A 55,717-nucleotide genomic window follows, 5' to 3' on the forward strand; every position below is an offset into this window, starting at 1 on the left:
CGGGTGCGCTGAACAACCTGAACCACATGTACGCGGCCAACAACGACAACAGCTGGTGGGGCTTCGGAATCTTCGCGGCCTCGATCATCTTCACAGCTGCCGCCTGGTTCATGGCACGGCCGTTGTTCCTGCGGCCGATCGCCTCGCTGATGGGCAAGGTTTCGCGCTAGGCCCTGACAAAAACAGCCGCTCCGGAAGGGTTTCCGGAGCGGCTGTTTTTGTCTTAGGAAGAGTGGCTAGCTCAGGGCCCCGCCCTGCCACAGCGCATCGAACGGCGCGCCGGAGGACACCCGGTTCTTGATGCCCGCCGTGACGAAGGCCTTGGCGGTGCGGGCGGCTTCCAGGGGCGTCGCGCCCTTGGCCAGCTCCGCGGTTACAGCCGCAGCAAGCGAGCAGCCGGCACCGGAGACCGCAACTTCGCCAACCTTCGGCGCGCGCAGGACTTCCAGCGTTTCGCCGTCGTAGTAGACGTCGACGGCGTCGGGTCCTTCCAGCCGCACCCCGCCTTTGGCGAGGACCGCTGCGCCGCTGATCTCGTGGATCCGGATGGCTGCGGCCTTCAGGGATTCCTCGTCCGTGATCGTGAGCCCTGACAACGACTCGGCTTCAAAGTGGTTGGGCGTGACGAACGTGGCCAGTGGCAGGATCTGTGCTTTCAAGGCCTGGTCGGTGTCCAGGGCGTGGCCCGGTTCCTGGCCTTTGCAGATCAGCACGGGGTCGAGCACCACGTGCTTGAAAGTGCCGCCGGACAGTGCCTTCTCCACGGTGCCGATGGTTGCCGGGCTTCCGAGCATGCCGATTTTCACGGTGTCCAGAACCGAAGGTGCGCCTGAAGTGGCACCGTATGCCGCCGTCGTGGCTTCCAGTTGGTCCGCGATGACCTGCTGGTCCACCGGCACGAAACGGTGGTTCCAGCTGTCCTGCGGGTTGAAGGAAACGATGCAGGTGAGGTTCGCGATTCCGAACACACCGAGTTCCTGGAACGTCTTGAGGTCGGCCTGCGCGCCGGCGCCACCGGTCGCTTCGGAGCCGGCGATGGTCAGAGCAATGGCTGGGGCAACGGCTGAAGTCATGATTCCATTTTGGCAGTTGCTCCTGCGCGACTCCTAAACGGGGCTAGCCGTGCAATGCCCGGTAAGCGGCCTCGGCAGCCGGATGCAAGGGCACTCCAGCGGTGTTGATCAGCGTCTCCGGGCTGAGGAACTGAACTCCTGCGCTCGACTTCGGCACCAGGTCCTGGGCCTTTTCCACCATGAGCTCCACGGTCTGCCGAACAACGTGGTCAGCCAGGTCGCTGCGGCACAGGAGCAGGTTGGCGACGCCCACGGTCCACACCGCAGGAGCGTTGCCGTAGCTGTTGGCTGGAACGAGGACGCGGTCGTAGAAGAAACCGGACTGCGCACGCGTTGCCGGGATCAGCCCCGAAAGATCAAGCAGCCGGACGCCGATGTCCTGGGCAGCAGCGGCGATGGGCGCCGTCGGGACGCCTCCGGACTGGATCATGACGTCGATTGATCCGTCGGCAAGGGCCGCTATGGCCTGGTTCAAGCCGAGGTTGACCTGTTTCAAGGCCTTGCCCGGCGGTGCCGTCTGCGGCGCAAGACCCGCCGCGGCAATGATCCTGCCGGCCGTAAGGGTGGTTCCCGAACCAACTTCGCCCACCCCCGCGGTCTTACCGGCGAGGTCCGCGAACGTCCGGATGGCGCTGTCCTGGCGCACGATGCAGTGGACGTAGTTCTGGTACACCTTGCCGAGGGCAACCAGTCGTCCTTCGCTGTGACTGCTGGCGGCGGGTTGGGCGGCGGCGTCGGCCAGGGCGACGGCGAAGGTCGCCTCGCCGGACAACACCCGCTGGATGTTCTCGAGACTGCCGCCGGTGGTCAACGCCCGGGCCTTGTCCGCGATGCGTTCGCGTTGCAGCAAATCGGCCAAGAGCGAGGCGAATTCAAGGTAGAAGCCGCCCTGTTCGCCGCCGGCCACGGTGAGTTCTTGAGGCTTCGCCGCCGGGGAGCAGCCAACAGCCGCGGCCAGCACACCGAACGACACGGCGGCTCTCATGGCGTTCCGCCGCGAGATCGCGGGAAAGTCAGGCACCGGAACCCTCCCTTGGGCCCCCGAATTCCAAGCGAACCGTCAATCCGTGTGGCTTGCTGTCTTCCAGCACCAACCTCGCCCCGTTCGCTTCCGCCAGCCGTTCCACGATCGTCATCCCCAGGCCGTTGCCGGGGATGCTGCTGTGTTGGGGCGCCCGCCAGAACCGGTTGGTGGACGCGGCACGCTGATCGGCTGGGAGGCCGGGACCGTCGTCGGAAATCACGACGGCGGTGCCTCCTTGGGCGGGTTCGGTCGCCACTTCGATGTGGGCGGCGGGGGCGTATTTGATGGCGTTGGCCAGGAGCTCACCGACCATATGCGCGAGCTCCTCCGGGTTGCAGGCGATGGTGATTGGCCGTGGCGGCTGGCTGAGCCTGATTGTGGCGCCTGTCTGAGCGGCCGCGGGGGATGCCCGTTCCACTTCTCCTTGCAGGATGGGAAAGGGGTCGATCACCGAAAGGCGCTGGTTTTGAGACTCCTGATCGGCGTGGGCAGCCCCCGCGGAGGCGCGATGCTCCGCGGTCGCCAGCTTCAGCACGCCGTCGAGCATTCCTTCCACCCGCTCAAGCTCGGCCACGACCTCGGCAGCGGCGGCCTTCTCCGGTTCGGAACGGAGCGCCAGCTGCAGCAGATCGATCCTCAAACGCAAGGCCCCGACCGGGTTGCGGAGCTGGTGCGAGGTGTCCGCGATGAGGCGGCGCTGCGATTCCATGCTCTGGCTCACTGTGCTGGCCATGGTGGTGAAGGAGCGGCTGAGTTCGCGCAGTTCCGGTGGGCCGGCCTCGGGGAGTTGGCTGGTTGTGCCGGTGGCTTCGAGCTCGTGGACGGCTTTGCTGAGCCGTTGGACGGGGCGCAGCACCCACGCCGTGACGCGCGCGGCCGCCAGCACGAGCAGGGTGCCAAGCGCCAGGGCAGCCACCCCGACGACGAGCCACCGCTCCCGCAACTTCTGGCGGGCGACGTCGAGATCCACTTCCACCACTACCTCGCCGAGGACCTGGCTGGCCGTGCCGAAGGAACGGGAGATGGTTTGGTTGCCTGTCCCGAAGGCGCGAACGGGATCCAAGGTGGTGTCGCTGAGGTTCAGGCTTGCCCTGCCGAGCGCGTCCCGGACCTGTGGCTGGTCACCGCGAAGTTCCCCTGAATGGAGGGTTTGGCCTTGCATATGGATCAGGATTCCTTCGCCATACAGCTCGGAGTAGCGGTTCATTTCACGTTGGAGTTGGGTGGTGTCGTTGTCCTCCAGGGCGTCAGTTGCCAGCTGCGCGAAGCGGTTCAGGGCGGCGACGCGGTTGATTTGCAGCTCCTGGGTGAGCTCGCGGCTGGCCGATGTCAGGATCACGCTTGACACCGTCACCACGATGATCACCACCAACAGGCTCAGGATGCCCAGGACCCGGAGTTTCACGGCTGCTCGACGCGGTAGCCGACGCCCCGGACATTGATGATGAACCCCGGCATCTTGAGCTTGGATCTGAGGCCCGTCAGGTGCACGTCCAGTGAACGGGAATGGGCCAGGAAGGCATCGCCCCAGAGTGCGTCGAGGATCTGTTCGCGGGTCACCACGGAGCCCGCATTTTTTGCAAGCAGCGCGAGGAGGTCGAATTCCGTTGCCGTGAGGGGAAGCTCCCTGTTGCCGATCGAGGCAACGCGGCGGTCCAGGTCAACTTCAAGTTCGCCAAGGACGATCGTGTGTGGCGCTGCCTGCCCTGTGCGGTTGCTCCGGCGGGTCACGGCCTCGATGCGGGCAAGGAGTTCGACGAGTTTTACGGGTTTGACCAGGTAGTCGTCGGCGCCTGAGCGGAGGCCAAGGACCACGCTGCGTTCGTCGTCGCGGGCCGTCAGGATCAAGATGGGGATCTGGGTGACTTGGCGCAGCTTCCTGAGGACGTCCAGGCCGTCCAGATCCGGCAGGCCCAGGTCCAGCAGGATAACCTCGTGCTGCCGGTGTGCCAGGAGTGCGTCCTCGCCCCGGGAAACCCGGGTGTGCTTGTGCCCGGCGGAGGCGACGGCGGCGCTCAAGGCTGAGGCCATGGCGTCGTCATCCTCGACGATGAGCACGTGCACGGTGGTTCCTTTGGGTTTTGTGTCGGGTTGGCCCTTTGAGCTTAACCGTGTGAGGCCCGCTCTGCGTCCTTCGGGGTAGCCAAAGGGCGCAGAGCGGGCCTCGCAAGGGGGCATTTAGGCGTCGATCAGATCCTTCTTGTCGTCGCCCCGGCCCTTCCAGGCGTGGCCCTGTTCAGTATCCAGGTGCGTGGCCTTCTTGTTCTTCAGGGCGAAGACGTAGACCAACAGCGAGATGAAGATTGCTGCCGTGACGTAGGTGAAGAACAGGTCCTCCTGGCCGGCCTTCTGCAGCGCTGCACCAATGAGCGGAACCGTGCCACCAAAGAGCGAGTTGGCGATTGCGTAGCCCAGGCCCACACCGAGGGCGCGGATGGAAGCGGGGAAGAGCTCTGCCTTCACCAGGGCGTTGATGGAGGTGTAACCACCAACCATCAGCAGGCCACCCATCATGAGCAGGAAGGCAACGAAGGGATCCTTGGTGCCTGCAAGCGTGGAGAGCAGCGGCCACGTGAACAGCACGCCGGTCACACCAAACCATACGAGCAACGGCTTGCGGCCGATCTTGTCCGAGATCAAGCCGTACACCGGCTGGAGCAGCATGAAGATGAAGAGGGCCCAGAAGTTAATCACCGAAGTGTCCGTCTTGGCAATGCCGGAGGTATCGTTCATGAACTTCAGGATGAAGTTGGTGTAGGTGTAAAACGCCACCGTGCCGCCAAGGGTGATGCCGATGCAGATCAGCAACGGCTTCCAGTGCTTGGTGAACAGGAGCTTCATGGTGCCGGGCTGTGCTTCCCCTGCAACCTTGACGTGAGCCGCGCGGATCTGGTCAGCGGAGACCGTTTCCTCCATGGAACGGCGAAGCCACAGCACTACAAGCGCCGCCACGCCACCGATCGCGAACGGTATACGCCAGCCCCACTCGGTCAGGGCTTCTTTGGTCATGGTGTTCTGCAGGATCACGAGCACCAAAAGCGCCAGCATCTGACCGCCGACAAGCGTCACGTACTGGAAGCTCGAGAAGAAGCCGCGGCGCTTGGCCGTCGCCGCCTCGGACATGTACGTCGCGCTGGTTCCGTACTCGCCGCCGACCGAGAAGCCTTGGAGCACCCGGATGAAGACCAGCAGAATGAGCGCCCACAGGCCGATGACATCCTGTGTTGGGAGGATCGCGATGGCGAACGAACCAGCCGACATGAGGGTCACGCTCAAGGTCAACGCGGCCTTGCGGCCCTTCCGGTCAGCGTAACGGCCGAAGAACCAGCTGCCGATCGGACGCATGAGGAACGACGTCGAGAAGACGGCCATCGCTTCAAGGCCGGCCTGGAGATCGTCGGAGGAGTTGAAGAAGTGCGACTGGAAATACGCCGCAAACACTGTGTAGACGTAGAGGTCGAACCATTCCACGAGGTTGCCCGCGGAGCCCTTGAGGATGTTGCTCACTGCCTTGCGGGTCTGGGCGGCTTCGCTCAGAGGTGCAGCTTGTTGGGTGCTCATCAATGAACCTTCCTGGACGGCAGCAGCTGAGGCGGCCGTGTCTTGCATGTGTTCGTTCTGTCCATGAAGCGGGTGCTCATGGCTTCGTTGCGCATGGCTCTTCGTCGACTAAGAAAGGCCCTCTTGGGGGTGAAGAGGACGTATTCCAACCTATGGGTGATGCACGGCACAGCCAACGCCGTGCCGGATTTCCTAACACTTCCTTAGGTTTCCGGCGCACGCTCGCTCACGTCCCGCGCCTTTCACGCGCACGCTCGCTCACATCCCACGGGCTTGGGGTGGACGCTCGCTCACATCCCACGGGTTTGGGGTGGACGCTCGCTCACATCCCATGGCCCGGACCGGGATCGTTGACGCGAACCAACTTCCAAATTGAGAGTCGTCCAACGCCCCCAGCGACGGCGACGGATAGTGAGAGCAGAACCGAACCGGCCTGCGACAGCCCGCCCACCGGTACGCAGACAAGCAAGGGGACGGCGAAAAAGGCGGCGACGTGGACCCACTGGTTACGGACCCGCCGCAGCGCCAGCCCTAGGAGTGATCCAACGCCAGCGCCGACAGCCCACACCGGAAGCAGGCTGTAGATGAAGAAAAGAACTGCCCATCCCGGTGATTGGAGAGTCAGCAAAAACCAAAAAGTCAGGTGGGCAACAGCAATTCCGAGTGCCAACCCCTTGCCATCGATCACCACCCGGGCCTTTGATCCGTATCGCCAGCTGTGCCGCGGTCCGGCTGCGATCAACCCATATTCGGCCTCGTCAGTCCAACTGTCATCGTTCATAATCGCCTCCGGACATGTAGGTGAGTGAGGGTTGGTCGGATGGGGTGGTTACGTGAGTGAGGGTTGGTCGGATGGGGTGGTTACGTGAGTGAGGCCTTGGCGATCTCGTTGAGGGCTCCGGCCAGCGACGGATACTCAAACTTGAACCCCGCATCCACCAACCTGCGCGGCTCAACCCATCGACTCTTCAGCACCAGCTCGGTCTGAGTCCGGATGAGAACAGCGCCGGCCTCGAGCAACCACGACGGGGTCGGCATCCCGAATGGCACACCCAAGCTCTGCCGCACCAAGGCCATGAGCTCACGATTGTCCACCGGGTAGGGTGAAGCGGCGTTGACGGGACCAGTCAGCTCTGGCCGTTCGTGAATGAACAGCACTGCTCGATACAGGTCTTCCACATGGATCCAACTGAACTTCTGCGTACCTGGACCCATGTGCCCGCCCAGGCCAAGCCGGGCGAGGTTCCGGAGGGGACCCATGACGCCACCGGCGCCCAGCACGATCGCAATGCGCAGCGGCACTTTCCGCGTAGCCGGCGCGACAGCAGCTGCCAACTCGTCCTCCCAGGCCCGGGCCACATCCACGGAAAATCCCCTGCCAATCTCACCCGAGGCCTCAGATTGTGCTTGGTCTTCCGCATGCCGATAAATGGTTCCGGTGCTCGAGTTGATCCACGTCCGGGGCGGTTCGGCACACCCAGCAACCCCACGCCCCAGGGCACGCGTCGTCTGCACCCGGGACTCCAGGATCTCCCGCTTGTGGCGCTCGCTGTAACGGCAATTCACGGATCGTCCGGCGAGGTTCACCAGCAGTTCGGCGCCGTCCAGCGCTTTGGTGATGGCGGCGTCGTCGTCCCATTGCGCGTCAGCCGACGCGGCCCGCCCAACCGTCCGGACCTGCCAACCGTCTTCGAGAAACCGGCGCCGGAAGTAGCTGCCGATGAAGCCGGAAGCGCCCGCGATCACCACAGTCTTCACGAGTCTTCCTTCACGCTGCGTACGAGCCCGAGGACGTCGTCGAACACCTTGCCGACCCCCGGAATCTTGGCGAGCGACAGGCCGCGAGCCACCAGCGGCGCGGCGCCGTCGATGAGCCTGCGTGTGCGGCGTTGGCCCTCGGATCCGTCGTAGACCCAAAACAGCGCGACACCCATGTACGCCAGCCACAGCAGCTCGGGCAGGTCGCCGCGCAGCTTCTTGGCGACGGCGGGCGAGGAACCGTCGACGGCGGAGCGGAAGATCGCCAGCGACGCGTCCCGGGCGGCGGTGGACGCCTCTCCGAACGGATTGACGGGCGACGCCGGCCGGATCGCCGTTGAAATGAAGTCGGAACCGAACTGGTGGTACGGCGTCATGACGTCGATTCCGGTGTGAAGCACGGCCTTCAGGCGGCCGGCGAGATCTTGGACGTTTTCGAGGGCTTGGGCGGCGGCCGCGGCGTGCTCGTCCTGCACCTGGATGTAGAGCTCCTGGACCAGCTCGTCCTTGGACGCGAAGTAATAGTAGGCATTACCCACCGACACTCCAGCCTCCTGGGCTATGGCCCTCATGGTGGTCTTCTCGAAGCCAATCTCGCGGAACATCTTCAGCGCGACGTCTGCCACCAATTGACGGGTTTGTTCACTTTTGGCAGCCATGGGTTGCTCCTTGCGGTTTTGAACGTGTTCAGAAATCAGTATGCCACGAATTGAACGTGTTCAAAAGTAGGGGTTGTGAGTGAGGGTTTGGGGGAAGGGGTGTGGGGTGTGAGGGTTGGCGGGGGGGGGGTGGGGTGTGAGTGGGGGTTGGGGGGGAAGGGGGTGGGTTGTGAGTGGGGGTTTGGGGGAAGGGGGTGGGTTGTGAGTGGGGGTTGGCGGGGCGGGGTGGGACAATGTAACCGGTGCCGGCTGCATGCCCCACCGCCCAGTGCTAATACAGCGGGGCTGCCTCACGTCGGGGCCGCCTGCGCGAACCACTACGAAACGGATGACCCATGCCCACGCCCTCTGGCTCCAGCACGCTCAGCAAGCCCGCACCGCGCTTTGCTTCGATTGGTTCCCCCTACTTCGGCATCATGTTGGCCGTCATGGCAGTGGTGCTGATCCTCTCCAACATCGGCGCCTCCAAGGGTGTAGTGCTGGGCCCGATCATCACGGACGGGGGCTTCTTCCTCTTCCCGTTGGCCTACATCCTGGGCGACGTCATGAGCGAGGTCTACGGCTTCAAGGTGGCGCGCAAGGCAATCATCACCTCGTTCGCACTCTCCGTGTTCGCGTCCCTCTGCTACTGGGTGATCATCATCCTGCCGGGCTTCGATGACGAGTACGGAACGGCCAAGCAGGCCGCCATCGAGGGTGCGCTCGGACCTGTGCCGCAGATTGTCCTGGCCTCGCTCTTGGCCTTCCTGGCAGGCCAGACCATCAACTCCTGGATCCTGGTGAAGATGAAGGCACGCACCGGCGAAAAAAGCCTGTGGGCACGACTGATGGGTTCCTCGGTGGTGGGCGAATTCGTGGACACCCTGATCTTCTGCAGCATTGCGGCGTCCGTGATTGGCATCTCCGACGTGGGCTCGTTCGTCAACTACGTCCTCGTCGGCTTCCTCTACAAGACCGCCGTCGAGTTCATTTTCGTGCCGATCACCGTGCTGGTGGTGGGCTGGATTAAGAAGCGCGAGCCGAGCTACGGGGCAGTCGCGGCCTAACCACCGGCCGAGTTCGCCGGAAACGTGCCAATTCGCTGGAAGTTTCCCAACGCCGTCGCACGTTTCCCGCGAACTCGCCGCAACTACGAGTAGTACCGCCCCAGCGTCTCGGCCTTGAACTCGAAGAAGTCACCGGCTTCAATGGCAAGCCGGGCGTCGTCGACCATCTTCACCACGAAGCGCTCGTTGTGGATGGAGATCAGCGTCGCGGAGAGCATTTCCTTCGCCTTGAACAGATGATGGATGTAGGCGCGGGAGTAGTTGGCGCAGGCGTAGCAGTCGCAGCCTTCCTGCAAGGGGCCGAAGTCTGTCTTGTACTTCGCCCCGGACAGGTTGAAGCGCCCGAAAGGTGTGTAGAACGCGGAGTTCCGGGCCACGCGGGTGGGGGAGACGCAGTCGAAGGTGTCGGCGCCGTTCTCGATTGCCGTGAAGATGTCGTCCGGCTCGGAAATGCCCAGCAGGTGACGGGGCTTGTCCTCGGGCAGTTCCTCATTGCACCAACGCACGATTGTGCCCAGGTTTTCCTTCTCCAACGCCCCGCCGATGCCGTAGCCATCAAAAGGCATCGCCCCGAGATCACGGCAGGCTTTGCGGCGCAGGTCCTCGTACTGGGCACCCTGGATCACGCCGAACAACGCCTGGTACGGCTTGCCCACGCGGGATTCCGTCAAACGCGAGTGCTCCTCCAGGCACCGCAGCGCCCATAACCGCGTCCGTTCCAGCGACTCTTCCTGGTAGCCGCGGGAGTTCTGCAGCGTAGTCAGCTCATCAAAGGCGAACATGATGTCCGCGCCGATCTGGTGCTGGACCTGCATGGAGATCTCCGGCGAGAACCTGTGCCGGTCGCCGTTGAGGTGGGACTTGAACCAGACTCCGTCGTCGTCGATGTGCGCCAGCCGTTCCTTGCCGGGGGCAACGGCGTCGTCAGGTCCGGAAGAGTCCACGTTCTTCATGTCGATGACCTTCTTGAACCCGGAACCAAGGCTCATCACCTGGAAGCCGCCGGAGTCCGTAAACGTGGGGCCCGGCCAGTTCATGAACGCGCCCAGCCCGCCCGCGGCGTCGAGGATTTCCGGTCCGGGCTGCAGGTAAAGGTGGTAGGCATTGGCCAGCACGGCCTGCGCGCCGAGGTCCGCGATGGACTCAGGAAGCACGGCTTTCACGGTGGCTTTGGTCCCGACGGCGATGAACGCGGGCGTCCGGATGGTCCCGTGCGGTGTGGTGATGGTGCCGGTCCGCCCCAGGAACTCGCCCCCGTTCGCCTCCACAAGAGAGGACGACGGCGCACACGTTTCAGTCAGGCGCTTGCCCACCGAAAAGGAGAATTCGGATTGCCGCTCGGACAAGCCGGGCAGCGAAGGGGACGAAGCAGGAGCAGAGGAGGAAGCTGGCACGCTACCAAGTGTGCCAGCTTTACCGGGAGCAACCTGCCGGATAAGCCCTAGGAGCCGTAGTTTTCAGCCTTCCAGTTGTCCCACGATGACCGGATGTCCGCCAAAGTGTGCGCCCCCAGATCGTAAGTTGAGGCGATGACCATTGACCCGCCGTCGGGCCTTTTTTCCGGAATCGGCAGCTGCTCGGCGACGATCAACAGGCCATCCCCGTGCTCGGCATAACTGTGAACCGTGAGGCCCACCTGATGCCGGCTCTTGAACCAGACTTTGCCGGAGATCTTCTCGCCTGTAGCGAGCGTCAGCGAGTACTCCTCCCCAACCGGAGGCAGGTCCCCGAGGCCAAGCTTCTCAATCGCCGGACCGCCTTTGCCGGGCAGCGACACGAAATGCGTCCGCCGGTGCCCGTGGGGGTGCCGCTCCAACGCGAAGCGGAGCTGGTGGAGGAACGTCAGCCAGCCCTGCGTGATGTCCTCGTCCCAGTCGGCCCACTCGGAATCGTGGTCCAAGGCAACCCTTGTGACGCGGACTTCCGTGCCGCCGGAGACGGGGTGGAGCTCAAAAACGTCCCCGCCATTGACGGTCAGGCTCGTGTGGTCGGGTCCTTCCACGACATCCGTGTTGAAGTAGATCTGTTTGATTTCATCGGCGAGATCATCGGCTTCCCAACCGTGCCATTGGGCCACCAACGACGGTTCACGCAGCATGGTCCACACCTGCTGCGCATCGGCATTAACCACAACGCTCAGATTGTTCGTCATGGCCCCGAATCTACCGCCGTTCGAGCCTACATAACAGGCCTTGAAATTCCCCGGCGCAAGGCGCAGGAAAACTAGGCGCGCACGGATTCCAATTCGCTGTCGATCCGTCTGGCGAGCTCTTCTTCGCTGATGGTTTTCGAGCCGCCGTGGGCCCGCAGGAACAGCAGCGCTTCCAGGCGCAGGAAGCGCCAGTCGCGCTCCGCCTCGTGGTTGCCGTTGTCGATCGCGCGGAAGATTTCCTTGTCGTACAGGTTGGGCTCGTTCAGCGAGCGCTGCCTGACCCGGGCGTTGATCCGGGCCTTGAAGGGGTCTTCCTCCTGGGATTCAGGGGCGCGAAGCAGTTTCTCGTACACGGCTGCGCGTTCGCTTTGTCCGGCCTCCCGGCAAATGAAGCTGGAAAGAGCCAGGGCCCGTTCGATGGAGGCCCACCTGTCGAGGTTCCCGTCAAAGGGCAGCACGTTCAGCAGGTCCGCCACAGCCAGGGCGTTGTCCGGGTCCCGCAGCACGATGCAAAGATCGAACGCCAGGTTGCTGAGGTCCCGGAGGCAGCTTCCTGACTTGGTGTTGATGCCCTTCGCGAGCCTCTCGGCGAGCACTTGGACGCTGTTCTTGCCCTTGTGGTTCGCAGCGGCGGCCCGCACCACGGCTTCGGGTGTTCCGTCCGGCTCGGGGATGAGGGCGAGTTCCTCGGCGCTGGGGCCAGTGTACGTGGGTGGGGTTTCGGGCCGCGGGGGCACGACGACGGCGGGCCCGGCGGCCGCGTCGGCGTCGACTTCCGCGGGGGTACTGGAGTCCGGGTCGGCACCCACGCCCGCGGGAACACCGTCCCCTACCGGAACGCTGGACCCGACAGAGATCCGCACCGTGGCGCCGTCGTCCATCGTCACGAGCAACAAAGCGGCGACGCCGTAGTCATCATTTTCAACGTCGATACTGACGATTTCCTGGGCCGGCCCGTCGCCGGGTGGGAACACGAAATCCCCGGGCCGCAGGTCCCCAGCCTGCTTTTCCCTGTACTGCTGTGTGGCTGGGCTGTGAGTCATCGGAAATCCTTTGGTTCTCTTGGGGTCCGCCGTCCAGTCTACAAAGACGGGCTGTCAGAGGGGCCGTGACCCGCTAGAGAACGACGCCCGAGAAAGCCAGCGCCTGCCGTACGAGGTTCCCGCGTCCGCCGTCGAATTCCTGCTGGACGTTGTCGCTGAGCACTTCCTGCGGCGTCATCCACGTCAGTTCCAAGGCGTCCTGCCGGGGTTCGCATTCGCCGGTGACCGGGATGACGTAGGCAAGCGACACGGCGTGTTGGCGCTCGTCGGTGAAGCCCGTTTGTGAGGGAGCCGGGAAGTATTCGGCCACCGTGAAGGGAACCGGGCTGATGGGCAGCTGAGGGAACGCCAGGGGGCCGAGGTCCTTTTCCATGTGCCGCAGGAGCGCCGCGCGGATGGTCTCGCGGTACAGGACACGGCCTGAGACGAGGTAGCGGACCATGTTGCCGTCGGCGTCGCCCTGGAGCAAGGTACCAACTTCGTTGACGTACCCGAGCGGATCCAGCCTGACAGGAACAGCCTCCACGTAAACCATGGGCAGACGGCCGCGGGCTTCGAAGAGGTCTTCATCGGAAAGCCAGCCTGGATACGGGTCAGGTGTACGTACGCTCATGGTTAAGTTCTACCGCATCCCCGGTGGAAGTTCCGTGGAGGCATCCCGGTTGAAGGGGCCGTTACGCTCTCGGCGGTATCAGGGGGCCGGTGTTCTGGCTGCGCGGGACTTTTCCACTACTATCGACGCCGGCGCGGAGCCACCGGCCGCATCGGGGTTGGCCACGTAGAGGACCTCGTCTTCGATCCTCGCATCCACGCCCGCGGAGTGGAGCCGGCCCAGCAGAGGCTCCAGCCCGCCGTCGTACTCGAACGCGAGGTCGCCGTTGCCGCTGTCCGCGCCGTGGATGACGCGCAGGATTCCGCCGTTCTTGGTGGTGAACGTGGCCGATTCGTCGTCCTGGGTCCGGGGCCGGGCGCCAATATTCCGGAGATCGTTGGCTGCGACTCCCACCAGCGGGCTGATCCACGTTGCCACCAGCGTCAGGGCGGGATCGGCCTCCGGGGACGTGGCCCACGATCCGTCAGCGGCCCGCTGCGCCGGGAAGGCGAAGAATTCGAACCCGTCATCGGCCGAGATCTGCACCGTGGTGCCGTCCGGCGTTTGGTGGACTTCGGCCTGGGTGCCGTCGTCCTCGGTGCGCCGTGCGAATTCCTCGAGGTCGCCGACTTCAACGCTGAAGACAGTGATGGCGTCCAGGGGGTGGCCGTGCTCCACCCGGGCCACGGCAAGGCGACCCGATCCGGCGTTGAACTCCAGCCAGTCGCCGTCGTCAACGGTCGCTGCCAAACCCAAGGCGTGCAGCAGTGCGGTCCACTGCTCCGGTCGTGAGGTGTAGTGGATGGGGCGGGCTCGCAGCATTGGTCCTCCGTTTCTGGTGGTCGGTTCCCAGCCTATTCCGCGTGGCCGTATCCGTGCCCGCCCCTTCCACCGCAGAATGGGACCATGCCCATCGAGCTTGAGGAATTGATCGTCAGAGACGGTGCCCAGTGGCGCGCATGGCTGGCCGACCACGCTGCGGACAGTCCTGGCGTGTGGCTGGTCCTGCACAAGAAGGGCGGCAACGTCACGGAACTGGACTACGACGCCGCCCTGGACGAAGCCCTCTGCTTTGGCTGGATCGACGGCCAGACCCGCAGGCGCGACGCCGAGAGCTACTTCCAGCGCATGACCCCGCGGGGCCGGCGCAGCATCTGGTCCGCCCGGAACGTGGGCCTCATTGCCCGGCTTGAAGCCGAGGGCAGGATGACCGACGCCGGCCGTGCCGCCGTCGAGGCCGCACAAGCCGATGGACGCTGGGAGGCTGCCTACGCCGGACCGGCCGATTCGGTGGTGCCGGAAGACCTCGCGGCAGCGATCGCCGCGGTTCCCGAGGCGCAGGCCATGTTCGACGTCCTCACGTCCCAGAACCGCTTCGCCTTGATCCACCGGACCAATCTGGTCAAGCGCGCCGATACCCGGGCCCGCAAGATCGCCGGTTTCGTGGAGATGCTGGCCCGCCACGAGAGCCCTTATCCGCAAAAGAAGCAGCCGAAGCAAGCCGATCCCGGCTAGAGCGTGGCGGCGGCTTCGAGGGTCATCCAGGCCTGCAGCTGGGTGGAAAGTTCGACGCCGGTTCCCGCCGGATAGGTTTCGGCCGCCGGTCGCAGCGGGTCGGGGGAGAAGAGCAGGGGTGGGTTGCCGTGTGCAGTGCCTTGGGCAAGTTCGGGAGCTTCACGGCGGCTTGACCAGAAGGCCTCCGCCGTGGCGAGGACCATGCTCCGCGCCGTTTCCCGTGTTGGCTCGGGCAGCCGGTTGTCCCGTCCTGCCAGGGCCAGGTAGCGGACCAGGATGCCGGTAAAGAGGCCGCCATCGCCGGTCCCATCGCCACGGATCACGCGCGTGCCCGGTACCGTCAGCTCGCGGGCGACGGCATCAACCAAGCGTGCGGCCCGCTCAAGGTTGTCCTGCCCGCCCAGTTCCAGCAAGGCCCCGAGGACGGGCCCCTGGTTGTACGTGTACACGGCGTCCTCCAGGACTGTTGCCCCGTTCCTGATCCGGATTCCGTCCTGGTAAACGCCGCGCTCGGCATGAAGGAGCCTGGTGTTGAGCCACTGCACCAGTGCCTGCGCCCGTTCGCGGTGGCCGGTCCGGGCATAGAAAAGCGCTACAGGGGCGGTGGCCGGGGTGTTCTTGAAGTCCCTCTTGGTGCTCCAGAACGTGCCGCCGCCGAGGTCGTCGGTGGAAGCTGAGTCGAACTGCAGGGTCAACCGCTTCCGGATATAGGCATTGCGACGTCGGCCCGGCTTCCTGGTTGCCTCCGCCAGCTTTTCGAGCCTGAGCGTTGAGAGAGCCAACCATGCCATGTCGTCGTAGAAATGGTTCTCGAACCTCAGCAGATTCCGTAGCCGGATGGTGGTGACCAGCCGGGAGGCGAGCCGTCCCGCGCTCGGGCGGGAGTCGCCGTCGAACCTTGTGCCTGTGGCGAGTTCCCGGCGCCCGGCGTCCACCAGGCAGTCGACGTAGTGCGCCTGCCACCAGTAATGCCACGGACCCATCAGGCTCCGGATGCTGTTGCCGGGAATTTTGATGGCGCCAATATGGGTGCCGGGCAGGAACAAAAGCCGCCTGCCAAAGCTGCGGGTCACGGATCGGGCTGCCTGATTGGCGCGGGCGGCCCACTCGCTGGGGTTCGTTGATGGATCGGCATGGCTGGACATGAACCCAGCCTAGTGGTGGAGCCGGGGTGCGCTGGCTCACAATTCCAGTTAACATGCATTAACGGATTTTGGTTCTGCATCAAGGAGGATGGATGGACATCAACGGCACGGTGGCCCTGGTTACTGGCGGCGCCTCGGGTTTGGGAGCGGCCACGGCAAAGCGTCTGTTCGACGCCGGGGCCTCGGTGGTGCTGGTGGATCTGCCCCAGTCGGCGGGCGAGGCCTATGCGGCAGAACTGAACGCCCGGAGTGTCGGCGGAAAGGCCGTCTTCGCCCCGGCTGATGTCACCAACGAAGCCCAGATCCAGTCCGCCGTGGACACGGCTTCCTCGCTGGGCCCCCTGCGCATCGTGGTCAACTGTGCCGGTATTGCGACGCCGGGCAAGGTTCTTGGGCGCGACGGCGTGCTGCCCCTCGAGACCTTCAACAGGGTCATCCAGATCAATCTCGTCGGTACCTTCAACGTGATCCGCCTTGCCGCTGCTGCCATGGCGGAAACCGAGCCGGTGTCCACGGATTTGGGCGGCCCTGAGCGCGGCGTCATCATCAATACCGCATCCGTGGCCGCTTTTGAAGGCCAGATCGGCCAGCCCGCCTACGCAGCCTCCAAAGGCGCAGTAGCTGCCATGACGCTCCCGTTGGCACGTGAGCTGGCGCGCTCGCTGATCCGCGTGGCCACCATCGCGCCGGGTATCTTCGAAACCCCCATGATGGCTGGACTTCCCCAAGCGGCCCAGGACTCGCTGGGGCAACAGGTTCCCCACCCGGCACGCCTCGGCAGGGCCGCGGAATACGCCAACCTGGCCGCCCACATAGTGGAAAACGCCATGTTGAACGGCGAAACTATCCGCCTCGACGGTGCCATCCGGATGGGAATCAAATGATGGGCGATTACAGTGGCGCCCCCGTCCCGGCCGGTTCCGTCCCCGCCTCGGTAGCCGATCTTCCCACCGCGGATTTCTTCGATTTCGAATCGCTGCTCAGTGTCCAGGAACAGCGGAAACTCAACGAACTCCGGGCCTTCCTGGCCACCGAGATCGCACCCTACGCCGGGCAATGGTGGGAGAAGGCGGAATTTCCCGAGCACATCCTGCCCAAGCTCGCCGCGCTTCGGCTCAGTGCCCCTGCCCAACGCGGGTACACGCACCTGTTCGCGGGACTGGTGATCGCCGAGATGACGCGCGTGGATACCTCGATCGCGACGTTCTTCATGGTCCACCACGATCTCTTCGTGGAGTCCTTGTACGACTTCGGCAGCGACTCCCAGCAGGACCGCTACCTCGACGACGCCTCGAACCTCCGCACCACAGGCGCCTTCGCGCTCACCGAACCGGACCACGGTTCCGACGTCGCAGGCGGCATGGAAACCACCGCCCGCCGGGTGGAAAGGCCGGCGTCCGACGGCGGCGACTACTGGGTGGTCAACGGCGCCAAGCGCTGGATCGGCAACGGGACGTTCTGCGATTACATGCTGGTGTGGGCCAAGGACGAATCCGACGGAGCCATGCGGGCCTTCATCGTGGATGCGTCCTTGCCCGGCATTACCCGCAGCCGCATCGAGAACAAGATAGCCCTCCGGACAGTGCAGAACGCGGACATTGTTTTTCAGGATGTGCACGTTGCCGAGGCTGACCGGTTCTCAGGTATCAGCAGTTTTGCCGACACCAACCACCTGCTGCGGGGATCGCGCATCATGGTCGCCTGGCAGGCTGTAGGCCAGCAGCTGGCGGCGTTCGACGTCGCCCGGCAGTACGCCGTCGAGCGTTTGCAGTTCGGCCGTCCGCTGGCGAGGTTCCAACTCGTTCAACAGAACCTGGTGGAAATGCTCGGAAATGCGGTGGCCAGCATGGGGATGATGGTTCGCATCGCCCAGCTGCAGGAGGATATCTTCACGGACGCCAACGGTGTGCGGCACGGAGGCGCGGACATGGCCCAGGTGGCGCTCGCCAAGGCCTATTGCAGCGCGAGGATGCGCGACACCGTGGCCCGCGGACGGTCAATCCTCGGCGGGAACGGGATCGTCAGCGACTACCGGATGGCCAAGATCTTTGCCGATGCCGAGGCCATCTACACCTACGAGGGCTCGTATGAGATCAACTCACTGATTGCCGGCCGGGCAGTGACGGGCGTGTCCGCCATCGCCTAGGCCGTGGGGATCTTCTCTCCGGCTTCCACCCGGACATCGATCGAGTTGCCACGGACGGGCATGGGGCAGGTGCCGTAGGGCGTGAAGGCGCTCGGGTAGTTGATGGCGCGGTTGAAATCGATCACCACGGAGCCGTCGGGCCGGGGACGGGGGATGAAGACTTTGCGCCACTCATCCGTTGTGTCCCCGTTGGTTTCGTCGTGGAAAGTGACGTTGAGCGCGCCAAGCTTTTCCGCCTCCGCGTGGAGCCGGATCTCGTGCCCGATACCCGGGACATGGAAGACGACCTCGCCGACGGAACGGTGGACACCGTCCACCAAAGGGTTGGCTGTGCCGATGGGGACATCCTGGGGTTCCGCGTAGGGCTCAAAGCGGCCGTTGACCACCCACCCGGGGTTGTAATCGTAGGTGGGCACGGCCTTGAACTCCGTCAGGACAGGAGAGGCGTCATCACGGGTGCGGATGGCGTACTTGTCAGCGCGCATGGCCAGTTCCACCACGACCTGCTTGCCGTCCGCACCGCCGTACTGGACCCACATCAGCGACTCTTCATCTTCCAGCGCTGCACTGATGGTGCCGTCCACCTTCTCGCCGGTGTCAACCAGCGTGAGGCCATCCCCGGCCTTTGCTGTCAGGAAAGCCGTTGTCCCGTCCGTCGACCAAAGGCCAGGCGCCAGCTCCACCGTGGATGGCTCCGGGGCGAGCCACTGGAATGACGTCAACGTCAGCCAGCCGTGTTCGGTGGCCAGGGCTGAATTCCGCCCTTCACGGAACCGCTCCCAACGGGCGAGCAGGGGGTCGGTTGCTGTGGTTGGCGAGCTCATGGTTCTCCTTGGCTGAAGGGCGCGCTGTGTGCACTCCTCTCAACCATGCACCAGGGGGCTGCATTCCCAAGCATTGCGGGACGACTCCTTGGAACGGCTCGCGCTGGCCCCCAACCCATGCCAGCGCGAGCCGCGTGTGATGGCACGCCGGGAGAGCCCCGGGAGTGGTCCATCAAAAAGTCAGTGTCAGTTCCGGCCACTTCATGACGCGGTAAATCGTCAGTTCGATTCGAAGAAGGAGACAACAGGGGCCTTCACTGTGGGCACCGCCGCAGCATCGGACGCGAGGGGATAGAACGCAATCCGGACTGGTGTGAGCGAGCCGCCCTCAACAGCTTCCAGGGCCGCTTTGCACTGCACCATCCTCGATACGTTCTCTTCGCTGACGGGAAAGAGGATATGGATCGCGGAATCCTGGTACATGGCTGTTGCCCCGGTCCCTTTGAGTTGTCCTTTCACTGCCTCTCCGAGGAGCGCCAGTTGGGTCCAACAATGGCTGTGGCTGCCCCGGTGGCCGGGCATCGAGAGGACAGCCAGCGCATACGCCCCCTGACATCCTGTGGCCAACCCCGAGACCTCGTGGATTTGGCGTTGGAAATGGGCCTTGGTAGCCAGGCCTGTATAAACGTCGGTGCAGGAAATCGGCGGAGCGGCCTCGGCGGCCTCGGCCCAGCCCTCGGCCAGCGACTGAAGGGCATCCACGTCCAGGGATTGATTCGCCGCCGTGAAGAGGGCCCTGAAATCCATCATGGTTTCGCTGATGCCTACGCCATTCCTGGCCCGCGCAGCGCCCAGGGATTTGGCCGTGTTTGCCGGAATGACGGCCCTTGTGGCGAGGGACGTCACCACTGTCCGGACCTCTGGCTGGAACCAATCCGAGCGAAACCTCCAGCCTGCCTGGTAGCTGGTGGTTTGCCACCGGCGCAGCAAAAGATGCCGCGGAAAGGCGCATTCGGCAAGTGGCTTTGTCCGGAACGATGTCATATCGGAACAGTGCCCGCCGATGCCGTTTCGTGACGACGCAGGTCCAAGAGAACGTTGGTAAAGATTGTGGACAAATTCGCGTCACGACTTCCGGCTGGCCCCCACTTCATCTATATGGGCACGGTTCATTACGTTTTGGGGGCGCTTAGATGTCACGGGGGTCACGCTCGAGCAATACATCAAATCGTGGGGTCCACGACGACGGACATCTGATTGAGCTGGTCCGCAGTGGAGATATGTCGGCCTTCAACCACCTTTATGAGCGTCACGTAGCCATTGCCTCTACCGTTGCCAAGCGTCACGTGGACAATCCGAGCGATGCTGAAGACGTCGTCGCCGAAGCCTTCCAATCGGTGCTCCGGAGCTTGGTGGCCGGTAAAGGGCCGGACACCTTTTTCCGGGCATATCTGTTATCGACAGTGACGAGGTTGTCGCATCAGCTCAATCGTAAGAGCGGCAGGCTGGTTCCCAGCGGCGATGAGTCTTTGCTGGACCAAACCATGGCCGAGCCTGACGCCGCTGTCCAGGCCTTCGAGTCCAACACAGTGGCGCGGGCGTTCCGGTCTTTGCCCGAGCGCTGGCAGGCTGTCCTGTGGTACCTGGACGTTGAACGCATGAAACCGGCGGCTGTTGCTCCGATCCTGGGATTGTCGGCCAATGCCGTCTCCGCTTTGGCCGTACGTGCCCGTGAAGGATTGCGGCGACAGTACCTGCAGTTCCACGTCGCCGAAAAGGCTGATGCCAGCTGCGCGGAGTTCGCCGCGAAGCTCGGCTCGTTCATCCGGGGTGGCCTCTCCCGCAGTGCTGAGCTCAAGGTCAGAACCCATCTTGAGGGCTGCGCCAACTGCACGGCAGCCTTGGCTGAGCTGGATGATGTCCAAGGCACGATGCGCGCGGTGCTCCTGCCCTTGGTGACGGGCCTCCCACTGGCAGCATGGGTGGGAAAAGGGGCAGGGCTTGGGGTGCTGGGCGGGATTTTGCCGGTCAAGGGTTTCCTCGCCGTCCCCGCGCTGGCGCATCCGGCCGCCATGGCACTGACCACGGCAGCCGCCGTCGGATTGGTGCTGGGTGCCGTGGGAATCGTAGACGTGATCGTTCCCGATCCTCCGCCTGAGCCGCAGGCTGTCGAGACGGGTGCCGTATCTCCGGAGACCAGTCCATGGCCGTCCACACCCCCTCCGCCGCCGGGCAGCATCACGCCGTCCATCGTTGCTACGCCTGCGCCCGTGGAAGAAAAACCAGTGCCCGTTACCCCGCTGGAGCCGAAGGTCACGCCCGCGCCGGTCCCGACACCGTCCGTGACCACCGCGCCGACCAAACCGCCCTCGACGTCGCTGGCCGCCGTCAGCGGTTCAGCAAAGTGGGTCACCACGACGGATCGTAACGGGTCGCAGACTTCCAGCGTTTCAAGCTGGGACATCACTTTCACCGCCTCGGGAACCGAACCCTTGGGGAGCGGAAAGGTTGTCCTGGCGCTGGATAACGATGTCCTGATCGGAGCCCAGCCGGTGGCGGCTCCGGCTGGCTGGTCGTGCTCGGCGATAAATTCCAGCGCGGTGTCCTGCGTAACGGATCTGGTCCAGAGAAGTGACCTGCATTTTCATCTGGAATCCGTACCTAAAGATCCCAATGCCGGCGGCCTGCTTAGCTACTCCCTCAGTGGCACAGGCCTCACCACCGCCAACTTTGTCTGCAAATACTGATGGGAGCTTCGATGGTACGGGTAATGGTGACAGGTGTCGGTGGGTCCACAGGGCTTTCGCTGTCACGTCAACTCAGGGATCTTGGACACTGGGTCCTGGGGGTCGATATGCGGCCGGTCCATGGTTCGGCAGCCGATGCGGTGGCCGTGGTTTCGCCGGTGGACACACCCGGCTACTTGTGGGAACTGCGCGGACTCGTGGCCGCCCACGGCGTCGACGTCGTCATTCCGACCCTCAGCGAGGAGTTGGTGGCCGCGGCTGCGGCCCGGAAGGACTTCGCGCCAGGCGCGGAGATACTGATTGCAGAACCTGCGCCGGTGTCCATTGCGAGCGACAAATACCTCACCATGAAGTGCTTGGCCAACGTTGGCGTGGCGGTGCCTGATTTCGGATTGCCGGGAGACTTCAGCTCCATGAATGAGGCGATGGCCAGGATGGGCGGATGGCTGGTGGTGAAACCGCGCGTGTCGCGCGGTGGGCGGGGAGTGCAGGTCCTGGAAAGGCACACCGACGGCGGCCGGAACGCCGAACGCATCTGGCGTACCCTGGACGATTCCTGGCTTGTCCAACGCTTTGCAACGGGAACCGAATACGCGCCCATGGTGTACCGAAGTGGACTTGAGGGCGGTCGACACGACGTTGTGGTGGTGCTGGAGAAATCCGAACTCAAGTATGGACGCTGGGGCAGTGCCGTCTCGGTCAGGAGGCTCGAACCGCCGTCGTCAGCTGACGTTGCCGGCACCGCAGCCGCGGCGGCGGCGGCGTTGGGCCTGACCGGGGCCGTCGATATGGATATTCGGCGCATGCCCGACGGAACGCCCGTTGTGCTGGAAGTCAATGCACGGTTCGGCCCGAACAGCGCGCATGCGCCCGAACTCCTGCGCCACGCCATGAAGCGATACGCTGCCGGTCAGGTGATGGGCGGAGCAGTATGACTTTACGAGCGGACGCAACAGGCGGTGCCAAATTTTGAGACGCATTCTTTGCTGGGGTTGGGTCCGGGTAAGATCCCGTAGAGAAAAACAGTAATCCGGCTCACAGTATCCAGCGCAGTGTACGGGCCAAACCTCTCCCCGAAGGTATGTATCCATGGTTCACACTGCCCATCAAGACACCGACCTTGCTGCAGAACTGCGCGCCGATGTGCGCCGCGTTTCCACCCTGTTGGGGGAGTCCCTGGTACGGCAGCACGGTCCCGAACTGCTCGAACTCGTGGAGCAGGTCCGCTTGCTGACCAAGGAATCAAAGGAAGCAGCGCGGGGCGGCGCTGACGCTACCGGTCCATGGAGCGCGCACGACGTCGTTGCCCAGGTACGTGAATTGCTCGCCTCCCTGCCGCTGGACCAGGCCACGGACCTGGTGCGCGCCTTTGCGTTCTACTTCCACCTCAGCAACGCCGCGGAACAGGTACACCGGGTGCGCGGGCTGCGTACCCGGCAGGAGAAGGACGGCTGGCTGGCCAAGGCCGTGTCCGAAATTGCCGGACAGGCAGGTCCCCAGGTCCTGCAGGACGTTGTCAACGAGCTCGACGTCCGTCCGATCTTCACGGCGCACCCCACCGAGGCTTCGCGACGTTCGGTGCTGGACAAGATCCGGAAGCTCTCCGATGTCCTGGCCCAGCCGACCGAGGAAGGGACATCCGCCCGTCGCCGCCAGGACCGTCAGCTGTCCGAAATCATCGACCAGATGTGGCAGACCGACGAACTGCGCAAGGTCCGGCCCACCCCTGTGGATGAGGCCCGCAACGCGATCTACTACCTGAACAGCATCCTCACGGACGCCATGCCGGAGATGCTCACAGACCTCGCTGAGCTCCTTGCCGAGCACGGTGTGAAGCTCCCCGCCGCAGGCGCTCCGCTCCGTTTCGGTTCGTGGATCGGTGGCGACCGGGACGGCAACCCCAACGTCACGGCGGCAGTGACCCGCGAAATCCTGCAGCTTCAGAACCAGAACGCCGTCCGCATCGGCATCGCGTTGATTGATGACCTGATTTCTGTCCTGTCCAACTCGACCGCGCTGTTCGGTGCGGACCAGGAACTGCTGGACTCGATCGAGGTGGACCTGAAGAACCTGCCGGGCCTGGACAAGCGCATCCTTGAACTGAACGCCCAGGAACCGTACCGCCTCAAGCTCACGTGCATCAAGGCAAAGCTCATCAACACGGGCAGGCGTATTGCGGCCTCGACCCATCACGAGCCGGGTCGGGATTACTCCACAACCCCGGAGCTGCTGGCCGAGTTCGGCCTGCTTGAAGCCTCGCTTCGGAACCACTCTGCGGGACTGGTGGCCGACGGTGCACTGGCACGCGTCCGCCGGGCCATCGCCGCTTTCGGCCTCCACCTGGCCACCCTCGACATCCGTGAGCATGCCGACTACCACCATGACGCCGTCGGGCAGCTGGTGGACCGGCTGGGTACCGAGAAGCCTTACGGCGACTTGACCCGCCAAGAGCGGTTCGAATTCCTTGGCGCTGAACTCGCCTCACGCAGGCCGCTTTCCGGCCACCCGATCAAGCTTGAGGGAACGGCTGACGGCACCTATGACGTCTTCCGCAGCATCCGGCAGGCACTGCACACCTATGGCCCGGATGTGGTGGAGACCTACATCATCTCGATGACCCGTGGTGCCGACGACGTCCTGGCAGCTGCAGTGCTGGCCCGCGAGGCCGGTCTGATCGACCTTTTCGGCGCAAAGCCCCACGCCAAGATCGGTTTCGCTCCGTTGCTGGAAACCGTGGAAGAACTGCGTGCCTCGGCGGAGATCGTGGACCAGCTGCTGTCCGATCCGTCCTACCGCGAACTGGTCCGGCTGCGTGGGGACATCCAGGAAATCATGCTCGGTTATTCGGACTCCAACAAGGAATCCGGTGTGATGACCAGCCAGTGGGAGATTCACAAGACCCAGCGCAAGCTGCGTGATGTTGCCGCCAAGCACGGTGTTAGAGTGCGCTTGTTCCACGGCCGCGGTGGTTCCGTGGGCCGTGGTGGCGGACCCACGTACGACGCCATCATGGCCCAGCCGAACGGTGTCCTCGAAGGGGAAATCAAGTTCACCGAGCAGGGTGAGGTCATCTCCGACAAGTACTCCTTGCCCGACCTTGCCCGCGAAAACCTTGAGCTTTCACTGGCCGCGGTCATGCAGGGCTCGGCACTGCACCGCACCCCCCGGACGTCCGAAGACGAGCGTGAACGCTACGCCAACGTCATGGAGACCATTTCCGACGCCGCGTTTGCCCGTTACCGCGAGCTCATCGACGATCCCGACCTTCCGGCCTACTTCCTGTCCTCCACCCCGGTGGAGCAGCTCGGCTCCCTCAACATCGGATCGCGCCCGTCCAAGCGGCCGGACTCCGGCGCAGGGCTCGGAGGCCTGCGCGCCATTCCGTGGGTCTTCGGCTGGACACAGTCCCGCCAGATCGTTCCGGGCTGGTTCGGCGTTGGTTCCGGCTTGAAGGCAGCCCGCGAGGCCGGCGACACCGGGCAGCTCAGCGAGATGATGGACCGCTGGCACTTCTTCCGCTCGGTCATCTCCAACGTGGAGATGACCCTGGCCAAGACGGACATGGAAATCGCAGGGCACTACGTTTCCTCGCTGGTCCCGGAGGAACTGCACCGCTTGTTCCACATGATCCGTGATGAGTATGAGCTCACGGTGGCTGAGGTGGAACGGCTCACGGGCGAGATCGAGTTGCTGGACGCGCAGCCCACGCTGAAGCGCTCCTTGGAAATCCGGGACCAGTACCTGGACCCGATCAGCTACCTGCAGGTGGAACTTCTCCGCCGTGTCCGCGAGGAGTCCGTCTCCGGCGCCGAGATCGACGAGCGGCTGCAGCGGGCCATGCTCATCACCGTCAATGGTGTGGCGGCCGGCCTGCGCAACACCGGCTAATCCTTCTCTCACATCCCACGGGATAAATCGGATCCCTCCCTCACCCAGTGAGGGAGGGATCCGTTTAAGGGTGTGGGATGTGAGAGAGCGTTAGGGTGGTGGGATGCCGTCGTTCCAAACCAAGCTGAAGATCACTGGCCTCAAACCGGGAAACGCCCCGGAGTCCGTCATGGCCGCGGCGATCGAGGCCCTGGAAACACGCCACCATGTTGAATCCAACCAGTTGGACATCGTGGGCGGCGTTCCCCAGATAAGCCTTCGCTTCACAGTGAATGACCGGGACTACGCAGGTGAGAACGACGACGCTCTGACTTCGGCCGCCATGATGCGTGACGCCGTCGAACGTGTTGCTGTCACCGGCAGCTTGTACGTGCTGCGCCGCAGCCGTGGCCGCTGGTCGCCGGTCTAGCTTTCTTCCGGTCGCGCAATGCTGCCGGACCCGTCGGCGTCGAACGGCTCATCCACCGGGGAGCGGGACCCGCGGCGTCGTGTGACGATCAGGCCTACCACCAAGCCGATCACCAAGCCGACCCCTACCCCGATGAGCGAGCTGGCCCAGAAGGGGAGCTTGGTAGCCGAGCCCGTGAAGTAGCCCAGTCCCACTTGCCACACCGCCCACAGGACGCCGCCGAGACTCGCGCAAAAACCGAATCCGCGGATGGAGACGTTGGCGATTCCAGCTGCCGCGGACGTCGCCAGCCGGCCGCCCGGGATGAACCGCGCGCCGATGATGGCGCCGTAGGTGGACGAACGCCCCGCTTTGGCGATCGCTTCATGGATACCGCGGTGAACGCGGCGGCCCCACGACCAGCGGTCCAGGACGTGGCTGATCCTCCGCTTGAACAGCATGAACACCGCCATGTCGCCGAGCCAGGAAGCGAACGCGGCGAGGAAAAGGATCAGCCAGAAGTTGGCGTGCCCGTCGGCTGCGAGCGCTCCGCCGGTGATGACCACCATCTCGGAGGGGATCGGCGGGAAGATGGCATCGCCCAGCACAATGGGGACGATCCACAGGTAGATTGCGGATCCCCAGGTCTCCGGGGCGGTGATGTCCATGCGCACAAATTACCGCACTTGCCGGGTCCACCGCTCGGACGCGAGACTGTGGGCATGCGCATCGACATCCTGCAGGGGGACATCACCACCCGTTCAGTGGACGCAATCGTCAATGCGGCCAATTCATCGCTGCTCGGCGGCGGGGGAGTGGATGGCGCCATCCACCGGGCCGCCGGACCGGAGCTCTTGGAGGCTTGCCGCGAATTGCGCCGCACCCAATTGCCCGGCGGACTGCAGGTGGGGGCCGCCGTCGCGACGCCAGGTTTCAGGCTCCCGGCGCAGTGGGTGATCCACACGGTGGGGCCGAACCGGCACGCCGGGCAGACCGACCCGGCGCTGCTGGGCTCCTGCTTCCGCGAGAGCCTGGTGGTGGCTGCCGGACTGGGTGCCCGGTCGATCGCCTTTCCTGCGGTCAGTGCCGGAATTTACGGTTGGGACGCCCGCCAAGTTGCGGAGATAGCGCTCGACGCCGTTGATCGGTTTGCGTCGTCTGCTCCGGCAGGCGATACGGGGGACAGCCCGCTGGAGTTGGTGGAGTTCGTGCTGTTCTCGGAGGACACGACGGCGGTCTTCCGCTCAGCCTTTGACCGTTGAAAGCAACGCGGGGTCACTTATGGCCCGTGTTGGGGGCAATCATGGGCCATAAGTGACCCCGCGTTGCTTTAGGAGGGGTGGGCTTCGCTGAGTTCGAGTTGGCTCCGGTATTCCACGGGCTTCTTGGTGATGGGGTCCACGAACGTGATCCCGCGGGCCAGGAGTTGGAGCGGCTTGCTGTAGTCGTCAGGCGCCTTGTCCAGCAGCTCCGGGTAGAAGGCGTCGTTGACGATTCCCAGGCCGAGTGAGGCCATGTGCACCCGCAGCTGGTGCGTCTTGCCGGTGTGGGGTTCCAGCCGGTAGAGCGCGCGCCGCTGAGTGCCGGCGTCGAACGTTTTTACTTGCTCGATCCGCGTTTCCGCGTTCGGTTCGCCGTCGATGACTTCGGCCAGCAGGTAGCTGCGCGACTTGGTCATGCGGTTGCGGACGGTGGCGGGGAATTCGACGTCGGGATAACCGGCGGCGGGCGTCGCGGCGGACACACACTCGTATTCCTTCTGGACCTGGCGCTTTTCGAAGAGCACCTGGTATTTGCCCCGCGTCTCCGGGTTGGTGGAGAGGAGCAGCAGGCCGGCGGTCATCCGGTCCAAGCGGTGCATGGGGATGAGGTCCGGCAGATCCAGCTGGTTCCGGAGCCGGACCAGCGCGGATTCCTGGATGTAGGTGCCGCCCGGGGTGGTGGGCAGGAAGTGCGGCTTGTCCACCACCAGGATGTGCTCGTCCTGGTGGAGGATGGTGATTTCCACCGGCAAACGGGTTTCCGGGGGCAGGGTGCGGTAGTACCAGATGAAGGTGTGGTCCTCCAGCTTGGTGGTCCGCGTCAGGGGTACGCCGCCTTCGCCCACGATTTCGCCGGCGTCGAAGCGATCCTCGATGCCTTGGGGGTCGATGTGTCCCCAGCGATGCATCATGTAGTCCATTGCGGTGTCCCAAGGGCCCTCGTCCGGGAGGCGGAGGCGGGTGGCGTTCACGCCGTCGCGTACGGGGAGGGGGGATTGCATCACCGGACAATTCTACTTTGCTGTCGTTGCGAGGCCCGCTCTACGCAATATTCGAGGCTCGAAGGGCGCAGAGCGGGCCCCGCAACGGGAGGAAGTTCCGAACACAAAAAAGTTCTTGACAAGAAAAATTGTCGGTAGGCATACTTGAAGCATGTTGGACATCGAAGTGATCGAGGACGCGGCAGCAGCGGAAGCTTCGCTGGACCCCATCCGGACACGCATCCTCCAGGAACTGGTGGAACCGGCGTCGGCCACCCAGTTGGCCGCCAAGGTCGGCCTGCCGCGCCAGAAAGTGAACTACCACCTCAAGGCCCTGGAGCGTCATGGCTTGGTGGAACTGGTGGAGGAGCGCCGCAAGGGCAACGTCACCGAGCGCGTACTGCGTGCGACGGCGGCGTCCTACCTGATCTCGCCGACGGCGCTGGCCTCCGTTGCGCCGGATCCGCGGCGTTTCGCGGACCGCTTCTCCGCGTTCTGGCTGCTGGCGCTCGCTTCACGCACTGTCCAGGAGATGGGCAAGCTCATTTCCGGCGCTGCCGCAGCCAAGAAGAAGCTGGCGAGCTTCGCGATCGACGGCGAGATCACCTTCCGCTCTGCCGCGGAACGCGCCGCGTTCGCAGAGGAACTCGGGGTGGCGGTGACGCGCCTGGTGGATAAATACCACGACGTCGGTCCTGCCGCCCAGGCGGGTGGCGGACGCAAGCACCGGCTCGTCGTCGTCCTTCATCCCGCACTGAAAACCACACCGCAAACCGCTCCCGCAGGGGAACCATCAGCAGACAAGGACCTAAGCAATGACTGACAACCGGAAATTCGAAATCGTGGCCGATACCGAGCTGCCCGGCACCCCCGAGCGCGTGTGGAACGCCGTCACCGCAGACACGCCGGCCTGGATGTTCCCCACGGACCAGTGGCCCGCCGTGCGGACGGTGGAAGAGTACCCCACGCATTTGGTGTCGCGCATGGACGGCCCCGACGGCTGGTTCAACCAGCTAGAGCATGTCCTTGAACCGCTCGAAGGTGGACGGGCCAAGCTGCACTACGTGCACAGCGGAATCTTCGCCGACAACTGGGACGAGCAGTACGACGGCGCCAGTAAGCACACCCGCTTCTACCTGCACACGCTCGGCCAGTACCTGGAGTTCTTTGATGGCCGGCCAGTAGTCTTCACGGATGTCCAGGCGCCGGCGTCATCGCAGACGCCCGATGGTTTCGTTCAGCTGAAGAAGGCTTTGGGGGTTGATGGAACCACTGCCGGGACTGCTGTCGACCTGGAGCTCGACGGCGTTGGGCGGCTGAGTGGTGAAGTGGACTTCTCGGATGAGAACTTCCTTGGCTTGCGGACCGCGGATGCGATGTACCGGTTCTTCGGCCGCAATGTCTTTGGCGCTCCGGTGGGGATGACCGTGCACGACTTCAGTGGTTCAGGAGACTCCGAGCTGACTGCGAAAAGCTGGGGTGCGTTCCTGGAGAAGGTGTACGCGTAAGTCAGGGTCCCGAGCCTGGGTTCCTCAGGGAGCCCAGGCTCGGGCGACTCCTTCCAGGGCGGCGTCGTAGATGGCCGCCCAGTCCGTGTCCGGCTGGTTCATCTGGGCCAACTCCAGGCTCACCAGGCCGTGGACCTGGCCCCAGATGGCCATCGCGACCACCATGGGGACGCCGGCCCGCAGCCTGCCGGCGTCCTGCGCTGAGGTGACCGCCTCAACAAGGGGGAGCATCGAGTCGGAGGCGACATCCGGCGTCGGGCTGCACTCGACATAGGACGCCAGTGCGCCGCCGAACATGAGCCGGTACAGCGCCGGATGCTCCAAGGCCCAGGTGCGATAAGCCCGACCGAGGTTAGGCAGTCCGCCGACCGCCGCCTCCCGCTGGGATTCGCCGAACGAGCGGAAGCCGTCGTCGATGGCCGCCGTCAACAGCTGGGCCTTGCCGCCGAAGAGCGAGTAGATGGCCGACGTCGAGGTTTCCGCGGCGGATGCGACGTCGCGCAAGGTAACCCGGGCAGGGCCGTCCCGGTCTACGAGATCGGCGGTGACTGCCAGCAGCCGTTGCTGGACCAAGTGATCGTGGACGATGGGTCTTGCCATGCCTCACATTGTTTCATAACCCAGTTTCATAACGGCGTTATGAAACTGGGTTACATCCACAAGAAAAGGATTGCCATGGCACAGGAAATCTTCCCCGGCCGCTTTACGGCGGAGGTCGGGCGCAGCGAAGTGACCGTGTTCCTCATCGGTATGCGGGCCAACAGGTGGTGGAAGATTGGCCGCGTGGCCCAAGTCGCCTCGGCCATGCCCGCCATGATGCAGCACCTGGCCGCTAATCCCGACGCGGGACTGCTCGGCAGTGAGCAGTGGTTCGGGCGCACCACCATCATCGTGAGCTATTGGGAAAGCCCGGAGCACTTGAGGCGATTTGCCGCGGACCGGGATTCGCCCCACCTTGGGCCGTGGCGGAAGTTCATGAAGGAGATCGCAGGCAGCGGCGATGTGGGCGTCTGGCACGAAACGTACCAGGTGCCGGCGTCGGGCATTGAAGTGGTGTACAACGGCATGCCGGCTTTCGGGCTGGCGAAGGCGACATCGCATGTTCCGGTTGGCCCGGGCACCAACACCGCAAAGCAACGGATGCGTTCAGCGGAGCGCCAATCCGATGCTGTTCACTAGCCCCTGGCTGATTGAACGGCTCGAATGTCATCTGCCACCGGCGCTCCATCGCAGTCAAGACCTGCAGCGATCAGCTCCTGGTAGTGCTGGATCTTGGTTTCCAACGCAGCCTCAGCTTGGTCAATCCTGCGGCGGCGTTCCTTCAGCAATTCTCCGGCCTGCTCCAGCAGGTCGATTCTGCGGCCGTGGCTCGCGGCCCCTTCCATGAGCAGCTCCACGAAGGTTTTCATCATGGACGCCGGCATGCCGGTGTCGCGGAGTGATGTCAGTAGCAGCACGAGATCACGCTCCTGCGGCGTGTACCGACGTCGACCTGAAGAACCCCGGCCCACCGTTGGCAGGATCCCTTCACGTTCATACCAGCGGAGGGTATCCGTACTGAGACCTGCCAGCAATGCCATCTCAGCGATCCCGAGCTCCTTTTCGACACTCATGACGTTGAGTCTAGTTCCCGGCGTTAGGTTCACATGAACGTCATCGCGGCGGCTTGCGCTGGAGTGCACTCCAACTTCTAGAGTCATAAGCCACCTCCACCAACGACTTTCAGGAGAACAATGCGTGCACTTGTGCTCACACATCAAAACGGCTTCGGTGGCCTCACTGCAGACGACCTTCCGGCGCCTGAACCAGACAAGGGCCAAGTAAGCATCGACGTGAAATACGCGGGTGTCGGACTCATCGATGCCTTCTGGGTCTCGGGCGTCATACCGTCGAATGCCGGATTCGTGCCCGGCCTTGAGGTCTCGGGAACGGTCCGGGCCCTCGGTGGCGGCGTCACTGGCTTTGCCGTTGGTCAAAAGGTTGCGGCTTTGCTCCCCGGGGCGGGTGGATTCGCTGAAATCGCCTGCACGCCGGCGACGCTGGTTGCGGCCATCCCTCCGGGACTCAGCATCGACCTGGCATCAGTGATCCCGATAAACACTGTCACTGCCCACCTCGCTCTCACTACAGTTTCCAGGTTCTCTCCTGGCGAGAGTTTGCTCATTCACGCCGGCGTTGGCGGTTTGGGATCTCAATTCGCGCAGGTCGCCCGTGCACTGGGCGCTGGCCGTGTCGACGCCGTTGTTGGTACATCGGCCAAGCAAGGCATCGCACGCGAGCTTGGCTACGACCAGAGCTACCTGCGCAGTGAACTGGCGGCAATTCAGGCTGATACTTACGACGTTGTTATAGATCCCGTCGGTGGCGCGGCTACGGAGACGGGGTTCCGCGTTCTCCGCGGAGGAGGACGCTTGGTCCGTGTCGGGAACGCGTCCCAAGCCAACGACGTTGCCCTAAGTTCCATGGCCCACTGGCTCGAAAACAAAACAACTGCGGGGTTCAACGTCGGAGGATGGCTCGCCGATCGGCCTGGGGAAGGGGCTGCCTCACTCCGGTGGGCCCTCGAAGCCGTAGCCAGGGGCGACGTGCGGGTTGATCTGACACGAGTGGGCGGGATCAATGAGATTCCTGATCTCCTGGCCGCCTTGGAGCGCGGCGATACCACCGGGAAACTCGCCGTCCGCATGGCGATTGACCCACTTGCTGAGATCGTGCCTTAGACCTTTAGGAACCCTTGGCCTTGGGGGAGTTCTACCCATTTGACCCGAGGGTGGTCCGCCTTACAGTCGGGGAAGCGTCCAAAAGAGGGCAACATCGTCGCCGAGTTTGCCCTCGGTTCAAATCCCAGGCAATTGCACAATCATACAAACCGTTTCAGGAGTGAATATGAGCTTCAAAAAATCCTTGACCGCAACCGTTGTGGCGCTGGGACTTGCCACAGGGGCAGGCTTGAGTGCCGCAGCCTCAGCCAACGCTTCGTCTATGTGGCAGACCAGGCAGAGTACCTCCTCGGCCTGCTGGAGTAGCGTAAATGCCAAAGTCGTTGACCTGTTGCGGCGTGGCAACAAGGTCGAAATGACGAACTGCTCCGGTGTCTCTGCAGCCGCTGGCGGCGGCTACATGGGGATCATCCTCTATTCACGAAAGTAGTAAGCCAACTGGCGGCAGGTCAGGGTGGTCACCCTGACTGCGGGTGCCCTCCCTGACCTGTTCATACGCTAGGCGACGGCGGCCGGGCGCCCGGGTTTGAGGGTCCGGCGCAGCTGGGGAGAACTGTCGAGCTTCTCTTGTGCCGCACGCAAGGCCAGGACGGCAACCTCGAGTTGCTCAGGGGCCAGTGTGAACGGGACGCGGAGGTAGTGCTCGAACGCCCCGCCCACGCCGAAGCGCGGACCCGCTGCCAAGCGCACGCCGAAATCGGGGGCCAGCACCGTGAGGGCTGTGCTGCAAGGGCTCGGCAGCCGGCACCACACGGTCAGGCCACCTTGCGGCCTTTCCACGTCCCACTCCGGCAGGTGTTGCTCCAGCAGGCCCAGCAACGACTCCCGGTTGCGGCGGAGCTCTCCAAGGCGGGCTTCAAGGGGTTCGGAAAACGACCTGATCAGGCGCGCTGCGGCCAGCTGCTCCACGACGGGTCCACCCAGGTCCATGACGGTTCTCGTCGCGATCAGCCGCGGGATCAGTGCCTCGTCCGCGCGTATCCAACCGGTCCTCAGGCCGGCCCAGTGGGACTTGCTCAGCGACCCGATCGAAACCACGGCGGAACTGAACGCCGCCATCGGGGAGGTGCGGACGCCGTCGAGATTCACGCCACGCAGCGTTTCGTCGACCACCAGCACGGTGCCCGCGGCTGCGGCCGCGCGTGCCAACCTCCGCCGCTGGAGGTCGGACATGATGCGCCCCGTCGGGTTGTGGAAGTCCGGAACCAGGTAGGCCATAGCGGGCCGCTGTTGGCTCATGGCTGCCACCATCGCGTCGATGTCCCAGGCGGGAGAGGTGTCCGGCGGCAGGGCCACGGGCAGGATCCGGCATCCCGCAGCGCGAATGGCGTCCAGTGCGTTGGGATACGTGGGGTGTTCCACCATGACCCGGTCCTGCTTGCCGGCCAGAGTCCGCAGCACGATGTTGAGCGCGTGCTGCGCCCCGGACGTGACCAGGATTTGCCCGGGTGTGGTTGGCACGCCGTCGGCCGTGTACCTGTCCGCGATCGCTTCGCGCAAGGCAGTGACGCCCACGGCGTCGTACCCGAACCCCGGCAGGAGCGCTGGAAGTTCGGTGAGCGCGTCCGCGAACGAGCGGTGGACTGCTTCACCGGCCGCGGGCAAGGAGGCGTAGGCCAGATCCAGGAGCCCTTCCGGTGCGGCCAGGCCGGGCATGCTGGCAGGGGCGGTGCGGTGGGGGATGCAGGTCCGCCCGCGGCTGCCTTGACCCGCTGTGAGGAAACCTTGCTCGCGGAGGCTCGCATACGCCGCCGTGACGGTCGTCCGGCTGACGCCCAGTGACTGTGCAAGTGCTCGCTCGCTGGGCAGCGCCACGTCCAACGGGATGCGGCCGTCCATCACCAGCAAACGCACGACGTCGGCAAGCTCACGGTACGCGGGCAGGGCGCCGGTGTTCCAGTGGCCCAGAAGGCGAAGGAGTGCGGTGGGATTCAGTGACGGGGCCATCAGACCAGTATTCCAAACTGGCTATGGAATACAAGGCCAGTTTTGCTGGACGATGGACATCATGATGACCCGCAGAATCACGCAACTCCTGATCGGCCTGGCAATGTACGGAATCTCCGTGGCCATGTTCATCCGGGCCGGTCTCGGTTTGGACCCCTGGGACGTTTTCCACCAGGGCCTGGCCGGCAAGACCGGCTACAGCATTGGCGTCGTGGTCATCGCGGTCAGCTTCCTGGTGCTGCTGCTCTGGATTCCCCTCCGGCAGATGCCGGGTGTAGGAACCATTGCCAATGCTGTTCTGGTGGGCCTCTTCGCGGACCTTGGCCTGTGGCTCATCCCGGAGTTTTCGCATCTCGGTGGGCAGATCGCGATGCTGGCTGGCGCAGTAATCCTTAACGGCATCGCTTCGGCCTGCTACATCGGTGCCCGGCTTGGCCCCGGCGCCCGCGATGGCCTCATGACAGGCCTTGTCCGGCGTACCGGATGGTCGGTGCGGCTGGTCCGCACCGGGATTGAAGTGGTTGTCCTTGCTGTTGGCTTCCTGCTGGGCGGTTCTGTTGGCGTCGGGACTGTGGTGTACGCACTGGCAATTGGCCCGATCGTGCAAGTGCTCCTGCCAAGGTTCATGGTGCCCGAGCGGGCAAAGGCAACGGCCCCCACGGAAGCCGTGGAGGCCGCAACCGCTGCCTGAACCTAGTCCTTGATGGCACCCATCGAGAGGCCGGACTGCCAGTAACGCTGCAAGCTGAGGAAAGCGATAATCAGCGGGATGATCATCAGCAGCGAGCCTGTAATCACCAGGTTCTGGATAAGCTCACCGTTTCCGGCCGTGGAGCCGAGCTTGTTCCACTGGTTGATGCCGATCGTCAGTGGATACCAGGTCGGGTCCTTCAACATGATCAGTGGCAGGAAGTAGTTGTTCCAGATGGATACGAAGGAGAACAGCAGCACTGTCACTGTGGCCGGGGCCAACAAAGGAAAAGCGATCCGCAGGAAGATGCGCAGTTCGCCGGCACCATCAATGCGTGCCGCCTCGATCAATCCCGTAGGCACGGCCTGATCGGAAAATACCCACATGAGGTAGAGCCCAAAGGGATTGATGAAAGACGGGATGAGGACCGCCCACGGAGTATTGGTGATCCCGAGTTGGGCGAACAGCAGGAACTGTGGAATGGCCAGGGCGATGCCCGGAACGGAAATGGATCCGAGCACGATGAGCAGGAAGGTGCGCCTGCCAACGAAGTCGTGCTTGGCCAGAGCATAACCACCCATCGCTGCGAGGAACGTGGACACTACTGCTCCCACCACGACGTACAAGACGGTGTTGAGAAGCCAGCGGGAGAAGATCCCGTCCTGGAACGTGAAGACCTGGACTACGTTGTCCCACAGCGCGAACCGGCCGCCAAAGCCAAGTCCGAAGGTGGACACGAAATCCTGCTGCGTTTTGCTCGCGTTAATGACCAGCCAGGCCATGGGAACGATGCAGTACAACGCAAACAGCCCTGTCACGAGCGTCAGCGTCAGGCTCTTGCGGGGGTTCGCCAGGGTGTAGAGCTTGCGTGGCCGTTCCGTGGGAAGTCCCGGCGCCGCTTGTGCGGTTCTGGTGGCTGATGCAGTGGGGCTACTTGTTGAAGGCATTCTTCATTCCCTTGATTTGAACTGCGTAGGCAATGGCGATGGTGAAGACAGCCATGACCAGGGCAAGCGCCGCCGCATATCCCTGCTGGGAACCGGTAAAAGCAAGGCTGTAGGCGTACATGTTCGGCGTGTAGTAGGACGTTATTCCGCTGTTCGACACGAGCGTGGTGAGGATGTTGGGCTCGTTGAAGAGCTGGAAGGTGCCGATGATCGAGAAGATGATGGTGACGATGAGTGAACTTCGCAGTGCGGGGAGCTTGATGTGCCGCACGATCTGGAACTCGCTGGCTCCGTCGATTGCCGCTGCCTCGTAGAGTTCGCGGGGCACAGCCCGCAGCGCTGCGTAGAAGATCAGCATGTTGTAGCCGGTGAACCCCCAGGTGACCATGACGCCGATGGAGATCATGGTTGTTTCCGGCGCGAACGGATTGAACGAGGTTCCGGCGGCCTTGTTGAGGCTCCCAATGAGTCCGTAACGAATGCCAAGCATGAACCCCCACATCAGAGTGGAGACAATCGCGGGTATCGCATAGGGCAGGAACACAATGATGCGGAAAAACCTGGTTCCGTGGAGCCTCAGGGAGTCAATGGCCAGGGCCAGGGCGATCGCGCTGAACAGCATGATGGGGACCTGGATGGCAGTGAAAAGCACTACCCTGATCACGCCGTCGTAGAACTGGGGGTCTTGGAACAGCTTGATGTAGTTGTCGAACCAGATGAAGACTTTTCCGCCAATGAGTTTGTTCTGGAACAGGCTGATGTAGGCCGAGTACCCAATGGGGACAATGAAGACAAAGAGGAACAGCACACTGAAGGGTGCGATGAATGCCAATCCAACGTGCCTCCGTTTAGGTTTACGGAGAGTTTGGTGATCGGCAGCAACGTCTGAAACCGATGGTTGATGGGTGAGCAGCTGTCGGCTCATGGTGGCCCTGCTTTCATGTTTCATCTGGTGTAACGGGACAGGTCCGGTGCCGCGCCATGAGCCGGCGCGGCACCGATGCCACTAATGGACCGAGAACCCTTGTGCGTTGCCGTACTCGATGCTGCGCTGTTTCCACGTCTCCAGGACGTCTGCCAGCGTTCCTTGCTTGCTGTCGTACAGCGGAGCCGAGACATCCTCGTAGCTGGTGCGGGCCCATCCGAAGAACGGAGGGTACTGCCAGCCCGTGGCAACGTTCTTCGATGCGTCCGCGAGGACCTGGTTGTACTTCTGGTCACCGAAGAAGGGATTGGTGGTGCTCAGGAATTTGTCGTTGTTCAGGTTCGACAGGTTCGGGACGAAGGCTCCTGCATCAATGCGGGATTGCAGGCCGTCGCCGTGCGTGAAGTACTCGAGGAAGGCGTACGCAGCGGCCTTGTTTTGCGCTGCTGCCGGAATCGCCATGGCACTGCCGCCGTTTTCTGCGCCGGAGGTCTGGCCTGCCTCCCACTGCGGGAGTGGTGCCACCCGGAAGTTGCCTGATGCTTTCGGTGCCCGTTCAGGAAGCGTCGACGTGAACCAGCCGCCGATCAGCTGAGTAGCAAGAGTTCCCTCGTTCAAACCACGGTTCCAGTCATCCGACCAGTTGGTGATCTTGGTGTTGACCAGGTCTTCGTCAAGGAGCTTCTGCCAGTAGGCAACGGCGCGGCTGCTACCGGGATCTTTGAAGTCGATGGTGACATCGGTGCCGTTGACCTTGAAGGGACGTCCTCCGCCTTCCCACATCAATGACATGAGCACGAAGATGTCTGCGGAGTCATTGGTGATGTAGTGGTCCCCGCCCAAGGCGCGCACCTTCTTGGCGGCGTCGTAGAATTCGTCCCACGTCGCCGGAGGTGCGGTGACACCGGCCTGCGTAAGCACCGACTGGTTGTAGAACATTGCGGCCGGGCCGTAGTCGGAAGGAAGCCCGTAAGGTTTGCCGTCCATTGTCACGTTGCCCCAGGCCGCCGGGACGTAGTCGGATGCCAGATCCTTGGCTCCGAACTCAGACAGGTCGCTGAGCTTTCCCGGAATGGCGAACAGGGGGAGGGAGAAATACTCGAACATGGCGATGTCGGGAACACCTGATCCAGCCTGGATGGCGTTGTCGAGGGCCGTGTACTCATCGGTGGACGATCCCGCGTTCACCACGTTGACAGTGATGTTGGGGTGAAGCTTTTCGAATCCGGCTACAGCTTCCTTGACCGTTCCATCCCAACTCCAGACGGTGAGCGTTATGGGTTTGTCGGTGGGAACTTCGGTGTTGGTCGAGGCTTTTTCTCCGCCCGAGCAGCCGGCCAAGGCCACGACTGATGCAGCAATCGCTGCCGCGGCCCTTAGACGTTTCTTCGGCATTCCGTACTCCTTCGTATCGATGATCCTTTGACCAGGAACCGACAGCGCTTTCATGGTCGAGGAATGTACAACGTTGTACCTTTGATGCAAAAAAGAAGGCCGGGTAACGGCTTGTGGCGTGGCATTCCGGCGTCCCAGGCTGCTTCGCGGGGCAGCGCTTTGACCTTTGCAGGGAGGATCATTGGTTGGGTACAACGTTGAACCTCATGCTAGAGCGGACCACGTTGGACCGTCAAGGAAATGAAGGAAACTGCGTCAGAGCTATGATCTAGGCAGTGCCCCAGACGGAGGTTCTGCGGGGTGGGAAGGACGCGGATGACTGTGAATCCGACGATTCATGACGTCGCGCGGGCGGCAGGAGTCTCCATCAAGACGGTGTCGAATGTGCTCAACGACAACCCCAAGGTCGGACCGGAAACCAGGCTCAGGGTCAGGCGCCTCGTCGACGAGATGGGGTACCGTCCCAACCTTTCGGCCCGCGGACTGCGCTCCGGCAAGACCGGAGTGATCGGTCTCGCCGTCCCGTCGCTCCGTGAGATGTACTTCGCCGAACTCGCCGATTCGGTGATCCGTGCTGCCGCCAAACGCGGTCTGCGCGTGGTCATTGAGCAGACAAACGGCGATCGGGACTTGGAGATTGCCACACTCTTGGGTGGACAGATGCGCTTCATCGACGGGCTGCTTTTCAGTCCCGCGGCCATCGGCCAGCAGGATGTGGACGTTCTGGCCACCAACGATCCCTTGGTCCTGCTCGGTGAACGGATCTTCGGGGGACCCACGGACCACGTGACCATGCACAATACCTCCTCTGCCCGGGCCGCCGTGGAGCACTTGCTCGGCATTGGCCGGACCCGGATCGCCCTGATCGGAGCGCCTGAGCAACCGGCCGACGAGGCGAGTTCGGCGAACCTTCGCGAGCGCGGTTACCACCATGCACTCGAACATGCAGGAATTGGCATTGATCCCCGGCTTGTGGTCAGGGGTGGCACGTGGATCCGCGAAACAGGTGTTGCGGCGATCCGCAGGCTTCGGGCGAGCAACGTGGATTTCGACGCTGTCTTCGCCCTCAACGACACTCTCGCTTTGGGGGCGCTGCGGGCGTTGGCCCAAGACGGCCTGCGGGTTCCCGAGGACGTAGCGGTCATAGGGTTCGACAACCTTGATGAAGGCCGTTTTTCGCTGCCCTCCCTGACCAGTGTTGATCCTGGCAGGGACGAGATTGCGGAAACGGCGGTGGCCCTGTTGGTGAACCGGATCCAGGAAAAGGACGGCAAAGCCGCACCCAAAACCGTCAAGTCCAGCTTCAGGATCGTCCTCCGCGAGTCCACGGGATTCGCGGAAGCCCCCTAGCGGCATGCCTCCAAATCCTCGCCGTACCTCAACCAATCCGGCAGGTCCTGAGCCAGTGCGTCCCGGATGGCGGGCGATCCTGCGCTCCTCCAGTCGACGTCGTCGTTAATCTCGATCTCATACTTCTTCCACTCGAACCAGTTGATCATTTTCAACTGCGGATACTTTTGGTGGGTTTCGGCGGAGAAGACCTGGCGCCACCAGGTGCGCTTGACGTCCAGTTCCGACGCCCCGTTGCGGGCGGGAGTGAAGATCGCCGCTGTCTCCGGGATGGCCACCGGACGGTTATGGTCGACGCCGTACACCTGGTAGAAATCGGGCACCGGACTGTCGTTGCCGGCCGTGCCGTTGTACGTTCCCGTGAGCATGGCCAGGAATTTTCCGGGCTCGGCGATATCGTTATTGCCCCAAGGTCGCTGGTTCCCCCAGTGATACAGCGAGACGCCCACCCAGTCCACTGCGTCATCCCCGGGGTAGTAGGGCGCGTAGGTGTCATCGGCCATGGTGAGGGTGCCGTCGTGGTCGGTGTCCAGCACGGCGAAATCCGGGGAGCCCGGACGGGCCGCGTACTGCCCGCCGGTGAACGGATAGCCGCCCCCGTAGTTCGGCGCCCACATCATGGAGGTGCCCGGCGCCTTGGTATGCACTGCAGCGGCCACCTTGCGGAATACTTCCACATAGCGGATTGGCTGCTGGCCCCAGGCATACCAGGAACCGTTCATCTCGTGCGCAAAGCGTACGACGACGGGCGTCCCCTGATCGTTGATGGCGCGTAAGTCGGTGGCCAGCTTGTCGATGACTTCGTCGCTCATGGTCGCCAAGCCGCCGTGCGGCTCAAGCGTCAGGAGCAGCACGCCGCCCGCGGCACGGACCTGGGTGACGGCGTTGGTGGTGTGCGACCACGTTTCGTCGTCGTAGGGGATGTCGGAGAACTGCACCACCACCGCGGGATTGTGCCCCAGATTCTGTGTGTGCTCGGCAAGGGTTTCGGAGTGCCAGTCCAGGTTTACCCCCATGAGTACGCCGTCTTTGGGTATGATCGCTGCCGCATCACCGGCTTTGCACAGCGATAGTGCCTGGACGATCGGGACTACTTCCTTGGAGGCGAAGCCCAGCCCGGTAGCCGCCAGGGCTGTCACGAGCAAAGGGACCAGCAGGCTCGCGCGTCGGCGTTTGCGGTTGGGATGGCCGGCGAAGGTGGGAGGCGTCGCTTTCTGCCGGGACGGGTTCGGCATCATTGTGGATGTCCGGGCCATGTCAGCCCCAACCAAAGGTGCGATGCCGCCGCGCGAAGAGGTTGCGCGCACCGAACCGGGGCGTCAGGTGACGTGCCCGCACTGGTGTGCAGCCGCCGTCGACGGCTTCTTCCCGGCTTTCGTAGATGCGGGCGACCTGCCCAAGATGGGCCTGAAGGCGGGTGTCTTCCAGCGCCGCGGAGCTGCCGAAGAGGCGCAAATCTCCGCCGCGGGCGCGCAGGAGGTGCAACACCTCCAAAAGCCCGACGACGCCGGAAGCGCCAACCGCCGTCACTGCGGTCACGTCCAACAGGACCAGGATGGGCCCGTCGGTTGCGGCGTTGGCGGAGTCGTGCCGGATGGCGAGGACCGTTGCTGCGTCCAAGGCGCCATCGAGGATCAGGTCGAATGATTTCAGTGATGTTGGCGTGGCGTGTGGGACATGGGAAAGCGTGGACATGATGGTCGCTCCTTGCTGGGGGATGGAACGGCGTTTATTTGTGGGTTTGTCTGGTCAGCGCCTGGTGGCAGGCGGGGCGAGCGAATCTGTGCCCAGGAGGCTGGCGAGTTCGTCGGGCACGGGCATCGGATCTACTTCTTCCTCTCCCGGTCCGCGGTACCGGGCGGCCCCGATGACCACGCTGAGCAGGGCAAGGTCCAGGGCAACCCAAGCGAGGGTGATGAGCGTGGGATAAAGCGGTGCCGCCGCAGTAGCTGCACGGGCTATGCCCACCGCGGAGGAGATAATGAGGATGGCCATCGCCACCAGTTGGAGCCGGACATGGCGGAAGCCGTGGCCCGCTGCCTGCTTGCTCTTGGCCGTGACAGAGAACGTCAAATGCTTGCCCAGGAACACTGCCGCAGCACCCGAGCAGGTGGCAGCAATCCAGGTGGGAAACAGGGCGAAGGACCACTGCTGGCCGCGCCACAGACCCCGGGACCCTTTGCCGGCAACGTGGAACAAGAGCTGGCATGAAACAAAGAACGGCAGGAACAGGCAGAAGAACACCACAGGACTTGCCGTCAGGGGATAGACGCCGGCAAGCAGGAACACTACCGGTGCCGCGATATAGCTCAGGGCCGCGAAGCCATTGAGGTAGCTGGTCATGGTGCCCAAGTACATAAGCCGTTGTGCCAGCGTCAGCCCGCGAAGGAACAACGGGTTGTCGTTGAAAAACACTTGCATGGTTCCGGCTGCCCAACGGCGCCGCTGCGAGAGCATGGTGGACACGTCTTCCGGGGCCAGCCCGTGGACTAGGACCTCGTGGTGGTACACGCTGCCCCAACCCATGGCGTGAAGGTGCATGGCCGTGGCCATGTCCTCCGTAATGGTGGTGGTATCCATCGGGTGGATGGCCAATGCCTGGTCGGTGTGGGCGACGTCCACCGATTCGAGGACCGCATCAAGCTCCGGCACGACGTCGTCCATGGCATCCGGAACAGCCAACGCCGCAGTATGGAACGAGACCCTGAGCTCGAAGGTGATCTCGGCGAGGACTTCACCGCGGCGAAGCTGCTGTTCCGCACGGCTGATCGCCTCCAACGCCTGCTCAACCACCGGCATCGCATTCGGATGCCGACGGCCCAGCTCACCCAGGAGATCCTGCAAACGCGAGCGGCCCCGGCGCAATGCACTCCAGGTGTGTTCGGTGGCTGTCCGGGTGTAGCGCGTCAGGCCCAGGGCCATGAGGGCCTCCCTGCGCAGGACAGCATTCGAGCCACAGAAGAACGCAGCGTCCCACCCATCCTTGCCCTGCTGGATGGGTCCATAGAACAGCTCGGCCTGGCTGCCCAGGGGATCACGGTCCGGTACATTCCAGAAATGTTGCGGGGTCTGTACGAAGGCCACTTCCTCGGCATCAAAGTAGCCCAGGACGCGGTCAAGGAACCGGGGCTCCGGAACCTGGTCCGCGTCCAGGATGGCCACGAATTCACCCGTGGTCGTGGACAGGGCGTTGTTGACGTTGCCGGCCTTGGCGAAGCGCTGCCGGCCGTCCCACTCGGGACCCCGGGTGATATAGCCGACGCCGATCTGCCGGGCTGCGCTCGCAAAGGCGCTGCGGTTCCCGTCATCCAGGATCCAGGTTTCGTGTGGGTACTCCATGTCCCGTGCCGCGATGGCGGTCTTGAGGACGAGCTCGAGCGGTTCGTTGTAGGTGGCTATGAACACGTCCACGGTCCTGCCCGGCAGGGCAGGCGGGGGCGGTGGCCGCCGTCGTGCATTCCACATGGCGACCGCGTACAGCGTGGACTCGCCCAGGCTGTACGTCTCAGCGGCGACAAGCGGCAGGGAGATCCACCACGCATCCCACGCAACGGTCCCTGACCAACGCCAACTGATGTAGATCAATCCAAAAGACACCACCAGGACCGCAAGGATCCTGACCAAAATTTGCTGGCGAATGCCCATATTTAGCCTCCGGTAACTGCTGGGGAAAAGGCAAAGGCGCGGCAGGGTGTCCGGACGCCTTCACGGCGAATGTGGGAGGACACGGCTGACGCGCCTGGAGCATGCATCGTCGATGCTCAGCGGAAGGAATTCAGTTGCGAACGGAAGTTCCTTATCCCACTTTCTCCCGCCTGCGTTTCGTCGCCGTTACGGGATTGCTAAGTACTTTCGCGTTGATTATTTCCTTCCAGTGACGTTTCGCGTGTCACGACAAAAGCTCTTGCGCTCCGTATGAAAGGGCCGTCAGAGTTGCGTTCATGAAGCGACGACTCACGCCCTTGGCGCTGGTCATCGTCGGATTAACCCTCGTGGCGACCCTCATCGCTCCTGAGCCTCCGGCGCTGGCCGCCGCCGGCATGCCGGCTGCCGGTGCATTGGTGTGGAGCGATGAGTTCAATGGGCCTGCGGGGACCGCCCCGGACAACAGCAAATGGGTTCATGACACGGGAGGTTCGGGCTGGGGCAACGGAGAGCTGCAGTACTACACCGGCAGTACGCGCAACGCCGCGTTGGATGGCAAGGGAAACCTGGCCATCACGGCGCGCCGGGAAAATCCCGAGGGCTACTCCTGCCACTACGGACCATGCCAATACACGTCCGCGCGCCTTACAAGTGCAGGGAAGTTCAGCCGGACCCAAGGCCGTTTCGAAGCCCGTCTCAAGCTGCCCAAGGGACAAGGAATGTGGCCCGCGTTCTGGATGCTGGGTAACAACGTCTTCACTGACGGCTGGCCCACAAGCGGCGAGATCGACGTCATGGAAAACGTAGGCAAGGAACCCGGCACGGTCTGGGGCAGCATCCACGGCCCGGGCTATTCCGGCGCCAACTCGGCCAACGGCAGCTACACCCTTCCCAACAGAAAGGCGCTGGCCGACGCATTCCACACCTTCACCGTGGACTGGGGACCGGACTCGATCACGTGGTACATCGACGGCATTGCCTACTCACGAAAGAGCGCTGCCGCGGTTTCCGGGGTGTGGGCCTTCGACCATGATTTCTTCCTCCTGCTGAATCTCGCCGTCGGCGGCTACTGGCCAGGCTCTCCGGATGCAGGGACGGTGTTTCCGCAGTCGCTGCTGGTGGACTACGTCCGCGTCTACGAACTTGGGGCCGCGCCGTCGTCACCGGCCACGCCGGCCTCTGTCCGAATCCAGGGCTATGCCGGCAAATGCATCGACGTTGCCGGGCGGCAGGCCGTCGACGGTTCCCAACTGCAATTGTGGGATTGCGACGCCTCTGCCTCGGAGCAATGGACTTTCGCCAGCAATGGAACCGTTCGATCGTTGGGCAAATGCATGGATGTGGCATGGGGCTCCACTGCCAATGGAGCCCGCATCCAACTGGTTACATGCAACGGAAACGCAGCGCAACAATTCGTGTTGACCTCCGCCGGAGATTTGGTTAATCCGCAGTCCAACAAATGCGTGGATGTGGCGGATTGGGGGTCCGCGAATGGTTCGCGTCTGCAATTATGGGATTGCGCCGGTTCCGCCAACCAGAAATGGTGGCGGATGGCGTAGAAAAACGTCCGACGGCGGCGCGCAGCAAGTGCGGGTCCGGCGACTATTGCTGGGGCGGCTGGGGAGCTTCCTGGAGTAGTCGACGGGACCTTGCGCCGGGCGCGCGTCGCCGTCGCGGCGGTTACCGCTGTGCCCGGCCGGACGGAGATCAAGTTCCCGGCCGGGCCGCGGTTTCGAACGCGTGCTGCAGTTAACGGGCGCTGGCCGGCAGCTAGGGGGCCGGCTGGCAGCGCGGGCAGAAGTAGATATCGCGTTCTTCCGTGCCGTCGGGGCCTGCGAGCAGGCCGCGCCTGATCGTGGCTCCACAACGCCTGCAGGGTTGACGCTCCCGGCCGTAGACCCAATAGCCGGGGCGCAGTGCGCGTGGGCCCAGGGTGCTCCGGCGGCCCGGGCCGAGGTTTTCGCCCAAGAGGCGTTTGGCATCCCGGACGATCTTGGTCAGATCCGGAACCTGGCCCACTGGCAGGGCAGGATGAACTCCGGACAAAAAGCATGAGTCACAGCGATAGATGTTGCCGATGCCGGCCAGTTTCCGCTGATCCAGCAGGGCGAACCCAATAGTAACGTCCGGCTCTGCCTTCAGCCTGCGCAGTGCCTCGTCCTCGTCCCAGTCCGGTCCAAGGAGGTCCGGGCCGAGGTGTCCTACGATCTTGTCTTCCTCCGCCGTGGGCACTACTTCCAGGATGCCCAAGGAGAACCCCACCGCGTCAGCGCTTGACGTGCGAAGGACGCAGCGGGCCGTGTGGCCGGGCTTGGTCCAGCGGCCTCCCGGCGGGTAGATCATCCAGTTTCCCTCCATCTTGAGGTGGGAGTGAATGGTCAGTGCACGGGGTTTCCGGCTTGCCCCGGGCTCAGTGTCCTCGGGGCCGGTCAAACGCATGAGCAGGTGCTTGCCCTTGGGAACTACCTCGGTCATGGTCCAGCCCGCGAGATTCAGTGTGGCGAAGCGGGGCACGCGGAAGTCGGAAGCCGTGATGACCTGGCCCGCCAAGGCCTCGTGCAATCTGTGGGCAGCCCGCCAGATGGAATCGCCTTCAGGCACGGATACGCAGTCCCTTCGGAGTTGAGTAAGCGCCCGCGGCCGCCAGTGCAACCGCGATCGGGGTCTCCAGGAGGTCGTGTCCGTTGACCTTCTCCATGAAGAGTTTGTCCACCGCGCCGCGACGCACCACGTCCACCAACGCTTGTGCTGCAACTGCCAGCACGGCCTCGTCCTGGTTGAAGGTGAGCAGCGTCTTGCCGCCGCGTTCGACGTAAAGGACCAGGGCGCCGTCGACCATCACTACCAGCGCGCCCGCCTTCCTTCCGGGGCGGTGGCCTGAACCGGCGTCGACCGCCAACGCAGGCCAAGGGAGCGCAGCACCGTAGGGGTTGGCCGGATCCGTAGCCGCGAGTGCCAGCGCCACAGGTTCGGCCTTTGCGATGCGGGCGTCCTCCGTGAAGGACCTCAGCCGGTCTACTGTTGCCGGCACGGCGAACTGGGCCGCTCCCAGGTGTTCAATGAAGTAGCCGCGGCGGCACCTGCCTGCTTCCTCCAGCCGGGCCAGCACCTTGTACATGAGGCCGAAGCCGCCAAGGATGTTCTCCGCCATCACGGATCCGCGGGTCACTACGCCGTATCTGTCGAGCAACAGTTCTGCCGTGCCCCGTGCATGGATGGTGGGGTCCAGTTCCGGAGCGGGCAAGGCAGACCAACGGCCGACGGCGGACGGCGGCGCAGGTGCGATGCCTCCCGACACCGAGCCGTATCGTCCGCCGGTGAGGCCCGGCGAGCCAAGCAACCCTGTTCCGTGCGAGCGGCCGAGCCTGCTCATCCGCGGCGTTCTTGCCCGTGGAGCTTTGGCAACCTGCCGGTGGGCTGTCTTTCCGCCGGAGATCATGGCCCGCACGGGAGCGAAGGTATCTCCAGTGACCCGCCCAGCCCACACCAGGTCCCACAACGCGGTGACGACGGCGTCATCACTGAGCACTGCATCCATGCCGCCTGCCACCTCGGTCAGCTGCCGGAAGAAGTAGCCACCCCCGGCGCTGAAGTGTTCAAGGAGCCGCTGTTGGGCATCACCGGGCTCGAACTCCGGGTCCGGATTGAGGGTCAACTCGGCGGAGTCGGCCACGTGGAGGCTGATCCAGCCGTCGTTGCCGGGCAGGGATCCGGCCCCGGACCAGAGGAGCTCGCCCGCGGCCATGAGTTCATCGAGCATGGCGGGCTTGTAGTCGGCCACCCGGCTTGCCAACACCAACGGCTCCCACGCCGACGCCGGAATGGGTACTCCGGAGAGTTGGTCCACGGCTGTGATGATGCCATCGAGACCGCGCAGCGCCTGGCTTCTGGACTTGCCCGGCGCGGTGACGTTCTGCCAGGCGGGGAGGAACCGGCCATAGGCTGCGGTGTCTACCGGCTCCACCTCGGCCCGCAGCGCGGCAAGGGAGCGACGCCGGAGCTTCCTGAGCACTTCGGCATCGCACCACTCGCTGGATGGCGGAGCGTCCAGGCTCATGAGCTCCGGTTCAATACCCTCGGTGGGCTGCTCGGCAACCGCGTGGGGGCGGAACTCACCTTCGACCACCCGGCCGTCTCCGGCCAGCCGCTTCAGTGCGGTATTTACGACGGCGACGCCCAGTCCCAGCCTCGTTGCGGCCTCCGCTGCCGTGAACGGTCCGTGGGTACGGGCATAGCGGGAAACGAGGTCGCCCAAAGGATCGTTCACCGGTTCGATGAAGGCCAGGGGAACGCCCATGGGGAGCGGAACGCCAATAGCGTCGCGGAGCCGGGCAGCGTCTTCCACTGCCGCGTAGCGTTCGACGCCGCCAATGGTCACCTTCAGCGCGCGGTTGGCCTTGTGCAGGGCAACGAGGTGGGCAGTAGCTTCAGCGGCAGTGCCGTGTGGCGCGACCGAAGGGGTTTCCTCGACGTCATCAGGTGATTCGGGGTCGAACGGCTGATCCAACGCTGCCAGCCCGGGGGAAGCCTCCGCTTGCTCCGTCCCTTGGAGCCGTTCCGCTACTTCCTCAACACTGAGCGGGCCCAGCAGACGAAGGAGATCAGCGACGCCTTCCATCCCACGGACACGGCGGTCCGGGGCGAGCCGTTGCAGTTCCATTTCGGTGGAGTCGATGACTGCAGCGTCCAGGAGTTCCCGGAGTTCCACGCGGCCCAGGAGCTCGTTGAGCAAGGTGGAGTCCAGGGCCAAGGCAGCCGCCCGGCGTTCGGCCAGCGGGGAGTCGCCCTCGTAAAGGAACTGGGCGACGTAGCCGAACAGGAGTGACTTTGCGAAGGGGGAGGGCTGCTGCGTGGTGGTTTCCACGATCCGCAGTTCCCGGCGTTCCACGGATGACGCAATGTCTTTCAGAGCCGGAAGATCGTACACATCCTGCAAGCATTCACGCACAGCTTCAAGCACGATGGGGAACGAAGGGTACTTCTTGGCGACGTCCAGCAACTGTGCTGAGCGCTGGCGTTGCTGCCACAAGGGCTGCCGTTTCGCTGGATTCTGGCGGGGGAGGAGCAGGGCCCTGGCAGCGCATTCACGGAACCTCGAAGCGAACAGCGCGCTGCCGCCAACCTCGGCCGTGACAATCTGCTCGAGTTCTTCCGGGTCAAAGAGGAACAGCTCGGCTCCCGGCGGCTCGTCCTCCATCATGGGCACGCGCAGCACAATTCCGTCGTCAGCTGCCATGGCGGAACCGTCCAGGCCATAGCGCTGCTGCAGGCGTTGTCCGACCGCCAGCGCCCACGGTGCGTGGACAGGCATGCCGTAGGGACTGTGGAGGACCACTCGCCAATCGCCGAGTTCATCGTGGAAACGCTCGACTACCAGGGTCCGGTCGCTCGGGACGATCTCTGTGGCTTCTTTTTGTTCCCTGAGGTACTGCAAGAGGTTGCTGGCTGCGAAGGTGTCCAGGCCGCTGGCTTGGCAGCGCTCCATGGCGGGTGCCTCATCTGCCGCTGACAGTTCCCGGATGAACGCGCCCAAGGCCTTGCCGAGGTCGACGGGGCGGCCCAGGGAATCTCCTTTCCAGAAGGGGAGTTTGCCCGGCTGGCCGAAAGCGGGGGAGACCAGCACGCGATCATGGGTGATGTCTTCGATCTTCCAGCTGGTGGCGCCGAGGGCGAACACATCGCCTACCCGGGATTCGTACACCATTTCTTCGTCAAGCTCACCGACGCGGCGGCCGCCCTTCGCAGCGCGGGCAGAAGCCGTGGGTTCACTGCCGTCCCCGCCGGCTGGGGAGGAGGAGCCCTCGACTTCCGTGCCGATGATGTACACGCCGAACAGGCCGCGGTCCGGGATGGTGCCGCCGGAGGTCACGGCAAGGCGTTGGGCGCCGGGCCGTCCCTCGATGGTTCCGGCGTGCCTGTCCCAGATGATCCGTGGACGGAGTTCAGCGAACTCGTCGGAGGGGTAACGTCCGGCCAACAGGTCCAACGTGGCCTCAAACGCCGAGCGCGGGAGGCTCGCGAAGGGAGCGGAGCGACGCACGGTAGTGAACCACTCTTCGACGTCGATACTGCCCAAAGCCGTGGCGGCCACCGTTTGCTGGGCCAAAATGTCCAAGGGGTTAGCCGGAATGCTCAACCGCTCAATCTGGCCGCTGAGCATTCGTTCCACGGTGACGCTGGTGTGCAGGAGGTCTGCGCGGTGCTTGGGGAACAGCACGCCTTCGGAGATCTCGCCGACTTGGTGTCCGGCACGTCCCACGCGCTGCAGGCCGCTGGCTACCGAGGGCGGGGATTCCACCTGGATCACAAGGTCAACGGCGCCCATGTCGATGCCGAGTTCCAGCGATGAGGTGGCTACGACGCAACGCAAGCGGCCGGACTTGAGGTCGTCCTCGATCATGGCCCGCTGGTCCTTGGAGACAGAGCCGTGGTGCGCGCGGGCAAGGACCGGATCGGCTCCGGTGGTGCTGCCGGCCTGCGCCATCATGTGTGCCGGGGTTGCCGTGGAAGCAGGAACAGCCGGGTTTGCCTCAGAGGCCCCCCATTCGCTGCCGCCCACGGCCATCAGCTGTCGTTCGGCATAAATTTCGTTGAGCCGGGCCGTCAGGCGCTCGGAGAGCCGGCGGGAGTTGGCGAAGACAATCGTGGATTGCTTGGAAAGGACAAGATCCACGATCTGCTCTTCCACGTGCGGCCAGATGGACGCCTGTGGCTGGAGTCCGGAGGCCGGGCCGGAGTCGAACGCGCCGGCCGCACCCTGCAGGTCCGACATGTCCTCCACAGGCACAGTGACCGTGAGGTTCCAGTTCTTTTTGGACGGGGGCGCGACGATCTCCACAGGAGCCTGGCCGGCCAGGAACTGGGCCACCAACTCACGGGGCTGGACGGTGGCCGAAAGTCCGATCCGTTGGGCAGGCTTCGGCAGCAAAGCGTCCAGGCGTTCCAGTGAAACCGCCAGGTGGGCGCCACGTTTGGTGCCCGCGACCGCGTGCACCTCGTCGATGATGATGGTGTCCACCTCGCTGAGCGTTTCCCGGGCACGGGAGGTCAGCATCAGGAAGAGTGACTCCGGAGTGGTGATGAGGATATCCGGAGGGTTGGTCAGCAGCGTTCGGCGGTCTGCCGCAGTCGTATCTCCCGAGCGGACACCGACCGTCACCAGAGGTGCCGGAAGCCCCAAACGCTTTGCCGTTTGCGTGATGCCGATCAGCGGCGAACGAAGGTTCCGTTCGACGTCGACACCCAGCGCTTTGAGGGGCGAGATATACAGTACGCGGGTTTTGGTTTTGGGTCGCCTGGCCCGCCCTTTGCCGTTGGCAGGCACAGACTCAAGGCCAGGGAGCGTGTCAGCGGGGGTGGAGTGCAGCCTGTCCAGGGCCCACAGGAATGCCGCGAGTGTTTTACCGGAGCCTGTTGGCGCCACGACCAGCGCATGGGAACCCGAGGAGATTGCGTTCCAGGCACCATCCTGGGCGGGTGTGGGCTCGGAAAAAGCGCCGAGGAACCATTCCCTGGTTGCCTGGCTGAAACGGCTGATGGCGCCATTGGGCGCCTGCGGCTCCTGCATTCATCCATCATGCCCCACGGCTCCGACAGAATAAGCCGGAACCGTGGGGGACGGGATCAAACAGCTTGGAAAGCGGTGACGGTCAGCAGCTTGATGCCGGCGTTGCTGCAGGCGTCGTGGGGCTCGGCGACGAACAGTGATGCCGTGTCGTTGGGCGGGTAAATGCGGAAGCCAGCCGCGGGGACCTTGGTGCAATCACCGTAGTTGCCGGCCTGCGTGTAGCGGATTTCAGCCCAGGCGGCCTTGCCCGGAGCCAACTCAATCTTGGTGACAGGGGTTGTGGACTCGCGCGTTGCAGGTTCGCCGATTGGCCCGCCGTTCGCGTCAGCCGTCAGGGAAACTCCCGCGAAACCCTCGATGATGCAGGGTGCCGTTCCGGAGTTTGTCAGGATCAGCTTCTCGTAGACACTTCCGGCAGCGCCGCCGCCGGTGGAATCGGTGGTCGCGGTCAAGGAGTCGGCCTTGCACTGTCCGACTGCTGCCGGAGGGGCAGAGGTGGGTGTCGTGGTGGGTGGCTGCGAAGGTGTGGTCGTGGCCGACGGAGTGGGAGAGGCCGACGTTGAAGATGGCGAAGGAGTGGAAGATGTTGGCGGGGCACTGCTCGAGTCCGCAGGGCTGGGGCTTGGTCCACAAGCCGCCAGGAGCAGCAGCGAGGCGGCCGCCGTCGTCGTCACAAGACCGGTTTTGATGCGCTGAGTCCACATGGGCACCAGCCTTGCCCCGGCGGTGGCCCTAGTCAATTCAGCCACGGGTTACAGCGCGGATTGGCGCCCGGATCGTGATCTTCCGGGCGCCACCTGCGCTGTTACTTCGTCTCTGCCTTCACGGCAGCAGGCTTCGCCGAGCGGCTGCGGAAGAACGCCGCACCACCCAGGCCGAGCCCTGCGATACCGGCGATCAGGCCGGCCCAGCTGCGGGCCTGCGAGCCGTCGTCGGTTACTGCTGCTGCCTGCTCCGTGGACTCGGTGGATGCCGCGTGGTGGTCACCCGACGCTGCCGCCGGAGTGATGGAGATGGCCGGTGCGGGCGACTTCAAATCGTCCTCGCTCTGGCCGTCCTTGGGGATTTCGATCCAGTCCGTCTTGCCCGTTTCGCAGGTCTGGTACGTGGGGAAGTAGATGGTCTTGCCAGCGGCGTCCGGAAGCTTCACCGAAAGGACCAGGGCATCACGCATGTGCGGATCCAGCGGCGCTTTTGCCGTGTACACGATCTGGCTGGTGCGCTTGGTGATGGACGTGCCGTCCTCCAGCTTCTTGGGCTCAGCCAGGTTCTCGGTCACCTTCTCCACGGTCCAGTTGGGGTTCACCGTAGGGGTTGCATCCGTCAGTTCTTCGGGGAGGTTGATGGCCACTTTGGTGGTGCCGGACGTGCCGCAGCCGTGGGGAACGCTGAACGTCAACAGTGCGTAGGAGTTTGCCGCGGTTTTGTTCGGATCCACCGAGACGTGGGCCGAAGCGCCGGCGATTCCTGCCATCATCAGGGCTGCAGTACCACCGGCGACGGCGGTGGCTGAGAGGGTACGGCGGAGCGAGGACTTCTTCATGGGATTGCCTTTCGGGTGCGCCTTCTGAGGCGGCGCGGGGTACGGGTTTAGAGCCCGTCACCAGGCAAAGGCTTGTGCTTGCTTTGCGGCTTTGGTGCCGGGCGGAACTAGGGAAGTACGACGACGGCGGGCGGGCCGCGGCGGCTGTCTTGCCTAAGGTTCCGCCAGGGGCGGGGGATGAAAACGTCAGGTGCGCCAACGGCGACAGGTGAGGCGCCGGCGTCGGGCCTGAAGAGCAATGTGGGCAGGGCGACCAGCGGGCGCAGCCACGCGGCGAGCTGCCACAAAGCGTCCTCGCCCTTGGCCAGGACGATAGACGACCCAACCGTGGCCGCGATGTGGGCGATCAGCATCAGGACGCCCAGTGTGGTGCCAACCTCGTGGGTGTGTTCCGTGACTGTGTGCAGGGCCGGGGTCAGTGGCTCGTTGCCGAGGTGGTGCGCCGCTCCGGGTGTGCCGGCGGCTACCGGCCCGAGCGCGGTGAAGGCCTCGTGGAGTGCGAGCTGCCCTGCGCCCAGGAGTGCTGCCATGGTGACGACGTTCAGCTTGAACCGGGTTGCCAACGTGGTGGCCAATGCCGTGAGGGCGAGAAGCGCCAACAGGACCGGGGCCATGGGCAGCAATCCACCGCCAACAACGTGCGCACCGGCCGCCAAAGCCACGATGACCAACGCGATCGCGCCGGACCGCAACGCATGGAAGGGTGCCCGGAGCTGTGAAGTGCGCACGGGTCCTCCCTTTTCTTATCGCGTTGGCTTGTTGAGGCGTCTTGATTCTATCGGGAGTTCGGTGCCGGTCCGGCCCCGGATGGGTTGCTATGTGGATAATGACGCCGAGAGCTAACTCCTTGACGGCCGGACGAAGGTGGGACCCGGTGGAGCCGGAACGCTGCCCGCCGAACCGGACCTACGACGGCGGAGCTCTAGTTTCAGGCTTTCCTCGCCGCGGGCCATGGCCCAGTGGTGGTTCGCCGAGAACGCAGGTTTGAGGAGCCAACTCAGTCTTCGAAGGAGGGGTTTGGCGGTGCTGACCCGCCAGTCGTAGGTGATGACTGTTTCGGGGCCATCCGTTGCGAAGGACCAGCGCCCCGTGCCGTTGAGGTCGCCAACAGCTGTGAGTGCGAACCCTTCCAAGGTCACCGGTTCCGTCACGGTGAGCCGCCAACGCAAGGTGTAGGGGAGCCAGCCTTTGGTGTGGAGGTCGAAGGAAGCTCCCACTCCGTCGGGGCCGCCCGGGGTTACTCTCGTAACGCTCAGGTAGACCGATGGCCACCACTGCTTCAGTGTCCCGGCATCTCCAAGGATGTCCACTACTTCCTCACGCGTCCCCGCCACGCGCCAGACAGTGACGAATTCGTAGTCGGTACTTTTGCCTGTCTTGCTGGTTGACCGGGCCATTGTTGCCTCCGACGTTCTTGCCGTTCCGAGGGTGTCATTGGGCATCCGGCCTTAATCTACTCCTGGCTGCGCTGAAGGGTTAGCTCTCAAGTCTTTGGCTTAGTGAAAGTGCCGAAACTTCACCCCTCGACGTGCATTTCGGAAATATGTTGCGTATTGATCCCGAATTCGGCAAGGTAGGGCCTGAAAGATGCCAAATCTGCAATATATTTCCGAAACGAGTCCTTTGTGGATGACGTCAAGGCTATCGGTGTGAACATCAGGCACGCCCGGAAGGCCGCCGGGATCACCCAGAGCTCTCTTGCCGACCTCATCGGCACGTCCGCCCGTACGGTCCACGCTATTGAAACGGGAACCGGGAACCCGACGCTCCAGACGGTTGTCGCGGCGGCCAATGCTGTTGGCCTGCGGCTTGGGGCCATTGATGGCTGAGGATCTGGCCCAGCTGAAGTTCGTCCGAAGGGCGGACGTCTACAAATCGGGAGAGGGCACAATTGGAGTGCGCGGAATCAAATCCCTTCCGCCACGAACAAAATATGAGAGAGGCCTGATGATTCCCGAAATGGTCGTAGTCGCTGCTCAAAGCCCGACTCTAACGGACTACACACCAGCTGCCATCGGACTTATAGGGACGCTGATTGGCGCGAGCATAGGTTTGGCCTTCAACTCGTTCGCTCACAAAGAGCAGAAAAGGCGGCACATCAACGAAAAAGTCGTCGAATTATTGCGGCGGACGGATGCAATCCGAACCTCCTACACTGAAGTTTTCAACGACGCGAGGAAATACGGCGATGGCAACGAAACGAATGCCGGAACTGACCGGCGGAAGATGGTTAACACTCCTCACCTCAACATCGCGATGTCTGAGACACGCGAAGCACGAATTGTTCTGGACTACATACGCCTAACAGCTGACCCCACGACGGCATGGCTCGCGCGTGAAGTAACCGATTGCAGCAGAACATTACTAGTGGCGATCAAAAACTATGTGGAGAAGGACCGGCCTGTTCAGAGGGCATATCTGCAGAATTATGGAGAGACCAGAAACGCGCTGATATCGCACCTCGCTCCAAAGTCGCCGGCCCCGAATGGGCCTAGGCTGCTGGCGGCAAGGTTCTCTCGTTGGGCGGCTCGGCATAGGACCTCTGATTCGGACACAGAAGCAGACGACGTGGTGGAGCCGATGGAGTTCGCGGGACATGCATCAAGCAGTCCTACGCCCGATACTTCAGACCCGGCCTGACGGCGAGGGAACTTGTTGCGGATGTGCGCCCAGGGAGGTCCTGCTTGGTAGCGTTCTCCTTATGCCCGAAGACAATGAGCCCGACCCGCGTTTCCTGACGACAGGGCAGGTGGCAAGAGTTGGCGACCAGTGAGGTCAGATCCGCCGATGCTCAAGACGGGCTAGCTCCAATGAATGGCGAGGCAGAAGTGCTGGTCAGCTCAATTTCTGGTAGTGCTCCTGAAACCACGGAAGCATTGTGGCTCGGAGTGTTCCTTGCCGAAGTTAAGAGGCAGGCTGAACTCGGGAGCCGATATATCAAGCGTGCGTGGACCAGAGCGATGTCTGGCGAAGTCAAAAGCAATGACAACATAGTTTGGGGTGACCTACAAGCTGCCTTATTCTCCGCTATTGTGATCCAGCGGATCCTCAAGCCGGGGCCGGTTCGGGCTAGTCCCAAGGAAACGCATGCCGAACGTAAAAGCCAGGCAGAACACCGCGGAAGCAGACTTCGAGAGCTGCTTTCGATTGAGGAAAATTCACCCCTGTTTCTCAGCAAAGACGTGCGAGACGCCTGCGAACACTTCGACGAAAAGATGGATGCAGTGGTTCTCGATGAAACTGCATCGATTATTGACTGGCATATTAGCCTGGATGGGCGGATTCCCCAATCCCTGCCTCATGACACCTCTGGACAACCAAGAGCGACTGACCTGCGGGCGTTCTTTCCTAGGGGAGGTGTCCTGCGGTTCTCGGCCAAGTACCAACTAGACCTTTTTGCGTTGGATATTGCCTTCCTCAGGCTCCTCAAGGAAGATCTTCCCGCAGGCGAGGCCGCTCTCCAGGAACTCAAGAGTGGGCCCATGACATATGGAGCCGCGCAATATGTGCGCGTCATGGCGGAACAGACTGAAGACGCCCGAGTCGAGCATTGGCTCCTTCTGCGGGAAAAAGCAGGAATGCCAGTACCGAGCGACTTAGTTGCTCGACCTAGTGGTTACCCGCCACATCCCGCCTAAGGTTGGGGGATAGGGACCCCCGTGACTAGGTGGATCGTCTCCCACCTTTGGAACGCATCCTGCGGTGGGTAAATGATCCACTTATAGAAGTGAAAGCG

Annotated in this window: 54 protein-coding genes (1 of these 54 only partly in view); 21 read left to right on the top strand and 33 right to left on the bottom strand. The window is 63.5% G+C overall.

Features of this window, described 5'->3' with window-relative positions; translation table 11 throughout:
• Positions 1–170, top strand: partial view of a cytochrome b/b6 domain-containing protein gene (locus tag FDP28_RS11090; RefSeq protein WP_144661493.1) — the end only. It extends 760 nt beyond the left edge of the window; 170 of the gene's 930 nt are visible here — the last part of the coding sequence; the start codon falls outside the window, past its left edge; its stop codon occupies positions 168–170.
• A gap of 66 nt (positions 171–236) precedes the next feature.
• On the opposite strand, the gene FDP28_RS11095 is transcribed toward FDP28_RS11090, so the two are convergent.
• The 8 genes from FDP28_RS11095 to FDP28_RS11130 form a co-directional block, all read right to left on the bottom strand.
• On the bottom strand, positions 237–1,073 hold the full coding sequence (locus FDP28_RS11095; protein WP_144661494.1) for a hydroxymethylpyrimidine/phosphomethylpyrimidine kinase: 837 nt from the start codon (positions 1,071–1,073) through the stop codon (positions 237–239).
• Between the two features lie 43 nt (positions 1,074–1,116).
• Positions 1,117–2,058 carry a TAXI family TRAP transporter solute-binding subunit gene (locus FDP28_RS11100; RefSeq protein ID WP_144661648.1) on the bottom strand — a complete coding sequence of 314 codons (942 nt, stop codon included), beginning with the start codon at positions 2,056–2,058 and terminating at the stop codon, positions 1,117–1,119.
• Positions 2,059–2,086: 28 nt separating this feature from the next.
• Complete coding sequence (locus tag FDP28_RS11105; protein ID WP_144661495.1) at positions 2,087–3,502, bottom strand: sensor histidine kinase; 1,416 nt, start codon at positions 3,500–3,502, stop codon at positions 2,087–2,089.
• Complete coding sequence (locus tag FDP28_RS11110; RefSeq protein WP_144661496.1) at positions 3,499–4,161, bottom strand: response regulator transcription factor; 663 nt, start codon at positions 4,159–4,161, stop codon at positions 3,499–3,501. Before FDP28_RS11110 ends, FDP28_RS11105 begins: the two co-directional genes overlap by 4 nt.
• A 114-nt stretch (positions 4,162–4,275) precedes the next feature.
• Positions 4,276–5,658, bottom strand: coding sequence for an MFS transporter (locus tag FDP28_RS11115; protein ID WP_144661497.1), 1,383 nt, complete (start codon positions 5,656–5,658; stop codon positions 4,276–4,278).
• Between the two features lie 322 nt (positions 5,659–5,980).
• Complete coding sequence (locus FDP28_RS11120; protein WP_144661498.1) at positions 5,981–6,439, bottom strand: hypothetical protein; 459 nt, start codon at positions 6,437–6,439, stop codon at positions 5,981–5,983.
• An 80-nt stretch (positions 6,440–6,519) separates the two neighbouring features.
• Positions 6,520–7,416, bottom strand: a complete 897-nt coding sequence (locus FDP28_RS11125) for a TIGR01777 family oxidoreductase (protein WP_144661499.1) — start codon at positions 7,414–7,416, stop codon at positions 6,520–6,522.
• A complete protein-coding gene (locus FDP28_RS11130; protein ID WP_144661500.1) occupies positions 7,413–8,075 on the bottom strand; it encodes a TetR/AcrR family transcriptional regulator in 663 nt (220 codons plus the stop codon). The genes FDP28_RS11125 and FDP28_RS11130 overlap by 4 nt, the downstream gene beginning before the upstream one ends.
• Before the next feature lie 335 nt (positions 8,076–8,410).
• Here FDP28_RS11130 and FDP28_RS11135 point away from each other — a divergent pair, with 335 nt between their 5' ends.
• A complete protein-coding gene (locus tag FDP28_RS11135; protein WP_144661501.1) occupies positions 8,411–9,121 on the top strand; it encodes a queuosine precursor transporter in 711 nt (236 codons plus the stop codon).
• A gap of 83 nt (positions 9,122–9,204) precedes the next feature.
• On the opposite strand, the gene tgt is transcribed toward FDP28_RS11135, so the two are convergent.
• The 5 genes from tgt to FDP28_RS11160 form a co-directional block, all read right to left on the bottom strand.
• On the bottom strand, positions 9,205–10,515 hold the full coding sequence (gene tgt, locus FDP28_RS11140) for a tRNA guanosine(34) transglycosylase Tgt (protein ID WP_144661502.1): 1,311 nt from the start codon (positions 10,513–10,515) through the stop codon (positions 9,205–9,207).
• A gap of 47 nt (positions 10,516–10,562) precedes the next feature.
• Positions 10,563–11,273: an SRPBCC family protein gene (locus FDP28_RS11145; RefSeq protein ID WP_144661503.1), complete on the bottom strand. Its 711-nt coding sequence runs from the start codon at positions 11,271–11,273 to the stop codon at positions 10,563–10,565.
• A 71-nt stretch (positions 11,274–11,344) separates the two neighbouring features.
• Positions 11,345–12,316, bottom strand: a complete 972-nt coding sequence (locus FDP28_RS11150; protein WP_144661504.1) for a DUF6707 family protein — start codon at positions 12,314–12,316, stop codon at positions 11,345–11,347.
• 73 nt (positions 12,317–12,389) lie between these two features.
• On the bottom strand, positions 12,390–12,929 hold the full coding sequence (locus tag FDP28_RS11155) for an NUDIX hydrolase family protein (RefSeq protein ID WP_144661505.1): 540 nt from the start codon (positions 12,927–12,929) through the stop codon (positions 12,390–12,392).
• A 78-nt stretch (positions 12,930–13,007) separates the two neighbouring features.
• A complete protein-coding gene (locus FDP28_RS11160) occupies positions 13,008–13,730 on the bottom strand; it encodes a hypothetical protein (protein WP_144661506.1) in 723 nt (240 codons plus the stop codon).
• Positions 13,731–13,814: 84 nt separating this feature from the next.
• On the opposite strand from FDP28_RS11160, the gene FDP28_RS11165 reads away from it, so the two are divergent.
• Positions 13,815–14,423 (top strand): YdeI/OmpD-associated family protein, encoded by a 609-nt coding sequence (locus FDP28_RS11165; RefSeq protein WP_144661507.1) that lies wholly within the window; start codon positions 13,815–13,817, stop codon positions 14,421–14,423.
• Here the strand turns inward: FDP28_RS11165 and FDP28_RS11170 are convergent.
• Positions 14,420–15,568, bottom strand: coding sequence for a glycoside hydrolase family 76 protein (locus tag FDP28_RS11170; protein ID WP_144661508.1), 1,149 nt, complete (start codon positions 15,566–15,568; stop codon positions 14,420–14,422). The two genes, FDP28_RS11165 and FDP28_RS11170, sit on opposite strands and share 4 nt — an antisense overlap.
• A gap of 92 nt (positions 15,569–15,660) precedes the next feature.
• Between FDP28_RS11170 and FDP28_RS11175 the strand changes: the two genes are divergently transcribed.
• Entirely contained in the window at positions 15,661–16,452 is a 792-nt protein-coding gene (locus tag FDP28_RS11175; protein ID WP_144661509.1) for an SDR family NAD(P)-dependent oxidoreductase, read from the top strand.
• Positions 16,452–17,714 carry an acyl-CoA dehydrogenase family protein gene (locus FDP28_RS11180; protein ID WP_144661649.1) on the top strand — a complete coding sequence of 421 codons (1,263 nt, stop codon included), beginning with the start codon at positions 16,452–16,454 and terminating at the stop codon, positions 17,712–17,714. The genes FDP28_RS11175 and FDP28_RS11180 overlap by 1 nt, the downstream gene beginning before the upstream one ends.
• Here the strand turns inward: FDP28_RS11180 and FDP28_RS11185 are convergent.
• Positions 17,711–18,538 (bottom strand): DUF1684 domain-containing protein, encoded by an 828-nt coding sequence (locus FDP28_RS11185; protein ID WP_144661510.1) that lies wholly within the window; start codon positions 18,536–18,538, stop codon positions 17,711–17,713. The genes FDP28_RS11180 and FDP28_RS11185 overlap by 4 nt on opposite strands.
• Before the next feature lie 219 nt (positions 18,539–18,757).
• Positions 18,758–19,522 (bottom strand): hypothetical protein, encoded by a 765-nt coding sequence (locus tag FDP28_RS11190; RefSeq protein ID WP_144661511.1) that lies wholly within the window; start codon positions 19,520–19,522, stop codon positions 18,758–18,760.
• Between the two features lie 236 nt (positions 19,523–19,758).
• On the opposite strand from FDP28_RS11190, the gene FDP28_RS11195 reads away from it, so the two are divergent.
• The 4 genes from FDP28_RS11195 to FDP28_RS11210 all read left to right on the top strand — a co-directional run bounded on the left by FDP28_RS11195 (position 19,759) and on the right by FDP28_RS11210 (position 25,522).
• The gene (locus tag FDP28_RS11195; protein WP_260842431.1) at positions 19,759–21,225 is read left to right on the top strand and encodes a sigma-70 family RNA polymerase sigma factor; all 1,467 of its coding nucleotides are present in this window, start codon (positions 19,759–19,761) and stop codon (positions 21,223–21,225) included.
• A 23-nt stretch (positions 21,226–21,248) separates the two neighbouring features.
• Positions 21,249–22,160: an ATP-grasp domain-containing protein gene (locus FDP28_RS11200; protein WP_260842432.1), complete on the top strand. Its 912-nt coding sequence runs from the start codon at positions 21,249–21,251 to the stop codon at positions 22,158–22,160.
• Between the two features lie 154 nt (positions 22,161–22,314).
• Entirely contained in the window at positions 22,315–25,113 is a 2,799-nt protein-coding gene (gene ppc / locus FDP28_RS11205; RefSeq protein ID WP_144661513.1) for a phosphoenolpyruvate carboxylase, read from the top strand.
• Positions 25,114–25,216: 103 nt separating this feature from the next.
• Positions 25,217–25,522 carry a hypothetical protein gene (locus FDP28_RS11210; protein ID WP_144661514.1) on the top strand — a complete coding sequence of 102 codons (306 nt, stop codon included), beginning with the start codon at positions 25,217–25,219 and terminating at the stop codon, positions 25,520–25,522.
• On the opposite strand, the gene FDP28_RS11215 is transcribed toward FDP28_RS11210, so the two are convergent.
• The gene (locus FDP28_RS11215; protein ID WP_144661515.1) at positions 25,519–26,169 is read right to left on the bottom strand and encodes a DedA family protein; all 651 of its coding nucleotides are present in this window, start codon (positions 26,167–26,169) and stop codon (positions 25,519–25,521) included. The genes FDP28_RS11210 and FDP28_RS11215 overlap by 4 nt on opposite strands.
• Positions 26,170–26,223: 54 nt before the next feature.
• Between FDP28_RS11215 and FDP28_RS11220 the strand changes: the two genes are divergently transcribed.
• A complete protein-coding gene (locus tag FDP28_RS11220) occupies positions 26,224–26,763 on the top strand; it encodes an O-acetyl-ADP-ribose deacetylase (protein WP_144661516.1) in 540 nt (179 codons plus the stop codon).
• Positions 26,764–26,831: 68 nt separating this feature from the next.
• Here FDP28_RS11220 and FDP28_RS11225 read toward each other — a convergent pair whose 3' ends face one another.
• Positions 26,832–27,764: an RluA family pseudouridine synthase gene (locus FDP28_RS11225; protein WP_144661651.1), complete on the bottom strand. Its 933-nt coding sequence runs from the start codon at positions 27,762–27,764 to the stop codon at positions 26,832–26,834.
• Between the two features lie 151 nt (positions 27,765–27,915).
• Here FDP28_RS11225 and FDP28_RS11230 point away from each other — a divergent pair, with 151 nt between their 5' ends.
• Both FDP28_RS11230 and FDP28_RS11235 read left to right on the top strand, forming a co-directional pair.
• Complete coding sequence (locus FDP28_RS11230; protein ID WP_144661517.1) at positions 27,916–28,566, top strand: ArsR/SmtB family transcription factor; 651 nt, start codon at positions 27,916–27,918, stop codon at positions 28,564–28,566.
• A complete protein-coding gene (locus FDP28_RS11235; RefSeq protein WP_144661518.1) occupies positions 28,559–29,251 on the top strand; it encodes an SRPBCC family protein in 693 nt (230 codons plus the stop codon). The genes FDP28_RS11230 and FDP28_RS11235 overlap by 8 nt, the downstream gene beginning before the upstream one ends.
• A gap of 24 nt (positions 29,252–29,275) precedes the next feature.
• Here the strand turns inward: FDP28_RS11235 and FDP28_RS11240 are convergent, their stop codons facing one another.
• Positions 29,276–29,851, bottom strand: a complete 576-nt coding sequence (locus tag FDP28_RS11240) for a TetR/AcrR family transcriptional regulator (RefSeq protein ID WP_186313595.1) — start codon at positions 29,849–29,851, stop codon at positions 29,276–29,278.
• 75 nt (positions 29,852–29,926) lie between these two features.
• Here FDP28_RS11240 and FDP28_RS11245 point away from each other — a divergent pair, with 75 nt between their 5' ends.
• Positions 29,927–30,430, top strand: a complete 504-nt coding sequence (locus FDP28_RS11245; RefSeq protein ID WP_144661519.1) for a DUF4188 domain-containing protein — start codon at positions 29,927–29,929, stop codon at positions 30,428–30,430.
• Here the strand turns inward: FDP28_RS11245 and FDP28_RS11250 are convergent.
• Positions 30,427–30,864 (bottom strand): MerR family transcriptional regulator, encoded by a 438-nt coding sequence (locus FDP28_RS11250; protein ID WP_222120633.1) that lies wholly within the window; start codon positions 30,862–30,864, stop codon positions 30,427–30,429. The genes FDP28_RS11245 and FDP28_RS11250 overlap by 4 nt on opposite strands.
• A 120-nt stretch (positions 30,865–30,984) precedes the next feature.
• Here FDP28_RS11250 and FDP28_RS11255 point away from each other — a divergent pair, with 120 nt between their 5' ends.
• The gene (locus FDP28_RS11255; RefSeq protein WP_144661520.1) at positions 30,985–31,971 is read left to right on the top strand and encodes a quinone oxidoreductase family protein; all 987 of its coding nucleotides are present in this window, start codon (positions 30,985–30,987) and stop codon (positions 31,969–31,971) included.
• 166 nt (positions 31,972–32,137) lie between these two features.
• Positions 32,138–32,401, top strand: coding sequence for a hypothetical protein (locus FDP28_RS11260; protein WP_144661521.1), 264 nt, complete (start codon positions 32,138–32,140; stop codon positions 32,399–32,401).
• A gap of 68 nt (positions 32,402–32,469) precedes the next feature.
• On the opposite strand, the gene yczR is transcribed toward FDP28_RS11260, so the two are convergent.
• Complete coding sequence (yczR, locus tag FDP28_RS11265; protein WP_144661522.1) at positions 32,470–33,918, bottom strand: MocR-like transcription factor YczR; 1,449 nt, start codon at positions 33,916–33,918, stop codon at positions 32,470–32,472.
• A gap of 61 nt (positions 33,919–33,979) precedes the next feature.
• On the opposite strand from yczR, the gene yczE reads away from it, so the two are divergent.
• Positions 33,980–34,609, top strand: coding sequence for a membrane protein YczE (gene yczE, locus FDP28_RS11270; RefSeq protein WP_144661523.1), 630 nt, complete (start codon positions 33,980–33,982; stop codon positions 34,607–34,609).
• Between the two features lie 2 nt (positions 34,610–34,611).
• On the opposite strand, the gene FDP28_RS11275 is transcribed toward yczE, so the two are convergent.
• The 3 genes from FDP28_RS11275 to FDP28_RS11285 all read right to left on the bottom strand — a co-directional run bounded on the left by FDP28_RS11275 (position 34,612) and on the right by FDP28_RS11285 (position 37,876).
• Positions 34,612–35,556 (bottom strand): carbohydrate ABC transporter permease, encoded by a 945-nt coding sequence (locus tag FDP28_RS11275; RefSeq protein WP_260842434.1) that lies wholly within the window; start codon positions 35,554–35,556, stop codon positions 34,612–34,614.
• Positions 35,540–36,481: a carbohydrate ABC transporter permease gene (locus FDP28_RS11280; RefSeq protein WP_144661524.1), complete on the bottom strand. Its 942-nt coding sequence runs from the start codon at positions 36,479–36,481 to the stop codon at positions 35,540–35,542. Before FDP28_RS11280 ends, FDP28_RS11275 begins: the two co-directional genes overlap by 17 nt.
• Positions 36,482–36,562: 81 nt before the next feature.
• Positions 36,563–37,876, bottom strand: coding sequence for an ABC transporter substrate-binding protein (locus tag FDP28_RS11285; RefSeq protein WP_144661525.1), 1,314 nt, complete (start codon positions 37,874–37,876; stop codon positions 36,563–36,565).
• Positions 37,877–38,191: 315 nt separating this feature from the next.
• On the opposite strand from FDP28_RS11285, the gene FDP28_RS11290 reads away from it, so the two are divergent.
• Positions 38,192–39,226, top strand: a complete 1,035-nt coding sequence (locus tag FDP28_RS11290) for a LacI family DNA-binding transcriptional regulator (protein ID WP_144661526.1) — start codon at positions 38,192–38,194, stop codon at positions 39,224–39,226.
• On the opposite strand, the gene FDP28_RS11295 is transcribed toward FDP28_RS11290, so the two are convergent.
• Genes FDP28_RS11295 through FDP28_RS11305 form a run of 3 tightly spaced genes read right to left on the bottom strand, consistent with a single transcriptional unit; the run spans position 39,223 to position 42,871 of the window.
• A complete protein-coding gene (locus FDP28_RS11295; protein ID WP_260842436.1) occupies positions 39,223–40,482 on the bottom strand; it encodes a glycoside hydrolase family 26 protein in 1,260 nt (419 codons plus the stop codon). The two genes, FDP28_RS11290 and FDP28_RS11295, sit on opposite strands and share 4 nt — an antisense overlap.
• A gap of 1 nt (position 40,483) precedes the next feature.
• On the bottom strand, positions 40,484–40,921 hold the full coding sequence (locus tag FDP28_RS11300) for an STAS domain-containing protein (RefSeq protein WP_144661527.1): 438 nt from the start codon (positions 40,919–40,921) through the stop codon (positions 40,484–40,486).
• A 54-nt stretch (positions 40,922–40,975) separates the two neighbouring features.
• Positions 40,976–42,871: a glycosyltransferase family 2 protein gene (locus tag FDP28_RS11305; protein ID WP_144661528.1), complete on the bottom strand. Its 1,896-nt coding sequence runs from the start codon at positions 42,869–42,871 to the stop codon at positions 40,976–40,978.
• Between the two features lie 296 nt (positions 42,872–43,167).
• Here FDP28_RS11305 and FDP28_RS11310 point away from each other — a divergent pair, with 296 nt between their 5' ends.
• Entirely contained in the window at positions 43,168–44,430 is a 1,263-nt protein-coding gene (locus FDP28_RS11310; protein ID WP_144661529.1) for a glycoside hydrolase family 16 protein, read from the top strand.
• 211 nt (positions 44,431–44,641) lie between these two features.
• Here FDP28_RS11310 and FDP28_RS11315 read toward each other — a convergent pair whose 3' ends face one another.
• From FDP28_RS11315 to FDP28_RS11345, 6 genes are all read right to left on the bottom strand, one after another.
• Positions 44,642–45,472 (bottom strand): DNA-formamidopyrimidine glycosylase family protein, encoded by an 831-nt coding sequence (locus tag FDP28_RS11315; RefSeq protein ID WP_144661530.1) that lies wholly within the window; start codon positions 45,470–45,472, stop codon positions 44,642–44,644.
• Positions 45,465–50,438 (bottom strand): Lhr family helicase, encoded by a 4,974-nt coding sequence (locus FDP28_RS11320; protein WP_144661531.1) that lies wholly within the window; start codon positions 50,436–50,438, stop codon positions 45,465–45,467. The genes FDP28_RS11315 and FDP28_RS11320 overlap by 8 nt, the downstream gene beginning before the upstream one ends.
• 56 nt (positions 50,439–50,494) lie before the next feature.
• Positions 50,495–51,142 (bottom strand): DUF4232 domain-containing protein, encoded by a 648-nt coding sequence (locus FDP28_RS20545; protein ID WP_186313596.1) that lies wholly within the window; start codon positions 51,140–51,142, stop codon positions 50,495–50,497.
• Positions 51,143–51,243: 101 nt separating this feature from the next.
• Positions 51,244–51,981 (bottom strand): YcnI family copper-binding membrane protein, encoded by a 738-nt coding sequence (locus tag FDP28_RS11335; protein ID WP_144661534.1) that lies wholly within the window; start codon positions 51,979–51,981, stop codon positions 51,244–51,246.
• Between the two features lie 107 nt (positions 51,982–52,088).
• On the bottom strand, positions 52,089–52,709 hold the full coding sequence (locus FDP28_RS11340; RefSeq protein WP_144661535.1) for a hypothetical protein: 621 nt from the start codon (positions 52,707–52,709) through the stop codon (positions 52,089–52,091).
• Between the two features lie 111 nt (positions 52,710–52,820).
• Positions 52,821–53,378, bottom strand: a complete 558-nt coding sequence (locus tag FDP28_RS11345) for an SRPBCC family protein (protein WP_144661536.1) — start codon at positions 53,376–53,378, stop codon at positions 52,821–52,823.
• 252 nt (positions 53,379–53,630) lie between these two features.
• On the opposite strand from FDP28_RS11345, the gene FDP28_RS11350 reads away from it, so the two are divergent.
• The 3 genes from FDP28_RS11350 to FDP28_RS11360 all read left to right on the top strand — a co-directional run bounded on the left by FDP28_RS11350 (position 53,631) and on the right by FDP28_RS11360 (position 55,619).
• On the top strand, positions 53,631–53,810 hold the full coding sequence (locus FDP28_RS11350; RefSeq protein WP_313955645.1) for a helix-turn-helix transcriptional regulator: 180 nt from the start codon (positions 53,631–53,633) through the stop codon (positions 53,808–53,810).
• The gene (locus tag FDP28_RS11355; protein ID WP_144661538.1) at positions 53,803–54,621 is read left to right on the top strand and encodes a hypothetical protein; all 819 of its coding nucleotides are present in this window, start codon (positions 53,803–53,805) and stop codon (positions 54,619–54,621) included. Before FDP28_RS11350 ends, FDP28_RS11355 begins: the two co-directional genes overlap by 8 nt.
• A 119-nt stretch (positions 54,622–54,740) precedes the next feature.
• Positions 54,741–55,619 (top strand): hypothetical protein, encoded by an 879-nt coding sequence (locus FDP28_RS11360; protein ID WP_144661539.1) that lies wholly within the window; start codon positions 54,741–54,743, stop codon positions 55,617–55,619.
• Positions 55,620–55,717 lie beyond the last annotated feature (98 nt).

Origin of the sequence: Paenarthrobacter nicotinovorans, assembly GCF_007670255.1 — a bacterium.
Classification (GTDB): Bacteria; Actinomycetota; Actinomycetes; order Actinomycetales; family Micrococcaceae; genus Arthrobacter; species Arthrobacter nicotinovorans_B.

Excerpts from the sequence above, each read along its gene's own strand:
- FDP28_RS11095 (WP_144661494.1), bottom strand. The coding sequence starts at position 1,073 with ATGACTTCAGCCGTTGCCCCAGCCATTGCTCTGACCATCGCCGGCTCC.
- FDP28_RS11100 (WP_144661648.1), bottom strand. The coding sequence starts at position 2,058 with ATGAGAGCCGCCGTGTCGTTCGGTGTGCTGGCCGCGGCTGTTGGCTGC.
- FDP28_RS11115 (WP_144661497.1), bottom strand. The coding sequence starts at position 5,658 with ATGAGCACCCAACAAGCTGCACCTCTGAGCGAAGCCGCCCAGACCCGC.
- FDP28_RS11120 (WP_144661498.1), bottom strand. The coding sequence starts at position 6,439 with ATGAACGATGACAGTTGGACTGACGAGGCCGAATATGGGTTGATCGCA.
- FDP28_RS11130 (WP_144661500.1), bottom strand. The coding sequence starts at position 8,075 with ATGGCTGCCAAAAGTGAACAAACCCGTCAATTGGTGGCAGACGTCGCG.
- FDP28_RS11135 (WP_144661501.1), top strand. The coding sequence starts at position 8,411 with ATGCCCACGCCCTCTGGCTCCAGCACGCTCAGCAAGCCCGCACCGCGC.
- FDP28_RS11145 (WP_144661503.1), bottom strand. The coding sequence starts at position 11,273 with ATGACGAACAATCTGAGCGTTGTGGTTAATGCCGATGCGCAGCAGGTG.
- FDP28_RS11150 (WP_144661504.1), bottom strand. The coding sequence starts at position 12,316 with ATGACTCACAGCCCAGCCACACAGCAGTACAGGGAAAAGCAGGCTGGG.
- FDP28_RS11155 (WP_144661505.1), bottom strand. The coding sequence starts at position 12,929 with ATGAGCGTACGTACACCTGACCCGTATCCAGGCTGGCTTTCCGATGAA.
- FDP28_RS11160 (WP_144661506.1), bottom strand. The coding sequence starts at position 13,730 with ATGCTGCGAGCCCGCCCCATCCACTACACCTCACGACCGGAGCAGTGG.
- FDP28_RS11165 (WP_144661507.1), top strand. The coding sequence starts at position 13,815 with ATGCCCATCGAGCTTGAGGAATTGATCGTCAGAGACGGTGCCCAGTGG.
- FDP28_RS11170 (WP_144661508.1), bottom strand. The coding sequence starts at position 15,568 with ATGTCCAGCCATGCCGATCCATCAACGAACCCCAGCGAGTGGGCCGCC.
- FDP28_RS11175 (WP_144661509.1), top strand. The coding sequence starts at position 15,661 with ATGGACATCAACGGCACGGTGGCCCTGGTTACTGGCGGCGCCTCGGGT.
- FDP28_RS11180 (WP_144661649.1), top strand. The coding sequence starts at position 16,452 with ATGGGCGATTACAGTGGCGCCCCCGTCCCGGCCGGTTCCGTCCCCGCC.
- FDP28_RS11185 (WP_144661510.1), bottom strand. The coding sequence starts at position 18,538 with ATGAGCTCGCCAACCACAGCAACCGACCCCCTGCTCGCCCGTTGGGAG.
- FDP28_RS11190 (WP_144661511.1), bottom strand. The coding sequence starts at position 19,522 with ATGACATCGTTCCGGACAAAGCCACTTGCCGAATGCGCCTTTCCGCGG.
- FDP28_RS11195 (WP_260842431.1), top strand. The coding sequence starts at position 19,759 with ATGTCGGCCTTCAACCACCTTTATGAGCGTCACGTAGCCATTGCCTCT.
- FDP28_RS11200 (WP_260842432.1), top strand. The coding sequence starts at position 21,249 with ATGGTGACAGGTGTCGGTGGGTCCACAGGGCTTTCGCTGTCACGTCAA.
- ppc (WP_144661513.1), top strand. The coding sequence starts at position 22,315 with ATGGTTCACACTGCCCATCAAGACACCGACCTTGCTGCAGAACTGCGC.
- FDP28_RS11210 (WP_144661514.1), top strand. The coding sequence starts at position 25,217 with ATGCCGTCGTTCCAAACCAAGCTGAAGATCACTGGCCTCAAACCGGGA.
- FDP28_RS11215 (WP_144661515.1), bottom strand. The coding sequence starts at position 26,169 with ATGGACATCACCGCCCCGGAGACCTGGGGATCCGCAATCTACCTGTGG.
- FDP28_RS11220 (WP_144661516.1), top strand. The coding sequence starts at position 26,224 with ATGCGCATCGACATCCTGCAGGGGGACATCACCACCCGTTCAGTGGAC.
- FDP28_RS11225 (WP_144661651.1), bottom strand. The coding sequence starts at position 27,764 with ATGCAATCCCCCCTCCCCGTACGCGACGGCGTGAACGCCACCCGCCTC.
- FDP28_RS11230 (WP_144661517.1), top strand. The coding sequence starts at position 27,916 with ATGTTGGACATCGAAGTGATCGAGGACGCGGCAGCAGCGGAAGCTTCG.
- FDP28_RS11235 (WP_144661518.1), top strand. The coding sequence starts at position 28,559 with ATGACTGACAACCGGAAATTCGAAATCGTGGCCGATACCGAGCTGCCC.
- FDP28_RS11240 (WP_186313595.1), bottom strand. The coding sequence starts at position 29,851 with ATGGCAAGACCCATCGTCCACGATCACTTGGTCCAGCAACGGCTGCTG.
- FDP28_RS11245 (WP_144661519.1), top strand. The coding sequence starts at position 29,927 with ATGGCACAGGAAATCTTCCCCGGCCGCTTTACGGCGGAGGTCGGGCGC.
- FDP28_RS11250 (WP_222120633.1), bottom strand. The coding sequence starts at position 30,864 with ATGAGTGTCGAAAAGGAGCTCGGGATCGCTGAGATGGCATTGCTGGCA.
- FDP28_RS11255 (WP_144661520.1), top strand. The coding sequence starts at position 30,985 with ATGCGTGCACTTGTGCTCACACATCAAAACGGCTTCGGTGGCCTCACT.
- FDP28_RS11260 (WP_144661521.1), top strand. The coding sequence starts at position 32,138 with ATGAGCTTCAAAAAATCCTTGACCGCAACCGTTGTGGCGCTGGGACTT.
- yczR (WP_144661522.1), bottom strand. The coding sequence starts at position 33,918 with ATGGCCCCGTCACTGAATCCCACCGCACTCCTTCGCCTTCTGGGCCAC.
- yczE (WP_144661523.1), top strand. The coding sequence starts at position 33,980 with ATGATGACCCGCAGAATCACGCAACTCCTGATCGGCCTGGCAATGTAC.
- FDP28_RS11275 (WP_260842434.1), bottom strand. The coding sequence starts at position 35,556 with ATGCCTTCAACAAGTAGCCCCACTGCATCAGCCACCAGAACCGCACAA.
- FDP28_RS11280 (WP_144661524.1), bottom strand. The coding sequence starts at position 36,481 with ATGAGCCGACAGCTGCTCACCCATCAACCATCGGTTTCAGACGTTGCT.
- FDP28_RS11285 (WP_144661525.1), bottom strand. The coding sequence starts at position 37,876 with ATGCCGAAGAAACGTCTAAGGGCCGCGGCAGCGATTGCTGCATCAGTC.
- FDP28_RS11290 (WP_144661526.1), top strand. The coding sequence starts at position 38,192 with ATGACTGTGAATCCGACGATTCATGACGTCGCGCGGGCGGCAGGAGTC.
- FDP28_RS11295 (WP_260842436.1), bottom strand. The coding sequence starts at position 40,482 with ATGGCCCGGACATCCACAATGATGCCGAACCCGTCCCGGCAGAAAGCG.
- FDP28_RS11300 (WP_144661527.1), bottom strand. The coding sequence starts at position 40,921 with ATGTCCACGCTTTCCCATGTCCCACACGCCACGCCAACATCACTGAAA.
- FDP28_RS11305 (WP_144661528.1), bottom strand. The coding sequence starts at position 42,871 with ATGGGCATTCGCCAGCAAATTTTGGTCAGGATCCTTGCGGTCCTGGTG.
- FDP28_RS11310 (WP_144661529.1), top strand. The coding sequence starts at position 43,168 with ATGAAGCGACGACTCACGCCCTTGGCGCTGGTCATCGTCGGATTAACC.
- FDP28_RS11320 (WP_144661531.1), bottom strand. The coding sequence starts at position 50,438 with ATGCAGGAGCCGCAGGCGCCCAATGGCGCCATCAGCCGTTTCAGCCAG.
- FDP28_RS20545 (WP_186313596.1), bottom strand. The coding sequence starts at position 51,142 with ATGTGGACTCAGCGCATCAAAACCGGTCTTGTGACGACGACGGCGGCC.
- FDP28_RS11335 (WP_144661534.1), bottom strand. The coding sequence starts at position 51,981 with ATGAAGAAGTCCTCGCTCCGCCGTACCCTCTCAGCCACCGCCGTCGCC.
- FDP28_RS11345 (WP_144661536.1), bottom strand. The coding sequence starts at position 53,378 with ATGGCCCGGTCAACCAGCAAGACAGGCAAAAGTACCGACTACGAATTC.
- FDP28_RS11355 (WP_144661538.1), top strand. The coding sequence starts at position 53,803 with ATGGCTGAGGATCTGGCCCAGCTGAAGTTCGTCCGAAGGGCGGACGTC.